This window comes from Halopiger aswanensis (assembly GCF_003610195.1).
GTDB lineage: Archaea > Halobacteriota > Halobacteria > Halobacteriales > Natrialbaceae > Halopiger > Halopiger aswanensis.
The window spans coordinates 1-51360 of the sequence record NZ_RAPO01000010.1 but is presented as its reverse complement, the minus strand read 5'-3'; the positions used below and the strand labels follow the sequence as shown (position 1 = coordinate 51360).

General features: G+C 62.4%; 37 protein-coding genes and 3 pseudogenes. 14 read left to right on the top strand and 26 right to left on the bottom strand.

Annotated elements, in window-relative coordinates:
* Nucleotides 1-245: pseudogene (locus tag ATJ93_RS22720) on the bottom strand (IS6 family transposase); the annotation flags it as partial.
* A 61-nt stretch (nucleotides 246-306) separates the two neighbouring features.
* Nucleotides 307-474 (bottom strand): annotated as a pseudogene (locus tag ATJ93_RS24405) (transposase); the annotation flags it as partial.
* Nucleotides 475-553: 79 nt separating this feature from the next.
* Here ATJ93_RS24405 and ATJ93_RS22710 point away from each other — a divergent pair.
* Both ATJ93_RS22710 and ATJ93_RS22705 read left to right on the top strand, forming a co-directional pair.
* Nucleotides 554-1150: a winged helix-turn-helix domain-containing protein gene (locus tag ATJ93_RS22710; RefSeq protein WP_120246938.1), complete on the top strand. Its 597-nt coding sequence runs from the start codon at nucleotides 554-556 to the stop codon at nucleotides 1148-1150.
* A 3-nt stretch (nucleotides 1151-1153) separates the two neighbouring features.
* Entirely contained in the window at nucleotides 1154-1630 is a 477-nt protein-coding gene (locus ATJ93_RS22705) for a hypothetical protein (protein WP_211334128.1), read from the top strand.
* Nucleotides 1631-1687: 57 nt separating this feature from the next.
* Here the strand turns inward: ATJ93_RS22705 and ATJ93_RS22700 are convergent, their stop codons facing one another.
* A complete protein-coding gene (locus ATJ93_RS22700; protein WP_120246940.1) occupies nucleotides 1688-2536 on the bottom strand; it encodes an N-glycosylase/DNA lyase in 849 nt (282 codons plus the stop codon).
* Between the two features lie 106 nt (nucleotides 2537-2642).
* Between ATJ93_RS22700 and ATJ93_RS22695 the strand changes: the two genes are divergently transcribed.
* The 5 genes from ATJ93_RS22695 (at nucleotide 2643) to ATJ93_RS22670 (ending at nucleotide 8724) form a co-directional block, all read left to right on the top strand.
* Entirely contained in the window at nucleotides 2643-3101 is a 459-nt protein-coding gene (locus tag ATJ93_RS22695; RefSeq protein WP_245977810.1) for a DUF6884 domain-containing protein, read from the top strand.
* A gap of 1041 nt (nucleotides 3102-4142) precedes the next feature.
* A complete protein-coding gene (locus ATJ93_RS22685) occupies nucleotides 4143-5075 on the top strand; it encodes a M78 family metallopeptidase domain-containing protein (protein ID WP_120246936.1) in 933 nt (310 codons plus the stop codon).
* A 448-nt stretch (nucleotides 5076-5523) separates the two neighbouring features.
* On the top strand, nucleotides 5524-5880 hold the full coding sequence (locus ATJ93_RS22680) for a hypothetical protein (protein WP_147376693.1): 357 nt from the start codon (nucleotides 5524-5526) through the stop codon (nucleotides 5878-5880).
* Nucleotides 5881-7611, top strand: coding sequence for a M48 family metalloprotease (locus ATJ93_RS24255; RefSeq protein ID WP_120246934.1), 1731 nt, complete (start codon nucleotides 5881-5883; stop codon nucleotides 7609-7611).
* Between the two features lie 645 nt (nucleotides 7612-8256).
* Nucleotides 8257-8724, top strand: a complete 468-nt coding sequence (locus ATJ93_RS22670; RefSeq protein ID WP_120246933.1) for a hypothetical protein — start codon at nucleotides 8257-8259, stop codon at nucleotides 8722-8724.
* 47 nt (nucleotides 8725-8771) lie between these two features.
* On the opposite strand, the gene ATJ93_RS22665 is transcribed toward ATJ93_RS22670, so the two are convergent.
* The 3 genes from ATJ93_RS22665 to ATJ93_RS22655 all read right to left on the bottom strand — a co-directional run bounded on the left by ATJ93_RS22665 (nucleotide 8772) and on the right by ATJ93_RS22655 (nucleotide 11840).
* Nucleotides 8772-9299: a hypothetical protein gene (locus ATJ93_RS22665; RefSeq protein WP_120246932.1), complete on the bottom strand. Its 528-nt coding sequence runs from the start codon at nucleotides 9297-9299 to the stop codon at nucleotides 8772-8774.
* A 126-nt stretch (nucleotides 9300-9425) separates the two neighbouring features.
* A complete protein-coding gene (locus ATJ93_RS22660) occupies nucleotides 9426-9923 on the bottom strand; it encodes a hypothetical protein (protein WP_120246931.1) in 498 nt (165 codons plus the stop codon).
* Between the two features lie 102 nt (nucleotides 9924-10025).
* A complete protein-coding gene (locus ATJ93_RS22655; protein ID WP_120246930.1) occupies nucleotides 10026-11840 on the bottom strand; it encodes a M56 family metallopeptidase in 1815 nt (604 codons plus the stop codon).
* A gap of 290 nt (nucleotides 11841-12130) precedes the next feature.
* Between ATJ93_RS22655 and ATJ93_RS22650 the strand changes: the two genes are divergently transcribed.
* The gene (locus ATJ93_RS22650) at nucleotides 12131-15727 is read left to right on the top strand and encodes a M48 family metalloprotease (protein ID WP_120246929.1); all 3597 of its coding nucleotides are present in this window, start codon (nucleotides 12131-12133) and stop codon (nucleotides 15725-15727) included.
* Nucleotides 15728-15839: 112 nt separating this feature from the next.
* On the opposite strand, the gene ATJ93_RS22645 is transcribed toward ATJ93_RS22650, so the two are convergent.
* A complete protein-coding gene (locus tag ATJ93_RS22645; RefSeq protein ID WP_147376692.1) occupies nucleotides 15840-16859 on the bottom strand; it encodes a hypothetical protein in 1020 nt (339 codons plus the stop codon).
* A gap of 158 nt (nucleotides 16860-17017) precedes the next feature.
* Here ATJ93_RS22645 and ATJ93_RS22640 point away from each other — a divergent pair.
* Nucleotides 17018-17219, top strand: a pseudogene (locus tag ATJ93_RS22640) (RNA-guided endonuclease TnpB family protein); the annotation flags it as partial.
* 162 nt (nucleotides 17220-17381) lie between these two features.
* On the opposite strand, the gene ATJ93_RS22635 reads toward ATJ93_RS22640, so the two are convergent.
* The 16 genes from ATJ93_RS22635 to ATJ93_RS22555 form a co-directional block, all read right to left on the bottom strand.
* A complete protein-coding gene (locus ATJ93_RS22635; RefSeq protein WP_120246927.1) occupies nucleotides 17382-18134 on the bottom strand; it encodes a hypothetical protein in 753 nt (250 codons plus the stop codon).
* Between the two features lie 160 nt (nucleotides 18135-18294).
* Nucleotides 18295-19182 carry a hypothetical protein gene (locus tag ATJ93_RS22630; protein WP_147376691.1) on the bottom strand — a complete coding sequence of 296 codons (888 nt, stop codon included), beginning with the start codon at nucleotides 19180-19182 and terminating at the stop codon, nucleotides 18295-18297.
* A 2-nt stretch (nucleotides 19183-19184) separates the two neighbouring features.
* On the bottom strand, nucleotides 19185-21575 hold the full coding sequence (locus ATJ93_RS22625) for a tubulin-like doman-containing protein (protein WP_120246925.1): 2391 nt from the start codon (nucleotides 21573-21575) through the stop codon (nucleotides 19185-19187).
* Between the two features lie 334 nt (nucleotides 21576-21909).
* Nucleotides 21910-22401: a hypothetical protein gene (locus ATJ93_RS22620; protein WP_147376690.1), complete on the bottom strand. Its 492-nt coding sequence runs from the start codon at nucleotides 22399-22401 to the stop codon at nucleotides 21910-21912.
* A 351-nt stretch (nucleotides 22402-22752) separates the two neighbouring features.
* Nucleotides 22753-24564, bottom strand: coding sequence for a HesA/MoeB/ThiF family protein (locus ATJ93_RS22615; protein WP_120246923.1), 1812 nt, complete (start codon nucleotides 24562-24564; stop codon nucleotides 22753-22755).
* 1 nt (nucleotide 24565) lies between these two features.
* On the bottom strand, nucleotides 24566-24982 hold the full coding sequence (locus ATJ93_RS22610) for a hypothetical protein (protein WP_120246922.1): 417 nt from the start codon (nucleotides 24980-24982) through the stop codon (nucleotides 24566-24568).
* Complete coding sequence (locus ATJ93_RS22605; RefSeq protein ID WP_120246921.1) at nucleotides 24979-25359, bottom strand: hypothetical protein; 381 nt, start codon at nucleotides 25357-25359, stop codon at nucleotides 24979-24981. The genes ATJ93_RS22610 and ATJ93_RS22605 overlap by 4 nt, the downstream gene beginning before the upstream one ends.
* Before the next feature lie 44 nt (nucleotides 25360-25403).
* On the bottom strand, nucleotides 25404-25844 hold the full coding sequence (locus tag ATJ93_RS22600) for a hypothetical protein (protein ID WP_120246920.1): 441 nt from the start codon (nucleotides 25842-25844) through the stop codon (nucleotides 25404-25406).
* The gene (locus ATJ93_RS22595; RefSeq protein WP_120246919.1) at nucleotides 25841-26071 is read right to left on the bottom strand and encodes a hypothetical protein; all 231 of its coding nucleotides are present in this window, start codon (nucleotides 26069-26071) and stop codon (nucleotides 25841-25843) included. Before ATJ93_RS22595 ends, ATJ93_RS22600 begins: the two co-directional genes overlap by 4 nt.
* A gap of 545 nt (nucleotides 26072-26616) precedes the next feature.
* Nucleotides 26617-27525, bottom strand: a complete 909-nt coding sequence (locus tag ATJ93_RS22590) for a hypothetical protein (protein ID WP_147376689.1) — start codon at nucleotides 27523-27525, stop codon at nucleotides 26617-26619.
* Nucleotides 27526-27881: 356 nt separating this feature from the next.
* Nucleotides 27882-28487: a metal-dependent hydrolase gene (locus ATJ93_RS22585; protein WP_170155639.1), complete on the bottom strand. Its 606-nt coding sequence runs from the start codon at nucleotides 28485-28487 to the stop codon at nucleotides 27882-27884.
* 261 nt (nucleotides 28488-28748) lie between these two features.
* Nucleotides 28749-30611 (bottom strand): hypothetical protein, encoded by a 1863-nt coding sequence (locus ATJ93_RS22580; protein WP_120246916.1) that lies wholly within the window; start codon nucleotides 30609-30611, stop codon nucleotides 28749-28751.
* Nucleotides 30604-31698, bottom strand: a complete 1095-nt coding sequence (locus ATJ93_RS22575) for a hypothetical protein (RefSeq protein ID WP_120246915.1) — start codon at nucleotides 31696-31698, stop codon at nucleotides 30604-30606. Before ATJ93_RS22575 ends, ATJ93_RS22580 begins: the two co-directional genes overlap by 8 nt.
* Before the next feature lie 2 nt (nucleotides 31699-31700).
* Nucleotides 31701-32828, bottom strand: a complete 1128-nt coding sequence (locus ATJ93_RS22570) for a hypothetical protein (RefSeq protein WP_120246914.1) — start codon at nucleotides 32826-32828, stop codon at nucleotides 31701-31703.
* Nucleotides 32829-33483: 655 nt separating this feature from the next.
* Nucleotides 33484-34452, bottom strand: coding sequence for a metallophosphoesterase family protein (locus ATJ93_RS22560; RefSeq protein ID WP_147376688.1), 969 nt, complete (start codon nucleotides 34450-34452; stop codon nucleotides 33484-33486).
* A gap of 51 nt (nucleotides 34453-34503) precedes the next feature.
* Nucleotides 34504-36120 (bottom strand): hypothetical protein, encoded by a 1617-nt coding sequence (locus ATJ93_RS22555; RefSeq protein ID WP_120246911.1) that lies wholly within the window; start codon nucleotides 36118-36120, stop codon nucleotides 34504-34506.
* Between the two features lie 200 nt (nucleotides 36121-36320).
* On the opposite strand from ATJ93_RS22555, the gene ATJ93_RS22550 reads away from it, so the two are divergent.
* Complete coding sequence (locus ATJ93_RS22550) at nucleotides 36321-42404, top strand: hypothetical protein (protein WP_120246910.1); 6084 nt, start codon at nucleotides 36321-36323, stop codon at nucleotides 42402-42404.
* A gap of 162 nt (nucleotides 42405-42566) precedes the next feature.
* Here ATJ93_RS22550 and ATJ93_RS22545 read toward each other — a convergent pair whose 3' ends face one another.
* From ATJ93_RS22545 to ATJ93_RS22535, 3 genes are all read right to left on the bottom strand, one after another.
* On the bottom strand, nucleotides 42567-42827 hold the full coding sequence (locus ATJ93_RS22545) for a hypothetical protein (protein WP_120246909.1): 261 nt from the start codon (nucleotides 42825-42827) through the stop codon (nucleotides 42567-42569).
* 338 nt (nucleotides 42828-43165) lie between these two features.
* Nucleotides 43166-43675 carry a hypothetical protein gene (locus tag ATJ93_RS22540; protein ID WP_147376687.1) on the bottom strand — a complete coding sequence of 170 codons (510 nt, stop codon included), beginning with the start codon at nucleotides 43673-43675 and terminating at the stop codon, nucleotides 43166-43168.
* 807 nt (nucleotides 43676-44482) lie between these two features.
* Nucleotides 44483-44704, bottom strand: a complete 222-nt coding sequence (locus ATJ93_RS22535) for a hypothetical protein (protein WP_120246907.1) — start codon at nucleotides 44702-44704, stop codon at nucleotides 44483-44485.
* Nucleotides 44705-44804: 100 nt separating this feature from the next.
* Between ATJ93_RS22535 and ATJ93_RS22530 the strand changes: the two genes are divergently transcribed.
* The 4 genes from ATJ93_RS22530 to ATJ93_RS23340 all read left to right on the top strand — a co-directional run.
* Nucleotides 44805-45479 carry an IS6 family transposase gene (locus ATJ93_RS22530; RefSeq protein ID WP_120246906.1) on the top strand — a complete coding sequence of 225 codons (675 nt, stop codon included), beginning with the start codon at nucleotides 44805-44807 and terminating at the stop codon, nucleotides 45477-45479.
* A gap of 245 nt (nucleotides 45480-45724) precedes the next feature.
* Complete coding sequence (locus ATJ93_RS22525; RefSeq protein WP_120246905.1) at nucleotides 45725-48235, top strand: DUF262 domain-containing protein; 2511 nt, start codon at nucleotides 45725-45727, stop codon at nucleotides 48233-48235.
* Between the two features lie 1008 nt (nucleotides 48236-49243).
* Entirely contained in the window at nucleotides 49244-50101 is an 858-nt protein-coding gene (locus ATJ93_RS22510) for a DNA-binding protein (protein WP_120246903.1), read from the top strand.
* Nucleotides 50102-51035: 934 nt separating this feature from the next.
* On the top strand, nucleotides 51036-51360 hold a 325-nt coding region (locus tag ATJ93_RS23340; protein WP_147376686.1), incomplete at its 3' end, for a hypothetical protein.

The following is a 51360-nucleotide window of genomic DNA, read 5'->3' as shown; positions in this document are numbered from 1 at the left end:
ACCCGCGACGGCTGCGCCGTCGGCGGGTCTGGCACGCTGTCAGCCAGCCGATGTACCCAGTTCCAGATTGCTTGATGAGAGCGTTCTACGCCAATCAAGCGAAGAATTGCTTGTGTCTCACGGAGAGAACAACCGGTCGCGTGGAGACGGACGGCAAACACCCTGACGGGTGTTGCCGTCCGCTCACGCTCCCAAGATTCATCAAATTCCGCCGCGTAGCACTCGCTGAGCAGGTCTGCGAGCATAGTTCCAACCAAACTCTACGACCTGCTCACTTCTCAAACTGCGCTAACTAGACGGTGCCAACTGACGAGCGATGTCAGCCGGACTGTACTTCGGGTCTGTTTGCACGAACAGGTGAACGTGGTCGTTCGCAATCTCCAACGCCAGAATTTCGTGTCCGATGTGCTGATGAAGCGTGTAGCATTGTTTCGAGAACTCTACTCGTGACGAATTTTGAGCGACCTCGAGGACAACTCAGACCCAACGGTGGAAATATAGTTATTTGCTAGAAAGCTATTTTTATCTCTACCCCATAGAATGAGTGAGAACCATGTCGAATCATCTGTGGGACGGCGATGTGAACGAGTCCGTGGTCGAGGAATGGAAAACAGAGACAACGCCGTTTGAGCGCGTCAAAGAGGTTCTGTTAGCAACGACCTCACACCAGTACGCAAAAGCGATTGCAGAACGGGCTCGAGTGAGTGAACCAAGTGCTCGCAAGCACCTGAATACGCTCGCTGATGCTGGAGTCGCCGAAACTGACGATACTGGACAAGGAATTCGGTACAAACGATCTCGAGAAACGATTGCGATGAATCGCATTCAAGACTTACATGCCGAACTGACGAAAGCAGAACTCGTCGATGGGATTCGCGACCTGAAGGGGAAGATCAACGCCTACCAAGAGGAGTACGACGTCACCGATCCCGATGATCTCGCCTTAGAGCTCGAGGCGGACGACGGGGAGGGATGGACCGCCATTTCGAGATGGAAATCACTCGAGGAGAATTTGAAACTCGCTCAAGCTGCGCTCTCGTTGTACGACTTCGATCCGGATCATGAGCGTGACGACAGTAGCATACGAGCTGATGGGAGCGACACTACGTACGGATCCTTTGCCGGCGAATCCAGCGATCTTTCGGCCTAATCGATGACGGGCGACGATTCCGTTGGGATTCCGTCAGCAGAGCGTTCTACTGATCTGGGCGTCCCAGATGTTATGACCATGCAGCGGATTCGGGACATTGTCATCGAAGAAGAGCCGCTCATAGAACAAGCGCAATTCGACAGTGTCCTTGATCCGCAGGAACTCCGGATTCGATTTGCAGATGGAATTGGTGACGCTGAGTGGTGTCGAATCGATATTACTTGGTACACGTCCGGGGCATATCGCTTTCATTATACTGATTCGGATGGGAGAAACTGGCGATTCGATAAGCATCCGAATCCCCACTCGGCCAAGAAGCATTTTCATCAGCCACCAGATGCACCATCAGAGACAGCAGCTCAATCGTGTATTCAGGTCGAAGAACCTCGATTGGTCGCTCGAGCGGTCTTGAAACTCTGGCGGCGCGCGTATGATCAGGGTACGTTCGGTGATCTCAATACCGCTGAGAATCCACCGTAGATTGACTGTCTTCATGTCGATTTGATGTACGAGGTTGTAGGAATTGTACGTCGGTAATTAGGCGGATAGAGTAATGGTGAATTCTCTCGCGAGTCGCTGTGCTTGCTCCTCCGAGAGCCCCGTATTTTTGAAGTGAGTGCGAAGGGCCTGCTGACTCGGGTTCTTCTGGTCGTTATGGTCCGAGATTATTTGTCCGGCCTGCCAGACGATACTATCGACGCGGAACATCGAGACTGGCCGCTCGAGGATCGCATTCACCTGGTCCATCACATCTGCCCACGCATCCATGACGATTCCCGTCGATTCGTCTTCGACAATGCCCGCTGCTCGAGCAACTCGCTTTACCTGCAGGTCACAGGGGATCGGCACATCTGTTGGGAGATCAAGATACTCGCCGTTGACGATGAGATTGAACTCGTCGTAGGCCTTGACCGCAAGCACGACCGTCTTTTTGTCCATCGTCGTTTCAAGCGCCTCTGCGATCTCCTCCCAGACTCGATATGGATCGACCTCAGGGTACTGGGTAAGGAACCACTCGCCGAATCCATTGTCGATCATGCGAACCAACCGATCCTGTTTCTGATCGCGAAGGCGGGCATTCACCGGTTGTTCCATGAACTCAGCCAGAACCTCGTTGACCGTCGATTCGGAATCAAGAGTGTCCCAGTTCTGCAGGGTCTCTTCTAACGTCTCCCAGAACCGCTGTGCATCCCCGTTGAGTTGATAATCCTGAGTCGTTGCGAGGATCGTGAGCAACGCCAGGTGTTTCGTACTCTCGAACTCTTCGGTTGCTGCGATGAGGAACTCGTATTCGGGTTCGGATTCGTCAAATCGAATGATTCCGTCGTATCCGAGTCCGGCGATTGCTTCTGCAACTTCCGCCCGCCGTCTATCGATATTGGTCATACCATCTAGTGTGTATGAATATTCAAAAATATGACTGAATGCGAGCTCTTCGGCTTGATCTGGAATTAGGTCTTTCCGAATTGGTGTATATTCTAGGTGCGAGGAATTGAAGTGGAACCTGTCAGTAGAGAAATCCATGAGAGAAATCGGTCTTGTGAGTTGTACGAAAACCAAGCTCGAGGAACCTGCTTCGCCAGGTGAACTCTACTCGCCTTCGTCGCTGTTCAGTAAGGCCAGGCAATACTGTGAACAGCACCACGACGACTGGTATGTGTTGTCGGCAAAGCACCAGCTGCTCGAGCCGGATGGGCCGCCGATCGAACCGTACGACGAGACGCTCACGGGAGCTCGGGTAGGCGAGAAACGAGCGTGGGCGACCGAAACGTTCGATGAGTTAGATACAGCCGGATTACTCGAGGCAGATACGACGCTTGTCTTTCACGCTGGCAAAGCGTACTACGAGGAACTGCTGCCGCTGCTCGACGAGACAGCGGTTTCTATAGAGCTCCCAGTCGAGGGCCTAATGATTGGTGAGCGACTTGGATGGTACAACGAGCGGACATGAACGAGACCGGGTTTTACGACGCTGATTGGTTTGGCCTCGAGTGGTCGCCGTGGCTGTCGCTCGATCGAGCAGATGGCGATCTGGAGACCATCTCGAGTGCGCCTGGGCTCTATCGCGTTCGACATCGGCGCCGTGATGGACTCGAGTATATCGGTGAAACCGGCCGAAGTACACGTGGGCGGGTTGGTGCGCTTGCTCGCGGGGTGTACGCCGACGAAATGCCATACCGAGATCCCCACACGGCTGCGCCGTGTCTCTGGGCCGTCCGCGATCGATACGGGCCTGCGCTCGAGGTCTCGTATGCAGTTCCACCAGCGGCAGAAGACAAGCAAGAGCGGAAAGCCATCGAGGCTGCGTTGATCGCGCTAGCGCGACGCGAGATGGGCGAAAGTCCGACGGCGAACTTCGGACGGATCATCGACGGCTACAAGCAATCGAGTTACAGCAAAGACGGGATTGTCGGTGGGCCATTACCAGAGGGCGAAACGGAGCCGAACAGTGCGCCTGGTCGCGGACCTGTTCCATGGACGAATACCGAGCGCGTTACTGGGCCTACGTGGATGGGGCTCGAGTGGTCTGAGCCGTACCGTCTGGAGGATCGCCTCGAGAGTATCGTAATCAATGTGCTCGAGTGCATCCACATCACCAATCCGTTAGCGTCGTATGCGGGTCGCGGTAGTCGCGTTCCATCGCGATAAGTCCCTATTCTAACATACGATGGTCGATCGCTATGCCCACTCTGTCTTGTTGGATACCTATTACAGACATCTGTAACAGACATCTGTGGTAGATAGACTAGAAACGAAAGACCATTCTCGAGTCACATCACGATACAGGAGAGCTAATCATGGTACTTAGGCGCATTTTCTGGCTCAAAAATTCGCTGAGAGAGCTACCAATTCTCAAGCAACTCGTTCAATCAGCGTCATAAACAAAAACCACGAACGCCAGTGGCGCTCGAGCCGAGTTGTTTGTGCACCCCAGAGGGGTGCGGCGCATTCTGAACTGCCGCAGTCACCGTGAACGCGAGTTAGTGATATCATGGCTACGACCAGCGACTCGTCGATCTCATTCAACCAGACCGACACACGATCCGACGAGATGAACAGTACCATCGAACAATGGATCGACGACCTCATCGCCGGCGTCGACGACGCGCAGGCCAGCGACGAGTTCCAAGAGTGGCTCGACGCCCAGAGTCGCCTTCACAACTACTCCTACCGAAACACGCTCCTGATCAAACAGCAGTGTCCCGAGGTGACTCGGGTTGCAGGCTACCAAACCTGGCAGGAGGAGTTCGATCGGTACGTCCAAGAAGGCGAGTCGGCCATCTGGATCTGGGCGCCGATCATCACGAAGCAGTGTCCGGAGTGTGAGAACTCGCCGAGTTACCACAAAGACAGTGACTGTGAGTACGACGAGACGCCACCAGAGGAGTGGTCGGAGGGACTGGTCGGGTTCAAGCCCACGCCGGTGTTCGACATTTCCCAGACCGAAGGCGAACCACTCCCTGAACTCGAGACTGAAGCAACCGGGGACGCCGACGACCTCATCAACCGACTCACTGACGTCGCGGATGAGCTCGGCGTGACGGTTCGGATCGTTCCGGAAGCGGAGTGGACGCACGGTGAGGTGAAGGGTATCTGCAAGCAGCGCAGCCTCATCGATATGCAGCCGCGCGTTGAGGTCCGGGATCGGGAGAACACCGCCGATCTCGCCCGTACGCTGATCCACGAATACGCACACGCGCTGCTCCACTTCAACATCGATGACGATACCGAGCGGTCGAAACGGGAGCTCGAGGCCGAAGCCGTTGCTTATGTTATCGGACGGTACTGTGGACTCGACACTAGCGGATCGGCATTCTATCTAGCTGCATGGGTGTCGGATGATCCCGAGATCGTTCGCGAGCGTCTCGGACGGATCAGTCGGACGGCAGAGGAACTCATCGACGTTCTCGAAACTGATGTCTGAGTAGTTAACCAACAATCACCCCCTGACTATTCATTTCGTTGGTTAAGAATGCTGGCCCCAGTTACAACGCTGAATCCTGGCCCGATGGATACTCAAGTGTAGATCAGCCCAATCGACGTCGGTATAATAATAACTAACACCCATTATGAGAGTGCTTCCCCGCCAACGCCCGTCCCAAGCGCTCGAAATCACCCGTTCTCTAAACGATCACCAACTGATTTCGGATCGGCCAGAGAAATGTTAATAATCTGTCGTTGTCTTAGCCGATCCAACGACAATGGACGGGCTCTCCTGTGGTCGGAGACGGTTGCTTCAGGGCGCGACGGCCATGTCGGCGGGGATGAGTGGGTGTGTTGACGCCGCGACGTGGTATCGCGATTCGCGAGATGAAGCCATCTGGATGGAGACGTCGGACGAGATCGAAATTCCACCGGGACAGTTCTACACGATGGTCTTCGGCGAGATAACGCCTATCGAGGTCACGTACTCGATCGATGCTCCGCAATCAGACCCGGTCGATACGTTCGTCCTGTCCGAACGCGATCACAGACGCTTTCGATACGGGGAGAACTTCGAATACCACGACCACCTTTCGCGGACCGACATCGTGACGAAGGACGTCCAGGGCGTCCTCGACGAAGGGCCGAGGGTCTTCGTGATCGCGCCGTCGGACCTTGAACCACAGGAATCCGAGACGGAAACCGAGACCGGATCGGCTGTGCCGGTCTCGTATGACTTCCGTACGGTGGTCCGGGATCCAGAAGCGCTCCGAACCGAACGTGACGACCGGAGGGAGAAACCATAGATGCTCGATCGGGTTCGGGAGCTCGTTCCGGAGTATCCGATCGGAACCCGAGAGTACCACGCGGCCGGCGTCACACCTCGAGACGTCGAGCGGAACTTGAGAGAGTACACTGGATCCGATGAGGAGTTGGGCCGGGAGCGCACGGCATGGTCCGGGGTCCTGAAATCGACGTATCGCTGGGAGGTCGCCCCTGGCGACGGTGAGTACGTGATTCACGAGCGGGTGACGGTCCCGTTTCGATCGGTGGCAGCCGTTGGCGCGCTCCTCGCCGGGCTTTTCTGGGTTAGTGATTTGGTGCTCGGGAGCAGTGTGACGGGACGGACCGATCTTTTCGTCACGATTCCCGCTCTGTTGGTGCTTCTGGGGGCCCTCATAGTCGGGTTCGAGGCGATCGAAGCGTATCAGCCGGGACTCGAGGAAAGCCCACTCCTCAATCACTACGACGAACGGTTCGGTACTCAGCAGGATTTACTCGGAGGCTTGGTCTTCACACAGGCCATGGTGGCTATAGGTACGTACCTTCTCGGGCTCCCAGCGGTGTACGCCATCCTCTATTACGGCCTGTATCTGGTCGCTCCTCGATCGTTCGAACGGATGCTAGCGGCGGTGATCGATACGCTCAAAACGGGCTTTCGCCGGGTCCCGGCGCTTGCCTTCCTCTATCTCGGCATCGTCGGTATCGCGACCATTGGTCATGCTATCTTCTTGACGATTATGAACAGCATCAAGCTGCTACAGATGATGTCCACCTTCTCTCTCACTGGATCCCTGATAACGATCATGGTCGTCCTCTGCCTTCTCGGATTCTATGCCAACGCGTACGGCATTCTTGTCGATCGAGCCATCAGACGTGAGTTTGTCTCGACGGGCCGGTCGACAGACAATCTCCTTGTGCTGATCGTTGCCTCGTCGTGTGTTCTCGGTGGGGCCGGGGTAGTCGTGTGGATGATCTGGTCCTGGATCGATACGATCCAGTGGGTGACCCAGTTCGTGGACGGCCCGCTGCTCCTCTTGCTCGTTCTCGGGGCGATCGGGCCAGGCTATTTCGTCGCCGGCACGTGTTATCAACTCCGCAGCGTTCTGCAACTATTCGAGACCATGCGGTCGACGGAAACCCGTCTCGACGATCCCGCGTTCGATGATTTTGCGGCAGAGATCCGGGTTCTAGAGACAGATACGATCGGTGCGATGGCGATCGCATTCCCTCGTGACAACCGGATCGTGGTGACGCGGGGACTCGTGGACCAGTATCGCGCTGATGACCTGGACCAGTCGGAACTCAAGGCGATCCTGAGACACGAGGAGGCCCATCTCGAGCGTGGCGATGCCCGACTTTCTATCCTCATCGCGCTCCTCTCTCCGGTCCTTCTGGTGGGGAAGAACGTCCTGTACAGCCTGTTCGATTATCGAACCCGGGAGATCCAGGCAGACAAGTATGCCGCTGACCGGACGAGTCCAGAGGCACTCGTCGGTGCGTTGGGGACGTTGCGGGATCAATCCCTTTCGACCCGCTCGTTCGACACCTTGGCCTTTGCTCCGTCGCTCAACTCGAGTGCGAACAACGTCCAGCGGGAGTCGCTTCCTCAGCGGGTATTCGGCTTTCTGTACGGTGGGTTCGCAGCCACTGACGTCCATCCCGACATCGACGAGCGCATCGAGCAGGTTGGTGACGAGGGGATGGCCGCCCAGTGGAAACTTCAACAGATTGGCGGCAGCGAACAGGATAGATAATTTTCGATCACCAATACCCTTTGTCGTTAATCGGTCGGTCTATTCAGAGCGACCATAGCTGGTACATCCAGTGATGAAGGACTTCCAGCGGCAGCGCGACCTCGAGGGAAGCGAGGTCGACGTCCCCCTAGAGGAGCTGTACAGCGAACTCGGGCACCTGTGTGACCAGTTCTAGGAGATGGCAGTGACGATCCAGTCGAAACTACAGGAGGCTCTGGATGTCATGAGTTCGCTTCCGGTTGGAGTCATCGCTTGGTTTGCCAGAGTCAGTAGCTGTATCCCGAGTAGGTAGAGAATATAGCTATACGGTATAGAGCATCCAAATGATGTGGATCCACTGCAGGGTGGGGCCGCCTTGATCCGCTGCAACCCGTGAAGAGCCGTCAACGGATCGTGGATCGATACCTGGCGACCCGTCGGTCCACGACGAAATCCCGGTAAGCGCCGTCCTGCCTCCCCGATCCAGCCCTTCTCAGCCGTCTGATCGCAGCCGTTGTGTGACTATATATAAATATTTTGGGAGTCCGACGTGACGTAGGATCCATCCACCCTCAATATACAGCAATTCTTCCTAGATATAATTCCATATATTCTATCTATACACTCTAAATTTGTTCATTTGTTTTCCGATCCTTCAGTCACGATGTGCTCACTCACACTTCCGACATCGATCACCGCGAAGCGGGGGACCGGCTAACGGCGCTCGACACGGAAACCGGTCATGACCGTGATCAGTCGCGCACCAGCCCGTCGGACGACACGAGTAATCGACCAGCATCGACGGGCGACGGCGGGTCGGCTCCCTGGACCGGTCCGATCGCGTCGGCCAATCCGAATCTCCGGTACAACGTCGACGAACTGGCCGAGCGGTACGCTGATCCCGACCAGTGCGTCTCGCAGCTCTCCGACCTGACGGGCGAATACGACGAGACAGCGACCGCGGTCGAGGAGTACCTCAGCGGGAACCGGGAGAGCCTCGAATCGCTTGGAGACGACCTCCGCGAACGGAGCAGTCCGATTCGTGGATCCATCGACGTGGCCAACGGTGGGCACGGTGAGGACGGAAGCGCCGTCGAGGCAGCCGCACAAGAATTCCGGACGCCACGCATCTGATCAAGCGGCACTAGCGACGCATCAACCGACGGCAGCCCCCGCAGCGGTCACGATCGCGACGGATGCTCGGTCTCGGAGACGATCTGTTCGACGGGACGGCGAATCCGCTCGTGGAGGTCGTCGACTTGAGCGACCGTCATGCCGATGCTGGCGAGCAACGCGTCTACCTCGTCCGGTTCGAATCGCCGGGGGACGGTCGCGCGGAGGAGCATCGATTGATCCTCGACCGGCTCTGTGAACTCATGTGCGTTCCGACGTGCGATCGTCGCGTGTGCCCGTTCGAGTTCCGCCAGAAAGTCGCCGTCCGTGGCCCGGAGTCCTGGATCAAGGGGTTGTCGAACGAGCAGATCACAGACCCCGTCCGACGTTCTCGAGGGTGCCACGAGTTCGAGTCGGGCCTGCGTACACCTGTGCGTGAAGAACAGTTCTGCCCGGTCCGTCGAATCGGACGCCGCGGTTGCGACGGCCTCCGCCGGCGAGAGCGCCGACGGTTCCCGGACCCACGCCGCCTCACTCGTGATCGATTCCACGACCCGTTCGATGCGCTCCGGTGACGGTGTGTCGCGTTCAGTCATGATCAGGTGCCGACCGCCCGCCCGGTCGACCGGTCGTGCCTTCCCGATCGACGCTGGGAAAGGTGACGTCGATCCCACGCGAGAATAGACCGGGGCAACACTTATCGCGGCGCCGGCGGGGGCCGCTCAGTAGAAGTGCGGGACCTCGGCGAACGTTTTGCTCCAGTCCGTCGGATCCGGGAGGTGTTCGATGACCTGCTGATCGGTGAAGAGATAGCACGACCGCGTCTCCCCGCTCGCCATGCCGTCCATCCGGTAGACGAAGTGGTACCGTTCGCCCGGTTCGACGATCGCGTCGTCGTGAACGTGCTGTTGGAGGATCTGGTCCCGGACCAGTTGTGGGTTTACCTGAATCGGAGCGGGGAAGCGGACAACGTTCTGGTGCTGCTGGACCGTCATCTCGCCGATCCGCACGTACGCGTCCATCTCCAGTTCCTGGTTCGAGACGATGAGCACGCCCGTCGTGTCTTCGTAAGACCAGACGGCCGACTCGCCGGGTGTAACGATCCCAGCTTCGACGATCTCGTCTGGCACCGAGATCTGTGGCTCCTCCTCCTGGACCGTGGCGGGAGCGACGTACGCCCAGGGGATCTCCCCGTCGTCCCCTGCCGTCGGTGGTGACATGTGCCCCTATGATACTCCTATCGGTAGAAAAAACTCCCGCTTACGGCTCCAGCACTCGAGTCTACCGTGGATGGATCGATGGACATCCTTGCGCCTCGTCGCTCACTCTGAATCCACCGGTCCCGCGGCCTCCTCATGACGGAGCTGTTCAATCCGCTCGGAGAGCGCCGGGTGCGCGTTCCCAAGCAGAACGTCGCCGTAGAATAGCCGGTAGAACGCTCCGAGGTCCCGGCCGGCGTCACTGATCCAGGTGTGGAGCCGTGTCCCGCCCGGAAGCCGCTCGATCCACCGAGTCCGCCGCTTGCCGTTGCTGGCGGCCGTCGCCGCCGGATGAGGACCGGTTCCTTGACGTCGACCGGCGATCGTCGATCGGGCCTGCCAGTCCCAGATCCGTTCGAGGGCGTCGCGTACCGCTCGCGCACTCGTCAACTCGACAGCGAACGAGTCGGCCTCGCGCTCGATTCGGGGATACTCGTAGAAGACGAGAAACGCGTTCCGGCCACCGAACAGGAACAGAGCCGTCGCGGTCGCGACCGCGTTGACGACGGGATCGCGGTTCCGCAGGTGATAGAGTTCGTGTGCGAGCACCGCGTCGCGTTCGGCCTCGTCGAACGTGTCGACGATCGGTGACGAGACGACGACGTATGGCTGGAATCCGAAGACCCGTCCCTTGACGCCGGCGTACGGCTGATCATCCTCGACGACCCGGACTGGAACGGCCGTGCCGTCGGGAGCGGTCCAGACGAATTCACGGGCTGCACCCGTTCGCAGCCGGGAACTGATCGCGTGACCGACGAACACGCACCAGCAGCCGACCACCGCGATGAGCGGCGCGAACGGCGCTGCGACGGCGATCCCCGACACTGGATCGATCGTCCGGCCACCAATCGTGACGGCGACCCCGATCTGTCTCCGGACGATATCGACGAGGTCCGTCGCGGCACCGGCGAGTTCGTAGCCGTCGAGGACGGCTACGTCGAGGACTGCGGCGCTCACCAGGTTGACTCCCCACAGGAGTTCCCGCACCAGCAGCAAGTTCAGGGCCAGGTACGTAAGCAGAAACAGGTAGCGTTCGGCGTCAGAAGGAAACACCGCGAACTCGCTCCGCTCCAGGTCCTTGATCTGCAGACGACAGGCGAACCCGAGGAGGACCGTCGCGTACGCACAGCCACCGATCGAGAGCACGAACGCCAGGGTGCCTGGAACGAGCGCCCACAGCGCAGTAACCGGCGTGAGAAGCAAGATGACGGTGATCGGGACGGCGAACCCAACGAGTACGATCCGGAGCTGGGCCGGTGCACGGTCTGGGGTCGGGAACGAGAGGAGCGGAAATGACGCCCCGCGAGCGTACTGGACCGCTAGCAGCAGGCCGATCACAACTCCCAGGCCGCCGGTGAACCACCACTGAACGTCCGGCGACGCCGCGGCCGCGGCCAGCATCGCCCCCAGTACCAGGTAGTAACCGGGAGCGAGGCCAAACGAGCGGAGCGTCGCCGACTCCAGGGACGGGACAGTCGCGAGATCGGACAGTAGTAAGGCGAGGATTACGCCGCCGAGCAGCCCACCGTTCAGCCCGATCCGCCACTCGAGGACGATTCCGAACCCCACCGCAGCGACCAGGAGCGCGATCGCGAATCGGACTAGAAGATGGATCCTCCGCAAGACCGTCACCGTGCCCGCACTCAGGTCGTAGGTCACGTGGATCTGGTAGAGGCCAAACGAGTGATCGATCCGCCAGCGTCGCTCACCATCCTGCCCGACAGGGTTGTGTCCCGCTCGCTGGGTGAGTTCCCGAACGACCGCCCGTGGGAGCGCGTCACAGTCGTAGGTCGCGCGGAAGAACGCGCCGATCGTAGATCTCCGCTCTCCCGATCGATCGGTGTCGGGCGAGTCGGATCCCCCTCGCGCGGTCGACATGCGTGGACCTTCTCAGATCGAGGGCTTAGTTCTTGATACGCGTGCCCGTTGTTCCTAGATCAACCAGCGCCGTTTGGAATGAAACGGGAGACGGATTGCTTCACATTTCGGAAACTGTCCCCGGCGATCACGGGTATAGAAGTGCTCGCTTGACACCGGAGCGGGGACACGTCACGGAGGGCGATTTCCGGACCCTCAACATTTTTTTGATACCGGTGTGACAGTACCGGCTATCCGAGACGGCTGCCGGCGGTCAGTACCGCCGCTCGAGGACCCAGGGGAACGAGAGGATGGACACGTTCGAGCGCGTCTGGCTGTTCGACGGGGATGAGGAGACGCTTCGCTCTGCACTCGACGCGGCGTTCGACCGGTCCGAGGACGGGGACTGGATTCGCCAGCGGGCCGTCGGTCTCTACACCGAACGCGCCGCGATCGAGTCAGGTGAAGGTGACGGAGACCACCGGGTTCGGGTCGTTCGATCAGTACCGGACCGACTACGGTTTCTCGTTTATCTCGTCGTCCTGAGCACCGCCTGGTCCCTCTTGACCGGTGACCAGACGTGGCTGTTCGGGGGGCTGGTACTTGCTGGGCTGTACGGCCCATCGATGCGCGAACCAGTTTCGGGCGCGCGATCGTCCGACACGATCGAACTCCGACCGCCGACGCTCGTGACGGCCGTTGCGGTCGGAGCCGACGTACTCAGGTTTGCAATTGATCTCCTCCCGGTCGACCAGCCACTGTTCGGAATCGGGGTGGCGTTGTTCGTCGCAATCTTCCTGACGCAGGTGCTGTTGATGGACGTGATTCCCTACGCGAACGTCAACGGCGGCCGTCCAGCCTTGTACTGGCTGAAGACCGTCATGTGGGTCACCATGTCGCTGTGGATCGCCATCCTCGTGTACGGACTCGTGGGCGCCGGCGGCGAGTTCCTCATCACGCTCGACGACGTCATTCTAAGTGACGATAGCCTCACGACCGCTCCGGGCGCCGAGGTCGAGAATCTCGCCGTGCTTACTCGCAGCGCGACGGCGGTCGTCGTCGGGGTCGTCGCGCTGGCGCTCGTGACCAGTCATCTCTCGAGGGCCGATCGGTTCCGCCATCGCCTCGATGCACTCGAAGACGTAGGTGCAAACGGTCTCACGAGCGGATGGATTCGGGGGCTCGTCCGCGGAACGGTCGCCGTGGCGAGCGTGACCGCGACCCTCTTCGGCGTCGTGGCGATCGCGCTCGTCACTGCGGCAGTCGGCGGTGGGACAGTCCTCCCGGATGGTCTCGTCGCCGGTGCCGAGTGGCTACTTCCAGATCTTTATGATTCGAGTTGGTCGTCGACGGAGGCAGCACAGTCGCTGCTGGCGGCGGTCTGGACTGGGGTTTCCGGTCCAAAGTGGACGCTCTCGGTCGTCCTCCTCGGCCTGGGGCTGGTCCCGCTGGCGATCGGCATGGGAGCGACCGCAGCGTCGGCCGTCGTCGCCAGCGTCGGAACCTGGCGACTGCGCCGCCGCGGGACCGCGATCGACGTCACGTTGGAGACTGACCGGCCGCTCCCGCCGGTTATCGTCGTGGACGATCCAGGCGTGTGCGTCCGCCCGCTTGCAGGCGTTCTGGGTCGTCGACAGGCGATAGCGGTCACAGAGGCGGCGTTTGATCGCCTGTCCGAAGCGCAACTCCGGGCGGCGGTCGCTCACGCCCAGTCTCGGCTGTCCCATCATCGTCCGCTCCGCGACGCGGCATACCACCTCTTCGGGGCCCCGTTCGGCGGGAACACGGCGTTGCTGGTGGCCGACAACCACGAGACGCGCGACTTCCGTACGGATTACGACACTGTCGATGGAAAGGTGGCGGTCGACGACCTCGGGGCGGCCCTGGAGATACTGGACGGAGACAAGTCCGATGGCCGGATCTGGCGGCTCCAGCACCTGCCGACGCGCCCGCTGCCGGTCGTGCCGTGCCCCCGGACCGGCCTCCCGGGACCGTCCGGGGTCATCGATTGGCTCCAGCACCCGCTGGCCGGGATCCGGGCGGTCGTCCGCGGTGCCGTCGTCTGGCTCGGTGGGAATGACACGCTCGAAGCGTGTCGGCCGACTACGACGGAACGACAGACGACGCTGCGCTCGGGATGGACCCCGGAAGAGGACACACCGGCGCTCGGCGCCCGCGACGGCCCGGACGGACAGCCAAGCGCACTGATCAGGGAGAGCGAGGCGGTCTACAAACTCGTCCCGCGAGCGGTGCAGGATCGGCTGGCCCGACTGGACGAGGGTTACGACCTCGTCCGGGAAGGCAACACCGCGTACTGGACCTCGGGCCAGCACTGGCTGCGCTACGACTGGTCACTTGAACCGGCACGGGAGCGGAACGGGTACAGAATCCGACAGCAGATCTCGGCGCCCCAAGGCCTCCAGGTCTGGGTGTTTCTGTTCCCGGTGCAGGTCTTCGTCCTCCTGCTCGCGGCTCGCGTCTACGCGGAGTTCGTGATCGGACTCGATCTGGCCGCCTTCCTGAGCGATCCAACCAGACCCACCGTACTCGCCCTCTTCGCCGTCCCGCTAGTGTTGATGTGGCTGACCGGCGTTGCTATCGTGGCGGGGCTGCGGGTCTATCAGCTGGCGCTCGTGGTCTACCGGGCACCGGACCCGCTGGTGGCCGACCGACAGCGCGCCGCGACCTACGCCAGTTACAATCCCGCCTGGCTGCTGTACCTGCTGCTGCTCGCGCTGCTTGGCTCCGCTCCGTTCGCGGTCGTGGCCGATATCGGGACCGTCCTCCGGCTACTCGTCGGGTGGACGGCGGTGCTCTGTCTTCTCGCCACCGGGGCGCTCACGCGCATCATTGACCTCCCAGTCATCGTCAGACGGCGCGCCCCCTTCGGGATCCAATTCCCGCCGCTCGGGCGGCGGGCGCTGTTCGCCCAGGCAGTGCTGGTGCTCCCCACCGCTGTCATCGCTGCCTTGATCGTGCTCGCCCCCGGACCGCTCCCGCTCGCGTGGGCCTTCGACCTTATCATAGCGGCGCTCGTTGCCACCCTTGGAGTCTCGATCTACCGGACCCTCGACGCTGAGTGGCTCCAGCTCGGGTACTACGACTTCACCCGGAATCCGGCAAGCGACCACAGCCGCGTCGGGGCCGACCTCGTTGTCGCGGGGAACGTCCTCCTGAGTAGCGTCGCGGTCGCCGCCCTCCTCGTGATCTGGACGCCGCTGGGCGGCCCCAACGACATCGGCCTCTCGATCGCACCGCTGGTCGCGTCCGCGATCATCCTGTATCTCCCCGCCGGGAGCGTCCACCAGCTGTACCTGTTCCGGACGTTCGTCGACGATGTCCGGGCCAACCACGAGTCCTACCAGCTTGACTCGGTCGCCTTCGACCCCGATTATCCGGTCTGGACGTATACCGGGACCGACAGCATGGCCTCGTTCGCGCTCTACACCCGATCTACGCGGGCAATCGTCCTCTCGCAGTCGCTGGTGGAGGCGACGACGATGGAGCAACAGGCGGCGATCGTGGCGCACGAACAGGCGCACTTCGAACACGGGGACGCGCGACTCTCGTACTGGCTGCGCGTCGTCGGATCGGCGCTGCTCGTCGGCCAGGACGTGCTCTTCGAACTCGTCGACTTCCATGACCGCGAGTTCGAGGCCGACCAGTACGCCGCTACTCGCGTCGGCACAGATCAGCTCGCGTCCGCACTCGAACGCCTTCAGGCGCTCGAACGCGAGCGCGACGGGCGAGCGCTCGTCTCGTCGACCGGCACGAACTTCGTGTCGACGGAGGACCTCGACGCCGCAGAGGACGTCCTCTCGAGGAAGTTCCAGGTCTTCCACGGCGGTTACGCACTGGCCGAGGCTCACCCGACGATCGACGAGCGGCTCCGGGCGCTTCGCGAGTGACGGGCCCGTCGACCGGCGGTTCGGTATTGATCGCGCACGAACCGGTCAGGAGCGACCAATAAGACGTGGGTCCTTGACAGCCCCGATCGCTGTTTGACAAGAATCGGTTCGGTCACGCCAGGACGCGTCGAATGGTCTCGGCGAGGGCCGCGGCGGCCTCCTCGACGTGTCGATCACATGTTCCGGGCGTGCACTCGACGTGGAGCCCACGGTCGCCACCCTTCGAGAGGAAGTTCGTCGAGATCCGCGGGTTCGTGCCGGGGAGATGAAGGCGATCGAGGTCGGTCCGGACCTCCCTGCCGGCCCGCGTCCGGAGTTCGTCAGCGACCCGTTCCCGCACGGACGCGTCGATGCGACCTCCGACCTCAATCCACTCGTAGCCTGACCGGTGGACGCCGACAACGAGGTCGAACGCGCGCCCGGTGAGCGTTGCCAGGCCGGGATAGCCGTCAACAGCTCGGTCGAACCCCCCGACGTGCCACCGGCGGTGTGCCGTCACTGCGCTCCCCTCCGGCGGGTTGTACCCCTGGAGCAACCAGAGCGACGCCCGGACGCCCCCATCGTCCAGTCGGTCGTACGTGCGGCTGGCGATTGCGTCCGTTCCCCGTTCGACGGCACCGCCGTGTGGGGCGGTCACGAGCACGCCCTCGCAGGTCTGGTCGTCGACGAGCGTCTCGGCGAGGCCACCCCGCTCCCGGACCTGTTCGGGTGTCTCCTGAGGGATCGTGGTGGAGAGTCGAACCGTTTGCTCTCCGTCGATTCCAAGACGATCGAGGTGCTCCTCGTGCACCACGAGCGGTGCGTCGTGCTCCCTGATCTCGTACACACGATAGTACGTCGCATAGGGGCCGGCATCCACTCTGACGTGGCACCCCTCGTCGATCCCAAGGCGGTCAGCGATCCGCCTAGCCAGGCGACAGCGGTCCTTATACTTGCGCGTCGGATCGAGGGTGGGATGGGACTCGGTAACGAGGGAAACGTTGACCACGGTTTCTGTGGGCTTGTCGGGCGCACCGAAGATAGTTCGCACGACCGGAATCGGACACCCCGCGGTGACGTCGATTCGGATCGATGTCGGGCGGCGAAATCGATCGTACTCGGCCACACGAATAAGGGCGTCGTGGCGCTTCACTCGACCGGGGGGAAGGGGGGATGGCGGGCGCTGCAGTCCAGCGTTCGCCCACGACCGTTCGTCACCGATCGCGCTACAGGATTTCGTCGCATTGGGGGACGATGAAGCCACTTTCGGCCGGCCGCTCACAGTGTCGGCCGATGACCCACATCGTCTCCGACCTCCACCTCAGTCACGAGAACAGCATCGAGTACTGCGACCGGCCGTTCGACGGCACAGGCGAGGTCAACCGCCTCGGGATAACGAACATTGCTACAGTCGCATTCCCCGACGAGTACGTCCTGTATCTTCTATCACTTCCTCACGGACACAATCATCAGTGAATGCGTCGAACGCGGTGTTGGAACGCTGGTAGTGAGTTTACGGCGTGGTATTCTCGCCTACAATCTTTAAGGCGACAGCAACTCGCGATTCTTCGCTCCGACTGCGCGGAAGCACCGTTGGCGTTTTCCGGTAATCACCCGCAAAACGAGACGAGCGAGATTGGCAGGTGCAGTAACCAATCTCCAGTCGGTGGCCGCATTAGTCGAGGCGTTCGATCGCCTCGACGAGTTCGGACGGCCGGACACCCCGGTCGACAAGTTGCTGGAACTCCGCGACGAGATTGCTGATCGGGGGATCGACGTCCGACCCGTCGAACGTTCCCGTGAGGACGGAGACGGCGGCGACGAGGTCAGGCCTTGTGATACGTTCGGAATCGAGGGTCGTCTCTAGGTTACGTTGGATGGCGTCGACGACGGCCGAGCGCATTCCGCTCCCTTCGACCGGAAGCTCACCGTTACTTCCGGCGATTACTTCGTCCGCCTCGATGGCCGCCGCGTCGACTTCCCCTGCCGCGTTGCCGGTGGACCGAACCCGGACCTTGCCAGACACGCCGTCACAGTCGTCGCAGTCTGGACAGTCGACCCCGGCGTCGATCTGGGCCGCTCCGTGACAAGTTCTCGGGTGATACCGCCGCTCAGCCGACGGTGCACGGATCGCAACCGGACCGTCGAGCGCACCGTTCAGGCCCGCGTCCAGCGCCCGTCGGAGATCACGCCGGACCGCCTCGGGATCGTCGACGCCGTATTGAGCGAGGGCCACGCGGTCGATCGCCGCCTGGATAGCGGTCCGGGCCGTGCGACGCGAGACGCTCCCGGTCGTGAGGGCCGGAGTCGATTGCAGGTGCGCGCTGATCCATCTTGCAGTCGACTCGTCGATGCCCGCCTGCTGCAGTCTGTCTTTCCATGCCGATTCTACCCAGTCGTGGTCGCATAGCTCGTTGTCACCCGTCATCGTGGATAACGTAGTGTTCATCGGTCGATTCACCGCGCGAGTCGCGTTGCGACGGTCGTCACGGGGCGTCACAGGGCGCCCCGTCGACAACAGATCGCGGCGCCGGAGACGCCGTCGCGGCGGTGTGAGCGCGGAGAAGTGCTCCCCAGTAGTTGGCAGGTCACAGCTCGATGTCGAACTCGTCGTCCTCCGAGTCGTCGTCACTCCGGCCGAACACGGAGGCGATGCGATCGAGGATCGACCCGGTCGGTTCGTCGCCGTCCCCCAGCTCTGGGTCGGTGTCATCGAAGAGATCGTCACTCCCGCCGCTCAGCCGTCGGCGGAGCTGCTGAAGCCGCGACGACGCGATCGGGTCGTCGACGTGGGGCTCGATGTCCTCGATTGCCTCTACCCACTCCTCGCGGCGGCCGGCAGCGTCGTCGCCGGAGCGGCCGATCACGACGCCGCCAGCGAGCCCGAGCAAGATCGCGAGCACGCCGACGCCGCTGACCTGAACAAGCGGGACCCCTCCACTCTTGGTGTCGGTGGTCGGGGTGGTCGTGTCCCCGGTTGCGGTGAGGTCGGTTGAGAGCCGCTGTCCGTGGCGCGTGTAGGAGACGTCGATCCCAGCGACGTCGACCGCCTCATCGCCCGAGACCGTCGTGACCGTCTGGAACTCAATAACGACCTGTTCGCCGGGCTCCAATTCGTCGACGGTGAACTCGTTGCCCCCAGCGTGATCGACCTCGACGGCGTTGTTACTGGGCGAGATGGTCGTCGTGTAGCTGTCCGGCACGACCAGGGACTGCGCCCGGCGCTCGACGACGATCTCGAGCTCCGTCAACGTCGCCTCTGTCGGCTCGATCGCGAGCCGAACGGTGACCAGATTGGAGTCCGGATCGGGATTGCGCTCGGTCTCGACGGTGAACGCGTCGGCGGACGCCTGCCCGTCGTCGGCGACGGCGGGCGATCCGGTGTGGCCGACGGCGCCACCGACCGCTCCGACGCCGATCGCGAACACCAGCGCAGCCGTGACGGCCAGCGCCGTCAGCTTCGTGCGATTCCGCACGATCAATCACCTCCAGCCTCGGGGGCAGCATCTTGATCGGGATTCGGGCTGCCGGTCGCCCCATCGACGAACAGCTGTGGATACGCAATGTTCCGCTCGAAGGGGACGTCCCGGCCGAACAGCTCGTTCAGGGTCCCCTCCTCCCAGCGCTCGTGGATGCGCCGCAGTTCCGAGGTATTCGCCAGGGAGACGTCCTCGTAGAGCGCAACCAGCGTCACGGTGAACGGCGCGTCCACGCTGGCGACGTCCAGTCGGTCGGTGATGTTCTGGGCTGGCATCGCCGACGACGGCGTCTGGCCGGTCGTGGCCGTCGTTGAGAGGACGTGCTGGTTCCCGCGGTGGGTCAGCAGCGACAGCGTCCCCTGCGCGACGTTGTCGAGCGAGGGGTGCATGTAGTCCTCCAACGGTTCGTCCAGATGGCCCTCGATAGCCGCCTGGAGCGCTTCGACCAGGTCGTCCCGGTCGACGACGTCGGCGTCGACGAGATCCTGGAGGTGGTCGGCCTCGTCGAACGTCCGGGTACTGACGGACTCGAGGGAGTCGGTGTTCAGCGGCAGCGTCTGGAGCGGCCCGGACCTGTCGCCGGTCAGCCGGGTCTCGGCTGTCTCCACCGTCGACGCCACGTTCGACCGGTGCTCGCGCAGTTCCTCGAGGTCCGACTGGACGTTGTTCAGCGTCGACGTCAGGGAGTCACGCTGCCGGCAGAGTGCGACCCGCACCTCAGGGAGCAACTGCTCGTCGAGCGTGTCATCCAGGTCCTGGAGCGCCGTGAACTCGTTGTACAGGTGGTTGAACTTGGCCAGGAGCCGCTTCTTCCGGTCGAGCTTCTTACGAAGCTCCCGACGCGTGCCGACGCGCACGGCGCTGGTGTTCTCCAGTTCGGTTTTGATCCGGGAGCGCTTCTTCTGCAGGACGGTCTCGATGCCCCGCTCGTACTTCTCGTCGGGATCGGCCTCGGAAAGCCCGGGCGCGTGCTCCGACAGTTCGTCCGAGTGCTTGGCCCAGTAGTCCTCGACCGTAGCCTCGAACTCGTGGGACTCCAGCCGATCGTTGAGTTGGTCACTGACCAGCCGGTGGAACACCAGCTTCGCGATCGCCTCGTGGGGGAAGTCGTCGTCCCCCTGGTCGATCTGGGCCGCGATCTGCTGAGCGTACGTCCGGAGGTCGTCCGCAGAGGTGTCCGTGAGATCCAGTCCGGCAACCGTCTCCCGCATCCGGTCAAGTTCGTCGGCGACCGGGCGACTGATCCCGGAGAGCGCGTCGGCGTTCAGGCTGTCCACGTCGATCCGGGTCACGTCGGCCTCCTCATCGATCAGGTCGTCAAGGTCGGCGATCGTCGCCTCGAGGTCAGCCTCACGGGCCTCGAGGTCGGCGATCTCGCCGTCGATCTCCGTCAGCGCCTGCTGGCTCTGGAAGTAGTCGTACACGTCCTCCACGGGGACGCGAACGCTGGCTGCCGCCAGGGTCAGCAGGCGGTCCTCGAACCCCCGCGTGAAGATGTTCTCGATCTTGACCGTGGCTTGGGTGATCGACAGGACCGCGGTCGCGATCGTCCAGTTGACGTGCTCGCGGTAGTTCGAGAACTCGTCATCCGAGGTCCGCGGGGCGGCTTCGATCTCCTCTTCGTCGACGGGCAGCAGGACCACTGCGTCGAGTGGCGGTTCTCGGATCTCGAACCCGTCGTCGAGCACGTTGCTGCTGGGAGCGGCGTCCATCGGCAGTTCGATCGGGTACGGATCCGGACGCTGTGCGGTCTCGTCGGGGACGTTGATCAGCGTCGTCAGCTGCTGGAGCGAGATGTTAGTGTTGACGTACGTCTCGGGGGTCGGCCCGAGCGTGGTCCGCTGGTGGCGGTGCTCGAACTTCGAGACCGTGCCCGCGGCCACGATCTCTGCCTCGATGTCGTGGCGGTCTGCGTAGCTCTCGACGATCCGGCGGACCATCGGGCTCAGCAGCGGCAGCATGCCCGCAGCCGTCCCTCCCGAGAGCGCCCCCACGAGCCAAGTCGACAGCTCGTCGGTTTCGTGAGCGTCGACGAACTCTGAGAGGACCTGCTCGACAGACGCGTACACCTGCTGGTGGTAGTACTCCAGCAGGAACCGTCCGATCGGCGGCGTGCTGGTCGCGCCCTGGTTGGCGAGTTCGAGTCGGTCGGCGAGCCAGGGCACCTCCGCCTTCAACTGCTCGAAGCGCTGTTCGGCGGCGTCGTCGCGGCGGAGTTCAACCGTCTCGAAGCTCGGCGGGATCTCCTCGTCGTTCAGCGCGGCCGTCTCGATCGAGACGAAGGTGAACTGATCGGCGAGCCCGTACTCCTGTACCAGTCGGTGGATCGTCGTCGCGGTCCGAAATCCGCTGGTGCCAAGCGAGATAACGATGTTCTTTCGTTCGCTCATGGTATATTCGAACGCGCACCCGACTGACACTGCTGGCGGCCCGGAGCGGTACCGGATCCGCCATCACGCAGTTGTCGTCGAGCGCGCATTCGCTTGTGAGGAAGGACCGGCCACCGGTGGGTCTTGATTCGGGGTTCTAACGAACGTAAGCTATAAGGGGCGATGCATTTTGTGGTGGATGCCGGTCGGGTAGTCGGATCGAGTCTGACGCTCGTCGGTCCCGGTTGATCGGATACCCTCGAGTCGGAGGACACACGGGTCGCTGTTCCTGCTGGTCATGACGTATCGACCCGGACAGCCACCAGAACACGAGGAGGGTGACGGCCCTGCTCCGTCACTGGAACGCCGGGTCCGAGACGGAGCCCTCGGACTCGTCGCCAGTGAGGAGGAGGGAGTTGGAGTCATCGTCATCTTGCTGGTCAGACCCATCGTCCCGGTCCGGCACCGGACCCTCCTCGGACTGCGGGCCGTCGGTCTCGTCCTCGTCGTCCTCGTCACCTGCAACCTTCTCCGCGATGTACGCCAGTTCGGTCCAGAGCGCGAACGCGACCTCGCCAACGCCAACATCCTCGCTCTCCTGGACCGTCTCCCGGAGCATCGACGCCAGTTCTTCGTGGAGCTGGCTCGACACCTCGCCGTCGGCCTGCTGCCGGACGATGATCGCCGCCATGAGCTGCTTGATCCGGTCACCCCGGCGATCGACGCGGGCGATGTCATCGCCGACAGCCGCCTGAAGTAATTCGACGACCGCCGTTTCAATCGACTCGTCGTCCAGGTCGCTGGGGTCGACCTCCGGTTCTGTCTCGAGTTCGGATTGGATCGCCATCGCAGTCATGACTACCGACTCCATCCACATCGTCGGAATCCAGTCCCTGTTCCCGACGTAAGATTCATCTGGGGGGCGCATTCCCGGCGAGGGCACCGGTCGCCGTGTCGGTCCGAGACTGCCAGGTCGTCTGTCTGTACCGATATCTGAGGCCTCGATCATTGCTTCCGTGCTCCGACTTCCAGAAGCGGGCGTCACGATGAGAGAGTAGCTCGACCCTATACGGATGTGAGCAGTCGTTGCGGACTCCGCCGGTGGCATGACTAACCAGCGCCGACTGCCACGCGGAGGAGAAGCGAGCCGCCCGCGAGACGGGAGCGACCGGCCCCCAGATCCCCGTCCCGGCGGGGGTCACCGGCGGAGATACCGCCAGAGCGCCAGCACACCCAGACAGCCGATCGCGATCGGACAGGCGTTCGTCCGCAGAACCGCCAACAGCTGCGCGCTCCCCGAGAGATCGCTGCGCGAACGATCGTCGTCTCGCATGGTGTCCCCGCTGGCGGATGCAAGGGGCGCTTCGGCATCATCGCCGCTGGGGTCCTCCGCTGCAGGTGGCGACTCCGTGCCATACCATCCGCCGGCGACAGACTGGGATTGACTGTCGATCTCCGGGGCAGGACCGGCATCGTCCCCGGGACGGGGTGCAGCCGGCCGGAGTGAATCGGCGGTGATCTCGGTCGGCGTCGCCGTCGCGTCTTGCTCGGCCAGTTCCTCGAGGTCGACGTCGAGGTCCAGCGACTCCGCCTCCGCAAGTGTGTCCTCGTCGATGCGCTGTGTCCCCTCGCCGAGACACCCGTCCGTACCGCAGGTCAGACACTCCCTCGAGGGGTGGGTGCCGACGGAGACCATCTCGTTGGTGGTCCCGTCGAGCCGGACGTAGTCGGCAGGCGCCTCGTAGCCGGTGACGAGTTTCGTCACCATCCGGACGGTCGTGTTCGCCGCGAGCGCGTTCAGGGGTGTGATCGCGGGCTCGGGCGACCGCACGTCCTCGTCGAGGTACCCGCGCTCGATGTCGGCCTCGATCTCCGCCTCGTCCATTGACTCGAGGCGGAGCCGCTCAGGGTCGTTCCGCCCGAGACAGTCCAGACAGCCGGTTACGCCGGGTGCGACCAGCTGGACGAGTCCCCGCTCCTCGGTGATATGCCCGTCGTCGGTGGTCTCAATCGAGACGCCGGCGTCGACGTAGTGACGCAGGTGACGAATGGCGAATTCGTTACAGTAGAGGCGAGCGGTCAGCCTGTCGACAGCACCGATCAGGACATCACACGCGGCGAGCGCGTCCTTGGGAACGTCCTGAACGCGTGCCTCGTAGGCGTCGACGCTCGCCTCGGGGTTGGCACGGACCACGTGCTCACTGACGACCTCGACCTTCGGCCGGCCGACGTCTGCCTCGGTCGCACCGTAGATCCGCGGCAGGTTCGACCGCTCGACGTGGTCCGGGTCGGAGAAGACGAACCGCCGGACGCCGAGGCGGGCGAGCTGTGTCGCGACGATCGAGCCGAGGCCGCCGAGGCCGACGATCCCGATCGTCCGGTCGGCGAGCCGCTGCTGGCCGCGTTCAGTCAGCGCGCGGATCGACCGGTCGTAGCGGTCCTCGTCGACCGTCGCCGTCGTCGGGGCAGTGGGAGCGTCCAGCGGGCCCTCCAGCGCCCAGTCGCCGACGACCTCGACAGGGAGGCGACGCCGCGTCTCGCGCTGGGGATCGATGTAGACGGCCGTGTCCATCCCGCGGTGGCCGAGCACGCCAAAACACAGCGGCGTGTCCGGATAGAGCCCGCCGAGCCACTCACGGTAGGATTCCATGATGTCGTCGTCGAGGCCGCTGAATGATGGGTAGTCACTGAACGGGTGGCTGTGCAGCATGACCGGCACGAGGCCGTCCTCGAGTGCCGATCCCAGCCGCTCACGCTCGACCGAGAGCGCCGGCCGGACGGCGGCCTCCTCTTGGACCTCGCAGTCCTCGCCCGGGACGGGATCGATCTCCCGGGCGAACAGCCGGCCGTCCTCAGGAGTGCAGTAGACATACGCGAACCGCTCGATGCCGTCGTCTCGGAGCAACCATTCCCGGAGCCGCCGGACCTGGGTCGCGGTGAGCACGAGTTCGTACTCGTCGGTGACAGTGTCGGACACGGTCTCACTTGCGATGTCGCTTGTAGCCGTCATGTCAGGCCTCCACCAGCGGGTTGTCCGAGTGCGGGTTCTCCAGCGAGACCTCCAGGATTCGGAACATCGTCACGAGGTCGTGTTCCTGCGGGTCCCAGTCCGAGAGCGTGTGTATGCAGTACTTGACGAATCCCGGCGGCGCCGACGAACGCGCGTACAGTACGTGTGGGCTCGTTCCCTCGTACCGGATGTCGCTGCTGATGTAGACGGTCGGCTGGCTCCGGGGATAGGTCTCGTCGAGGTCGAACCGCATGTCGGCGTGGCGGGTGCCGTGCTTGTTCTCCCAGCCTTCGGGCAGCGTCAACTGCTCGATCGTGACGACGCCCTCGGTGAGGTCGTAGTTCATTCGCGCGCTCTGGCGCTTCCCAATCTCCGCTTTCAGTTCCTCGATCTCGACGATCACGTCCGCGACGTTCATGCTCGTCCGAACACCTCCGACCCCGAGAGGGGCTGGGACTGCAGTTCGGTCCCGGGCGGGACGTGGTCGGTCACGACGTCCTCGTCGTTGAGTGCGACTATTTCGCCGGCGTCCTCGTCCCGGAAGGTCAACACGGCCTCCGCCGGAACGTCGTGGTCGCGCTTGAGGTCAGCCGCGACGGTACCTTCCGGCACCGCGATCTCGTCGGCGCCGAGCCGATAGGTCACGACCGCGGCCTCGGTGTCGTCTTCCTCGCTTCTTTCGGCGGCGTCTGGTGCGTCGGTGGCGGCCGGATCATCCTGTAAGGCCAGTTCGTCTTCCGCTGGCTGTTCGTCCGTGATCGTTCGTGCGTGCTGAGTTGAGTCGTCCTCGGTCATGGTGTCGTAGTAAGTCGGTACACCGGCCGGAAGCCGGTCATGTGTCAGCAGTCCTCAACGGCGTCGTCAGAGTCCCGTCCCGTCGCGGCCTGGGAGCGAAGCCGCCGCTGGAGCCGCTCAAAGATGGTCAGCAGGTCGTCTGTTTCCGGGTTCCACTCGGCGTCAGCGGAGAAGACGTCGACCTGTGCCCATCGACCGTCGCCGTCGATGCGTTCAGGGACCATCACCGGCGGTCGATCCCCACGGAGGCGCATCGACTCGGAGATGTAAACGCGCGGCCGGTACCGCGGGTACTCCTCGGGTAGATCCAGCAGCACTGCGCCGCGCCGACTGCCGTCCGGCGTCTCCCAGCCCGGCGGGAACTCCAGGCCGTCGATCCGGATGACGCCTCGGGTCGCAAGGTCGTAGCTGACCTGGACCTGCTGTCGCTGGGCAAGCGTCTCCCGGAGTTCGGTCAGTTCGCTGACGGCCCGCTCGACGTTCATCCCCCGCCGAACACCCCGTCGTCGGCGAGCGGCTGTGCCTGGATCTCCTGGCCGTCATCGACGTGCTCCGCGACGACGTCGTCGTCGTTGAGCGATTCAATGCCGTCCTCGTCCCGATAGGTGAGGACGGCGTCGTCGTCGACATTGGCCTCGTTCTTGAGTTCCGCTGCGGTCATGTCGCTCTCGATCGGAATCTCCTGGCCTTCAAGCTGAACGGTTTGTCCCATGGTCGTGGATGGTCGCTGTTGGTTGGCTGTCGGTACGTCGGTGGGCCTGGGTCGACTCGTTGGTCTGCCGCCATCAGTGGCGGCGCCACTCGATAGTGCGGCCTCTATAGTCTTCGAAATTTGGCGCATCAGCGACCGATCGTTCGGATCCTGCCGAACGCAGTCGATTGGCGAGTGCCGAGACGATCCAAGTTCTAGTCGGTGATCGACGTCAATGTTGATCGGTCACCCCACGACGACTCCCCGTGGATCGGCAGAACGGGAGCAGGGCGACTCGATTCGGTGTCCCTGGAATGGCCCCGACTCGGATCGGGCTCACCTCGTAGCGGGAATACCTCCCGTCGCTCCCCACGAGTGAATGCCGGTCACGTGATTGGAGTCGACACTGGACGATCCCGGAATCCCCATCTCACTAGTCTGCATTACTGAGGCGTCCGACTGCTGTAAGAAGCGCCACCAACGTCTCCCTATGGTTGCCCGAAAGCAGAAACTCACCGATGTCCGCATCGATCGCCCCTGTGGTCGCAGCGTCGATCACCGGGAGATCAGATCATGATGACCGGCTCGACCTGCCAGGAGACGGTCACGGCAGCTCCGCGACGATCGTATTGCTCGAAGGTCGCCGAATCGGTGATCGCCCGCCGCCTGGCGGCACGTTCCGTGTCCGACTCGTCGTCGCAGCGATACATTCCGATCCGGAAGATGTCCTTCCCCCGGGCGGCGTGATCGACGAACTCGACGAATAGCGTCTCGAGGACCCGCTTCACCCCGGCATCGTCGATCTCAGACCCGTCGTCCGGTTCCACACCGTGGAGGGTCCCTTCGATTTCGAATCCACGGGCATGATCGTGATCAATCGCCGCCGGACGGAAGCCGCTGTATTCGACGCGGTCGATCCCGACGTCCAATTGCTCCGCCAGCTGGACGTACGTGTAGAGTTCAACCGCGAAGGGATCGATCGGGAGATCCCGCCCGCATTTGCTACGGACGTCACTTACCCCGTTCCGCCCCCGATGTCGCAGGTAGTACTCGATAGCGAGGCGAACTCGCACCGAGTCCGGAGCGTGGTACGGATCGACTAGGTACTGGCACAGTTCCTGGAACGGCACGATATACGCGACGCTCGGGCGAGCGATCTTCGGGATGGGCATGACGGCGCCGAGTTCACACAACGGTTCGAGGTCGCCGTTGTCGCCGAGATCGCCACCCTGGAGCTTGTCCCGGTCCCGAAAGTGCGGGTACGCGAGGGCCTTCGTCGCGATCTCGGTCTTCTCGAGACAGGCCCGCTCCTCGGCGAGTTCCCGCACTGCGAGAAAGACGTCGCGCTTACGAGAGGAGCCCAAGACGTCGTTCCACACCTTGTTGCGGAATCGCGGATCGATGCACTTTGCGGAGTCCCACGTCTCGGTCGGAGCGGACGTAACCCGTCCGTCTGGCTGGTGAAGAGGAGGCATCAGCTGCGACTTCGTTCAGCCCGCTCTGGATCCTGACTGACCGGCCCCTGCACACGTCAGCTTTTTTGAGAGAACTCCGGTTGTGAGAATTGCCAAAACGCTACGTCGACGGATCGAAACGGACGTCTATTCCTGATCGATCAAGCCGACCATATCCGTGGTAGGCATGTATTGTGCCGCCGTCCTTAGAGTACGCCTGTCCGACCAGCGCTGGAGGATGAGAACGGTCTCCGGGATGGTTCATTTAATCGGATTCCCGTGGGTCGAAATTGGCTTCCGTCGTAGCCACTCCTTGGCCGGCGGAGCCAGGTTCAGCAAACCTTGCATCGCGGAGAAAAGAGCGAGATGGATCGCAGTTAGTCCTCGTTGAGCGTCCGCCTCGACGGGATGCCGGGGAGTTCGCCATCGACCAGTAAATGCGTGATGACGCCCGTCACGAAACAGGAGCCGACGACGACACCGTTCCCGTAGGCGGTCGGGGCGTCAAGCGCGAGTCCAATGGTCGTGACTGTCGCCGTGAGAAAGGCGGCAATACCGACGGCGAGCCCGACGTTGTGTGTGACGGTCCGGTGCGGTGGGCGTAACAGTGGGATCCCACGGCGCGTCGCCCGATAGACCCCGATAATGATGGCTGTACAGACCGCGCCGGCTGTGAACGATGGCGCGCCGACCAGTGGGCTTGTCGCTATCAAGTCGATCACGAGTGAGCGTCGCGCGACGAGCGTGATACCGACGACCGAGGCGATGATCCGCGGCAGCCAGACCCGCGCGAGCAGGTACGGCTTGCTACTGGGGTGGTCGACATCTGGAAAGCCGGCGCCGGCGAGTGTCGCTAGATAGCCCACCACGACCCCGACCAGGATCGTCGGTGCGGCGCCGAGGCCAACGGCGATGACGGCACCGACACTCACGAACAGGTGTCCGACGGTCCCGTACTGGACGTGTGTCTCGAAGTCCGCCACTGAACTCACCTCACGTGCCGTCCGATCACACGGACGACTCTCGGTCCGACTCCCTGACCAGGCGTCCCGTTTGTCGTCGGTCCGCCGTGTTCGTGCAGTCGTCCCTGCCGCTTCGTTCTCGCTTTATCAACTATCCAAAATCTTCGCTCCTGCGTCCGTGTACACGCCATTACGGCAGAGTCGACTCGGAACCGCCGGGAGAGTGACGTCACCAGGCGGCAGTCCGTCGCCTTTTTTATGCCAGGGGAGCCGCAGGTGTGTTTAGGTGTCGGCGCGGAGGCGCTCGCAGTTTGGCCGTTCCGCGTCGATGATCGCCGCGACGTAGGTCGGCAGTGCCTCGTTTATCGTCCCTATCGACGCCGCCTCGACACAGCCGTCATTGCCACAGGGGCCCCGCTGGATGTAGCAGAGGGGACACTCGACGCGCGAGAAAGCGAACTCGTCGATGGGTGTGTGATCGATTCCGGCACGTTCGAGCGTCGCCAGGAGCGTGCCAGTCACGTACTCTTGTGCGGTCTCGAACGGGTCGAACGCCCCGGCCGTGGAATCGACGGCGCCGACCAGGGCGTCGTCTTCGAGCAGGACGAATTCGTCATCGTCGTTCCCCGTCGGCCTGTCGTCACCGGTCACAACGGCGTGGAACTCCGATGGGCCCTCGACGACCTCGCCTAGCCGTTCGACGAGATGCTCGCGATATTCGTCCCGACGGGCCAACAGTTCATTCACCAGCGCGTCGGCAAAGAAGTACCGTCGCCAGAGCTCCCGGTACGTCTCCACCCCGGGCGGGAGCGAGTAGCGCTCCCGGTCGAGTTCCCATTCGAGCGTATTGTAATTGAACTGGTACCGGGTGCGCCGTCGGTCCCGGTCCCCGTAAGGGTGGTATAGGACGGTCGCGAACGCGCCGTGGTCCTCGAACGCCTCCACGAGCAGTTTGGCAAGTGGGTCGTCATCGACCGCCGAAAGGTCCTGGCTTCCCCTGGTCGGTTGAGCGCGTTGTGGGACCTCCAGCAACGGCGTCGGACATGACCGCATCGTCGTCACCTCGGCGAGATCGACGTCGAACACCGCTTCCACGAGGCGGGTCCGGAGGTCGTGGCCGGCGAGGTCGGTGACGGCCGTCTCCGCTGCGATCCGTTCGAGAGCACGAGTGACCTTGACGAATAGGTCACTCAGCCAGGACCTCGCCGGAGTGACGTCTGTGGTGAGCGTCGATTCGTACCTGCCGAGGTGCCGGTCGTAGGCGTCGTCCGTGACGGCGACCCGGTCCTCGAGGTCGGCGATCGAGACCGGATCGAGGTCGACTCGGTCCAGATCGAACAATTCACCCGTTGAGGACGCCCCAAGCGGGGCGATCGGGTAGGGAACGTCCAGGACCGCCCTCGCCACCGCCCCGGCGATCCGCCGCCCACTGGGCGTGTACGATGGGGATCTGGTCTCGCCGATGCTCGACGAGGCTCGCCAGTCGGTCTTCGCGATGTCCGTCAGTGCGTGGTAGTATAGCGGGTTGACGTACTCGGTCCGTGCTCGGTCCCCACCTCCTTGGACGGTCGATTCCGCGCCGTCGATCCCCGTCTCGCCGCGTGCGAGCGCTCGCTGTTGGTCGATCTCGGTGCGGAGCCGGCTATCGATGTCAATCCCGTCGTCGTTTTCGCCGGCGACCGCCTCGAAGGTTCGCCTGACCGATTCGTAGTACTCGTCGTCGTCGGCGATCGTTGAGATAATATGGAACCGATCAACGGCCTCGATGAACGGATGGGTAACACGATCGATCTCGGCAGCGACTTGCAGCGCGTCAACCATCGCACGGACGTGCGCCTGGAGCCCCGCCTGGCCCGCGAGCGTTGACAGTAGTTGATCCGCCGCCTGCTGTTTCAGGTGGGCGGTCACGTTGAGGAGCGCCTCGTTCCACTCTCCATGCATGAACTCCTCGCGCGACACGAGGGCGTACATGACCGTCATCTCCGCCAGCTCGTCTGGAGAGACCGTAAGCAGGAGCGTGTTGCTCGCGTAGTGCGCCGCCGCACGCGCGTCGGTCCGACCGATCGCGAGGTTCCGCTGGGCATCGCGGAGTAACGGGTGTTCGGCAACTGGGATCGAGCCATCGGCCGACCGCTCGTCACTCATCGTACAGCGAGTCGACTGCCGTACGGAGTTCCCGCTCCGTCACCGCACCCCCCTCGACGAGTCGTTCGAGTTCGGTCGCCAACTGTTCCCGGGCGCCCTCGAGGTCGGCGATCGATCGGTCGCCGACGACTGTGTCGACGGTAGTCTCGACGTCAGCCTTCGTGAGGTCGTTGTCCGCCGCGATCCGACGGAGTTCCTCGCGAAGCCGCTGGACGTCGTCCGGACTCGGGTCGGCGTCCGATTCGTCGGCCGACACGTCCTCGGATGGCCTCCGATTTGCGACGCCAGTACCGGCCGGTGCAGCCCCAAGGTCCGCGGTCGGTGGGCGCCCCGGCTCGTCGACGCCCTCCGGTGCTGCCGAAGCGTCCTCGACAGTGGCGTTCGTCGGTCGGTACTGCGGCGTCTCAGAGGGTGTTCGGACCGCAGCCGGGCCGCGCAGGTCCCCGTCGAGCCCGTTGTCGAGCGCTCGTTCGAGGTCAGCCTTAACGGCCGATTCCACGTCCTCGTCGATCCCGTAGGCAGTCAAATCGAGCTCCCCGATCGCGCGCATGACGTGCCGGCGGACCTCGTCGGCACTGTTCGCCCCGGCTGTCAGTGCCTGCTGGGACTGGAGGCGAGTCGTGATCGACTTCGCGGTCGATTTATCGACGCCCGCCTCGACGAGTCGTTCACGCCACACATCCTCGACCGCGTCGCGATCATCAGTCGCGACCGACGGCCGGTCGTCCGTGCGGTCGACATCGACCGTGGCATTGACCGGGCGAGCGGTCCGATCGCCGCTTGGCGCTCGAAGCGCGACGGGACCTTTGAGATCGCCGTCGAACCCGGCTTCCAGGGTGGCCTCGAGTTCTGCCTTTACGTCCTCGCGCTCCGTGTCAGGAACGCCGTAGGCACCGAGGTCGAGGTCCTCGATCGCGCGTGTAACGTGCCGGCGGACCTCGTCGGCGCTGTTCGTGCCAGCAGTCAGCGCCTGCTGGGACTGGAGGCGAGCCGTGATCGACTTCGCGGCCGATCGATCGACGCCCGCCTCGACAAGAGCCTGTTCCCAGGCCGCTTCGACCCAGTCGTGCTCCCAGTCGTCCGCCATCCTCACTCACCACCTTGGCCTTCAGGGCCTTGGCCGTCGGCCTCGACGTACTGGATCGACCGCTCTCGGGGAGTGATCCGCTGGCGGACGAACGTCCCAAACACGATATCATCGCCGAAGGCGACGTCCTGGCCCAGCCGCGACCAGCTCTCTGCCGAGCCGTAGGTCGGGAACTCCGTTTTTCTGGCGTCGACGGCCGCTTCGGGGATGCGCTGGGCGACGAGCTCCGGGTCCGGCCCGTCGATCGCCTCGGGATCGACCCCCGGGGGCGACGGGTCGTCGGCCTTTTGTCGGGGATACAGTTCCATGGGCGCGGCGATCCAGGACTCGGAGAACCGTGCGACGGTCCTCCCGATCGGCACCCGCTCCCGGTCGTCGTAATCGAACCCGGCGATCCGACCGACGACCGCCATGTTGTGCCAATAGTCGCCGGGCGGTTCCTCGCCGCGCTCGGGTACCTCAAACCCCAGGTCGAGGGCGGCCAGTTGATCGTACGCGGTGTCCGAGAGGGCCTCCAGGCTGCCCACCTCGAGTTCGATCGTCGGCATCGCGCCGACGGCGTCGAGCAGGCGTGTATCACAATCAAGTCGCTCGTCCAGCGGGACCCGGCCCGTGACGGTAAGCAGGTTTGCGAACAGCAGCCCCTTCAGTGGCAACAGCGAACGCTCGTCACCGGGGGACAGGATCGGATCGACTGACGGCGACACCGGCCGGTACTCCCAGCCGAGATATTCCACCATCAGTCTCGCGCCCAGCGACAGCGGAGCGACAGGGGCACCCACTTGGTACTCCTGGTTTGCCAGCCAGTCCTCGAGATAGGGAACGCGCTTGATCACCGAATCACGGTTGCGATCCCACCGAGGAAGCAACGCAACGATCCCGAGTTCCTCGAAAACCTCGAGGTGGCCGATCAGGGTCTGGGTCGTGACCTCGCGGTCGAGTGTTTCCGAGACCTGTGTCGCGAGCGCCGTGTTGGTCATCACTAGCCCGTCGGCGGTCGCGATTGCGTCCAGGATCGCACACCGTGTCTCGTAGGGGAACACCCGATCGCACAGCGCCTGCCAGTATCGAACCCCGTTATTGCTCCACTCGAATTCGATCACGTTGCCCGTGTCCTCTGACCGAATCATAATAAAACGGCCGGACGGTTCACACTGGGGAATCGGTCCCGTCGTCCCACATCCCGGCGCCGATCGCGGGGAAATCGGCTCACAAGCTACGTCAAGGCGACACGCCTAAGAGCAACGTCGACGATCCTACCTCACCGGCCCGTTTTTCGTGCCCGCCGGATCACGTCCCCGAGACCTCACATTCACGTTCGATCGGCGAATCGGTCACTCGACACGATCGAGTCCGCGGGCGAGATCCGGGTTTGGCCGCCCGTTCGTGAATCCCCGTTCGAGAGACACGTCGGCCGACACCGGGCTCGTGCCCGACTCGATGACTCGGATCGGGCGCGTGATTAGCGGCGCTTCACCTGACGTGGTCGCCGGTCGATCGGGGCCGGCGCAGCGGAAGCCCTCCACGTTCCGGATCCCTTCCCTTTCCGGAGTCGCTTCGAGTGTAGTTCGGAACCCCGGCCTTGCGATTCTCCCGCCGTGCACGGACGACGTCGTAGTTCACATACTGGTACCAACCAGCCGCTCCAAGGAGAACACCGCGTCTCACCAGGGGCAGCCGTCACTTTTTTATTCTATCGTAGTACGCTTGCGTGGTCGACACGAGTGAAGGGATCATCCCGGGGTTGAATCCGGAGGGGCGTCCGTGGAGCATCAGGACGGGCAGCTACGGGCCCGAGCCATCGGAGCGTCTGATGTCGATGATTCCTGCATCCCGATCCAGGTCGACGATCGCGACACCACCGGCTCCGAGGTTGAGAACCTGGCAGTAGCCGTCGACGGTCTCGACAGCGTCCCGGCCCGCGTTGTGGATGTGACCACAGAACGCCGCGTTCGGCGCCTCGCTCCGAATCGCTAGCTTGAGAGGGAGGGATCCCCTGTGGAGCCGCTCGCCGGGGCCGTCCCACTGGTGGTGGTAGTCGAACTCGACGAAGAACGGAGACTCGTGGCTCACGAGGATCGGGGCGGCCGCCGCGTCGTCGAACAGCCCTACCAGCCGCTCGTACCGTCGGGTGACGGTCTCGACGCACCGCTCGAACGCGTCGCGACGCGCGTCGCGAACCTCGAGCGCCGTTGCGGCCTCGCCTACGGACAGGTCACCGGCGAGCAGCCGTCCGAACGTTGATTCGATCCGCTCGGCCGTCTGCCTGGCCCGATAGTCGAGGTCATCAGTTGCATCGCTGTTGGCCGGATTCAACTCTGGCACGATGTCGTAGGTGAAGCCGTCGCGCAGATTGAATCGCTCACAGCCCATGGCGACGAGCGCAAAGGGCTCAAACAAGGGCGAACCCTGCTCGAACGCAGATCCATCAACGACGCACTTGTGTGCGCACACCGCGTTCGGGACATCCGACACCAGCCGCTCCGTGCAGTCGACCGGGTCATGGTTCCCAGGCACCGCAACGATCGGGACGTCATACTCGGTGGCCACCGTCTGGAACCACTCTCGGCCCGCTGCCTCGTACTGGTGGCCCGTTTCCGCGGCGTCAGCGTGGTCTCGATTGTCATCGACGATGTCGCCGACGGAGACGAGAACGTCTACGCCAGCCTCGTCGAGCGGGGGCAGCGCAGTGTCCGAAGGGGCCGCCATCCCAAGGTGAAGATCACCGACGACGCATACTCGAAGCGAACTCACAGTCTTGATGCCTCCGTGCCGGATCGGCTGCGGATACGGATCCCGATCACATCAATCGTCCTCCGCGCGCAGGGCCCGTCCGAGCAGGTCGAGCGAATCGTCCGACGCGTCTTCGAGGGCCATCCCGACAGATGCCAGTCGATCGCTGGCCGACTCGTCGAGGTCCTCAAGCACCTGGACGACGGTTAGTGCGCCCGCGAGTAGTCGCCGTCTGGGGAGAGGCTGCTCCCCGTCCGTGACGATGGACGCGACGTTGTCGAGGACCGTCGGCTCGGTCTGGAACGCCCCGCGGACGGCGTAGCCGGTGATCCAGTAACCCAGCAGCGCCGAGTCTACCCCGGGGCCGTCCGCTGAGTCGCCCTCGGACACTGCCTCGGCGAGCTCTGCCCTGGTTCCGTTCGGATCGAGGTTGGCGATCGTGTTGTTCAAGCGGCCAAGCGGGAGTTCCGGACCGAGATCGGCCGCTGGCGGCCAGTCGGCGTCGGCAGGGACCGAACAGGCCGCCGTCGCGGGGGCTGCCAGGACCGCGTCCCGCAGGCCACGCTGGAGCGGCGTGATCGCCACGATGGCGTCGTCGACAGGTGCGCCGTCGACGGTGCCGTAGGCGAGTTCGACCGTCAGTTCGACGACACCGGTCGCGCCGGCCTCGGCAGCGTGCGCACCCAGTGTTCGAATCGCCCACGCCCGCTCCCGACTGGCCGACCCGGGATCGAGGTCCCGACCGATCGCCTCGATCCGCTCTACGGGGACGCGCTTGAGCATCCCGGGGTCGGTGTCCGCCATCGCCGCGACCACGCGGAGCGCCGATCGTCGGGCCTGGTCGTCGCCCTCGAGAACGTCGGGGAGCGAGATCAGCGCCGGCTCCAGCGCCGCACGACCGATCCGGTCGGCGAGGGTGGTCAGAGCGATCGAGGCGGCCTCGGAGACGAACGGTTCGTCGTCGTCCAGCCGCGTCGTGAGGTCGGGGACATACTTCTTTACGAACTCGGGGGCAGTGGGCGCGAGCGTCTGCAGGAGCCTCGCGACGCCTCGCCGGCTCTTTCCGTAGGAAGCCGTCAGAAACGGCGTCAGATCCACGCTGTCGAGCTGTGGCGGGACGCGGTCGAGAAGGTCGTCCGGTAAGTTCGCGAGCGCGACCAGCGCCGGCACGATCAGGTCGATCTGTTGCCTGAACCCGTCGACGAGTTGTACGGTCATCACGACGTGGTGGGTCATGGCGTCGACCTCGTCCACCCCGGGCTCGTAGTCGTCGGCCATCAGTACCGGGCCGAGCAGCGCGGAGCCGCCGGTCCGGAGCTGCGGATCGGATACCGCAAGCATCGACTCGCCAAGGTGCGTGAGGTCAGCGATCGCCTCGGGATCGGTCAGCCCGTACTTCGCCAGGACTCGCGCGGCCCGCTCGGCCGTGCGCTTGATACGCCGATCATCAGCGTCGATGCCCTGCTTAATGAGGTCGACCAGGACCGGCTGGAGATGGTCCATCGGGAGCGTCGTGGCGTCGACATCCGTGGTGTCCAAGAGCCGAACTGCCGAACTTCGGGTCCGGGGCTCCGAGGCCTCCATCCCCTCGACGATCACGTCCAGTTCCTCGGGCTCGAACTCGTCGCCGTCGCGCTCAGAGAACTGGTCGTCTATCGAGCGGAGTTCACGGCGCAGTGCTCGTGACATACGAGTCCGGTCTCCTGCACTGATATAAAGTCGGACGTACGGGATCGGGGCAACGTCACTCCCACTGGGACCGATCTGCTTCTCCCGAGACGCCGCCTTCGGCGGGCACGCCTGGTCGTTCCGCCTCCAGTACGTTTAACCTACGATGGGACGAACTGCAGTCACTTACCGACTACGGCGGCGGAGACGAAGACGAGGCCATGAAGATACCGGATAGCGAGGTGGAGACCCAGTACGACGAAGCGCTCGTAGCGGCGCTGACGGCCATCGAGCGGGAGCCGGTCGAGGGCGTCGATCGACTCCCGTTCGTGCTCGAAGCGCTGGCGTCTGCTAGCCAGGCCGGGGAGAAACAGCGGATCGCAGCCGGCGTCAAGAGCACAGGCCCGGAAGATGTCCGGGACGCTGCCCTCGCGGCGCTCGAGGCCGTGGCCGAGCGGGCACCGAGCGAACTCGCCACGGACGCCCACGTGAGCGTGCTCGTCTCCCTCGATCGTCACCTCGCAGTGGAGCCCCGCATCCGCATGTTCGAGTTGCTCGGCGATCTCGCGGCCTTCGTCGACACGTCGACCGTCGCCGACCACTACGTGCCGCTGATCAACCGGTCGCTCAAGGCGGCGACCCGAGCCACCGCCCACGCGGTCGAACTCCTGGGCAGGGCGTACCGAGCCCATCCAGGGGCCGACGACCTGAATCGGCTCATGTGCCGCGCACTCGCGGCCGACGAGCCGGCAGTTCGGACCGTCGCTGTCGGGGCACTCGGACACGCGCTCGCGGCCGACAATCCGCCACTTGGCCTCGTGGCCGTGCTCCAGGGAACGGATCCCGTCGCCGCCGCTCGCACCGAGTCGCCGGACCCGATCGCGCAGGCCGAAGAGTCCATCAACAGCCGGCAGCGCCGTGCGCCCCTGTCGTCGCTCGTCGACGACGTGTCCACGCCCGGCGAGAGCGACATCTTCTCCGACGGAGGCCCCTACGATGCATCGGCGATCGCGATCGGCCGATCGATGTCCGATTCGCAGGAAGACCGGACAGGAACGACTGGCGGAACGGGAGATGCCTCGACGGCCGACGAGGCCGTGAACGCCGACGGACCGTCCGGTCTCGAGAGACAGGACCGGCAGCACCTCCAGGCGAAAGCCGTCGCCGCCGTCCGTGCGCTGGATGGAGCCGATCGTGTCCGATCGATCGCGAGAACGTGCCTCGGGGAGTTCGCGACCGCAGACCACCCCGCTCGTCGCGCGGCAGTCGCCCATTCCACCGGCCACGCGCTCGGCGACGTCAAGACCGACCAAGCTCGCAACATCGCCCTGTTCACGCTGGGACATCTAATCACCGATCCGGAGAGGGCCGTCCGCCTACGAACGCTTCGGGCCGTGGAGACGTACCTCGATGGCCTCGAACCGTCGACGGAGCTTCGCGAGACGATCCTCGATCGCCACGTGACCGATCCCAGGGAACACCTCGCCACCGTGATCTCGACCGCGATGGAGATATACGGGCTCTCCGATCGAGAGACGTACTCCCTAGCGCTAGACATCGAGACGACCTACACCGACGAATTGCGCCACCAGACGGACCGGAGTCTGGTCCCCGAGTCCGCTGACCAGACGGATGAGCCGGCCGACGTAAGGCACCGGCTACCTCTAGGGAATCGACGGGAGGAACCGGCGGGCGTGGAGTCGACGGAGAACCAGCGCGACGGGCCGGTCGGCGAGTCGGATCCGGTAGATACTGCCTCCCAGGATAACGGCGATCGAGATCGACGGCACGATACCGGAGACCACCCAGGTCCCCCAGACGACTGGAACGACGACGAGAAACGCCGCTGGCTCGACCGGCAAGTCGAGGCTTTGGTGGCCGCAGACGATCCGGTAGTGGCAATCACGGACGCCTATCACGACGCCGAGGAGACCGCCCAGCGCGTCGCGGCCATCTGGGCGATCGGTGACAGGTTCCGTTCGGTTCCCGACGAGGTCACCCGCGCCGAGCGCGAGCGATTCGCTACGCTCCTCGAGACGGCTGCCGACAACGAGGACACGGGCGTGCGTTGTGCCGTCGTTCGGACGGTGTTGGTCGCGTACGAATCGTCCGTCGAGTGGCCCTGGGCCGATGTCGTCGATCACCTGCAGCACGCGTTCGACGATCCGGCGTATCGCGTCCGACGGACCGCGTTCATCGCACTCGCTGCAGCGATCCAATCCCTCGACGTCTCGTTTGAGCAGGTCACCACGGTCCGCAAGTTGGAGCGCCTCCTCGACGAGGATCCGACCGAACGTCTCGCCTCCCGTGGTGACCGACCGGTCGAGACAGCCTTCGACCTCGAGTTGCTCGGCGACGCGGTCGCTGCCGGGGACTGCGACCCGGATGCCGTCGCACCGCTGCTGCGCCGGGGACTCGCCAGCCCGATCCCGGTTGTCCGGCACGGCGCGGTCATCGGTATCGCACGCTGTCTCGGTGCGGGGGCGATCGAATGGCAGAACGTCGAACCGCAGTTCCACGACCTACTCGGCCAGCCCCCGGCCGTCGTCGAAGCGGGCGTCCACGCGGCGTACACCGCGGTCGAGACCGATGAGACCGACTGGACCGCCGTGAAGCCGTTCTTCCGAGCGGTCTTTGAGCGCGTCCCGGAGGTAGGACGTCGGGCCCTCGCCGTTCGTGTCGCCGACCTGCTCCGCGCCGGACATGTCTCCTGGAACGACAGTACGGCCCGCCGATGGCTGGAGCACTCGCTCCGGAGGTCCGATGACGACGAAACGCTGGCCTCGATCGTGGCCCTGCTCGCAGATGCCGTCGTCGACGATCGAGTCCCCTTGGAGGACGCTTTCGATCTCGTCGAACCGCTGTTCCGCGGGACGACGACCGTCGACCTTGAGTCGGATATCGATCCGGAGACATCGGTGCTGTTCGTCTACCGCCTGCTGGACAAGGACGCGCTGACCACGGCGCAGCTCCAGGCGCTCTACGATCGACTTCCGTCGACGGCCACGGATCACGAGCGACGTTACCTGGCTGCCGCAGCCGCCGAGTTGATCCGAGACGGGACTGTCGGAATCGCCCCGTTCCGGTCGTTTTTAGCCGAGTGTCTCGAGCGATCGTCTGTCGACTCCGCCGAAGTCGCCGCCGGGACGATCTTCCTCGGGCTCCGAGACGGAGCAGTCGACCCCGCGACGGTGCTCCCGCTCCTCGAGCGCGGCGTCGAGAACGAGACTGCAGCCGTCGCCGAACGCGTCCTGACGCTGATCGGCGTCGCGCTTCATGAGGGCTGGCTCCGGCTCCGGAGTGTCACGCATCTGATCAGGGACGGCCTATACCACGAATCGGAGGATGTCGCACACCAGGCTACCGGTTCGCTGCTTCACGCCGTGACGGCCGGCACGATCGACGAGGAACCGCTCGTCGATCTCCTCGATCGGGCGGTTCGACACCCAGCCGACGACATTGCCCAGACCGGGTTCGTCGCGATCCAAGGCGGCTTTCAGGCCGGGACGGTCAGCGTCGAGTCGGTCGAACACCTCCTCTGGGCCGGGCTCGACCATGCGAACGACGCGGTCGTCCGGGAGGCCGTTCGGGCCGTCGGTGGTGGGCTCCTATTCCGGGGGCCGCACGACCCGATGAGTGACAACCCGCCGCAGTGGTTCGACATCGGCAACCACGACGACCCGGTACCGTGGTCGGCGTGTCGTCGCTTCCTCGACGCCGCCATCCGGAGCGACAGCGACCGCGTACGTCGCGAGGCGATTCACACAATCCGGCTCGCCCTGTCGACCGGCCACGCGGAGTGGTCCGAGGTCGCCGACTGGTTCGAAACAGCCGTCGACGATCCGGTTCCACGGGTCACGGAGACAGGCCTCGAAGTGGCGGTCGGTCTAGCCGCGAAGGAGTCCGTCGGCTGGGATGCGGTCACGCCGCTCATCGAGGCGGTCCTCGACCACGATCACAACCGTACGGCGCACACCGCCTTCATGGGACTCGCGGCCGCGATCTCCGTCGGCGAACTCCCGTTCGACCGCTACCGGCCCGACCTCGAACGGGCGCTCGATCGCTCCACCGCAATCGCCGAGACAACCATCGCCGGGGTCAGGGACGCCGTTATTAACGGGCACGTGGACATTCGACAGGCACGCTCGCTGTTCGCCGACGCGATCCGTGAGCGCAACGCCATCTCGAGCGACGCCGTGCTCGAGGCGCTCGGGACGATCGTCGTGCACACGACCCCCAAGTGGGAGGCCGTCGCTCCGGTGCTCGCATTGGGACTGGACGAAGAGACCGCCCACGAGGCCACCAAGGTCGTCAGCATCGGCGTCTTCAAGGGCGCCTTCGACTGGGCGGACGTGCGGCCGTTCGCCGTCGACGCGATCGATCGCGGGGGCGAACTAGCCGTGTCTGCCGTCGACCTGTTCGGACAGGCCATTATCCGGGGGACGGACTCGCCTGCCGACCTGATCGCGTTCCTAAATCGGGCCGTTGACGACACCCGGCCTGCGATTCGGGAGCACGCGATGATCGTCCTCCACGATGCGCTGGTCAACCACGAGTGGACCGTTGACTGGGGTGACATCGAACCCCTGCTGGAGGCCTGTGCGGCCGTCGACGGCGATACGGCGCCGATCCTCGCGGCTGTCGACTGCTGTGAGGCCTCGGTCGGGTCAACCGGTGTCGACTGGGACGACGCTGCCCCATTTCTCCGCCGGGCACGGTCTCATCAAGACGAAGAGGTGCGGATCGCAGCGACGAAGGCGGCCGGCCGGCTCGTCGACCGGGTGGACTGGGACGCCCTCAGATCGTTCCTTCGTCAGGCGCTCGCGGAGGACTCGCCCGAACTCGCCGACCCGGCGCTTCGGTCCCTCGTGGTCGGATTCGAAGAGAACCACCTGACATGGGACGACGCGTGGGACCTGATCGCCGACGGCCTCGCTCACGACACGGATGCCGTCGTCGCACGTGCGCTGTACGCCGCCGGGGGCGGCTGTTATCACGGCGCCGTCGGGTGGTCAACGATCCAACCGCTGTACCAGGACGCGATCGCCCACAACGACTCCCGCGTGACGCAGGAGGCTGTCGGCTCGCTCGAGCAGCTACTCGACGCCGGCCGGGTCGACTGCGAGGACGTCGAGTCGCTGCTGTCGACCGTCGTCGAGCGCGCCGTGAATGGGGAAACCAATCCGGAGGCGGCGGTGGACGCGCTGGCTATCGTCAAGACGCTGCTCGAAGATCGAACGATCGAATGGGCGACCACCCGACCTGTGCTCGAGCACGGGATTGAGATCGACTACGGCCCAGCCCGGGCAGCAGCGTGCGATGCCGTCACCGCAGCGATCGACGCGGGACACGTCGGTTGGGACGAGGCCCGGTCCGTGCTTGATCCGATCACCGAAGACCGGTCATCACCGGTGCCCGACGAGGCGCTATTGGCTGCCGTCACGGCCGCGGTGGTTGACGACAGCGTCGCGTACGGGGTGATTCGTCCGGCCGTCGAGTCGCTGACTACCGAGTTGGACCCGACGACCAGCGAGCGTGCCCTGCGGACGGTCGCCGACGAGCATACGCCGGCACTGACGGGAGCAGACCTCGCCGACCTCGTCGGTGACCTCCTCCCGGTGCTGGTTCCCGACCACACGACGGCACTGCTGGAAGTCGCGATCCGGTCGAACGCGCACCCAGTTGACGATGCCGATGCGATGGCGCTCCTCAAGCGGGTCATCCGCACAGGCGCCCCTGTGATCCAGTCGATGGCCATCAGGCTTGCCGCCGATCGGTTCGGAGTCGCCGACGATCGGACCGTCGAAACCACGACGGGGCTACTCAACCTGGACGATCCACCGGCAGAGGTCCTTCTGGCCGCGGCGGACGTGTTCGAACGCCGGTCGGACTGGGAGGGGGCGGCTGACGCGGCAGCCGAGCTCCTGGTGGAGTGTACGGCCAGTGCCTCCGGTGACGTCCGGCGCCGTGGATTCGGACTCGCTGCCGACCGGTTCGCTGCGATCCCGACGGGAGAGCGACAGACCATCGTCGCGAAAGCCCTCGACGAATGCTGCACGGCATCCAGTCCAGTGTCAGTTCGTGCTCGTGCCGCAGACGTGCTAAACGCGGCGCTCCGGTCCGACGAGGAGATCGTACTCGACGCGGCCATGGATCGGCCGGGGACGAGAGCGGGCGTGGAGGCAACGCTTCGAGACGCCCCGATCCTCACGGCAGCGACGAAGGTTTCGCTGGTTCGCCTCTTGACCCGGCTCGAACCGAACGGCGTCTACGAACGGTCGACCGTTGGTAGTCACTCTCACTAAGCCACACCTGAATCTGCACCTTCAGGATTGGCAGAGCAGTACTGCACCGGATCGCGATCGATAGCCGGTAACATCATTCACACACTGGTGGTCGCACATAGTGCCGAGTCCATCGAGAACACGCAACGACGAAATGATCCCGGCGGGGCCGGTCGCCTGACGTTACTCGGAGGCGAACTGGAGGAGGAAGAACCAGGCCGCAGCGATTTGTTCCTCGGCGGGAACATCCTCATCGTCGAGGAAGTCGTTTATCTCCGAGACGTGCTCGTTCACGCGTTCGAAGACCTCACTCTGGTCCCCGTCCTCGTCGACGAGGTTCCCGAATCCCGCCCGCACGACGTTGACCGTGCGCTTGAGGTCGCTTTCGAAGTCGGTACCGATCGGGTTCTGCTCTTGTTCGCTCGCGTATCGGTCAGCGGACATCGCATTTGGACGAACGGGCGACAGTACAGAGGCCCTGACGTGACACCCGCAGGATACGAAATGTTTATGTTACGTATCAGAGGGGGCGCGCTCTGCAACGAGGAGGAGCGCGTAGTGCTGCCGGGAAAGACGGCAGCCAGAGGGCACGATCCAACTGAAAGAGGCTTACACGAGTCAGACGATCTGGTATCGTGGTCTGATTCCAACGAATCCTGCAGGAGCAACAGTTCATGTTCCGATCGCGTCCGTCTCTTACGGAAATCCACATGTTGTGACAATACAACTGGGGTCAGTTTGATGGCAGTACACTGTTCAACCGAAACGAACTAGCACCGATGTCACTGGAACGCTGGGTCGGTCGGCGGTTCGTCCGACTCGCCGCCATCAAATCCGAGGAGCGACGCCCGTTCTCCTGCGTCCGGGTCGGTTTGACCGGGGGCACACCAGTCGTCGTCATCGGGGGACTCTGATCCCACCCCGCCGTTCGTGGAGCTGGCACCGGTCTCCGCTCCCTCCTTGTCGTCCATCGTCTCCGCGATGTACCGGAGCTCAAACCACAGTGCCATCGCGACCTCGTGCATGGACACGGCGTCAACCTCGTGGCTCCGCTCTCGTAGGAGCGACGAGAGTTCGTCGTGTAGCTGATTGATCACATCGGTGTCGGCCATGTCCTGAACCACGATGGCAGCGATCGCTTTCGTGATCTGGGTGCCGTCCTGATCGATCGTCTCAATCGTTTCCTTGACCTGTTCCGGGAGTTCGTTGTCGGCCACCTTCTCCTCGGCCCCGCGTTCGGTGTTGATCGACATTGCAATCACTACGTCGACCGCCTCGGACTCCATCCTCACTGATACCCACCTCGCCACATAACATTCAAGTAGGGAAGTATCTCTGACGGGAGAGTACGCAATCGGTGTTCACACGCCGGCGTGTTCTAGTCGGGTCGGAGTGCCGAATCGATAAATCAACCCATCCATTTCTGAAGGCAGTCCGTGCACTGGTCCGTCCGTAGAGCTTCCTGGAGGCCGTCGCTGCCGCGGAATACACGAACCAGAATGACCCCATTGGGGAACTCCACTCGTTAGCGATGAAAGTTGTCGACTGTTTCTTCAAGGTGAGATGTGATCAAACGTTCTCTCCCCGGTACTCGTAGTACTTGATTGAGGTTACACAGAACCCACAACAATAGTCATCAGATGGACAGCGGGACAGTCGGCCGGATACAGTATTGGGATGGGCCAGTTCGATGTTGCGGGCGTACGCTTCCGCGAGGTCGTGATATCGCTCGCACTCGCTCCAGAACGTCTTGGCAGCAGACGACATGTGCGCAGGATCGGTGCCCTTCGTGACGGATCTGACGTCCACCTCGGCCCGTACATCACTTTAAAATGTCGTGGGATCGATCCAGGCGGAACACATCAATAGAGTGGCGAGTTCATTGACGTATTCATGTCGAGTGGTGTAAAGACGGCTACCGCCTACTGATCGAGAATGTTCCTGAGCCCGTACACATCGATAGGAGGGTAGTGACCCCGAGCAGGATTGATCCCCGATCTGGACGAGATTCCTCGAGGCGCGACGTGCCGTATATGGGAAGAGCGGAACAAATGTGCGGCCTTTCTCATCCAACAGAGGACAGGGACGACCGGTTCAGATCACTCAACGAGTCGTTCGAGTGCCCGATTGGCTTCGTCCCGGACCTGCGACTGTGGGTCAACCGCCAGTGATTTGACCGCGAGTCTGTCCTCGGTCGTCCCCCAGAGACCGGGGCAGCGGGCCGCCTCAGCACGAACTGCCGGCGTCTGGTCATCCAACAGTTCAATCGTCCGTTCATGAACGCGATCCCGGACGACGGCCTCTTCCGTCAGGTCCTCCACATTATCGAGCGTGTTCGCGATCTCCGAGAGTCCCTCGAGAGGGCAACGTCTAGTTAGCGCAGTTTGAGGAATGAGCAGGTCGTAGAGTTAGTTTGGATCAATGCTCGCAGACCTGCTCAGCGAGAGCTACGCGGCGGAATTTGATGAATCTTGGGAGCGCGAGCGAACGGCGACGCCCGTCAGGGCGTTCGCCGTCCGGCTCCATGCGACCGGTTGTTCGCTTCGAGAGACACAAGAAATTCTTCGCTTACTCGGCGTTGAACGGCCTCACCAAGCAATCTGGCACTGGGTACATCGGATAGCTGACAGCGTGCCAGACCCGCCGACGGCGAAGCCGTCGCGGGTCGCGGTTGATGAAACTGCTGTCAGGATTAACGGCAACCGGTCTTGGATGTACGCTGCAATAGACCTTGACACGAAACTCATTCTTGACGTCGCGCTCTTTGGACGGCGAGGCACCGATCCAGCTGCTGCGTTTCTGCATGGACTTACCGAGAAACATGATCTCTCCGAGGCTGAGTTTCTCGTTGATGGAGCTGGTTATCTGACTGCCCTCTCTCGATTAGGATTGAGTGGTCACCTCGACTATGTCGATCGAAACCACATCGAAAAGTGGTTTCACACCCTCAAAATGCGGATCGACCGCTTCCATAACTCGTGGGTCGGCAGTCGGGCGAGCGTCAGAGAGTGGCTTGAACAGTTCGTGCATTACTATAACACACAGCGACCACACCAATCACTCAACGGACAGACGCCAGCGGAGGTGCTAAACTAGACGGTGACCTCCACGCTGAACACTCAATGCATATCTTCCGAATGAGCCATCGATTACTTCAAAGGATGTCAAACTTAGAGTTCGTATCGCAGCCCTAGGTGCTCACCCATGATTGGAATACTACCGTTGACACCCTCGTTAAGAAGAGAGAAATAGCGGCGGGGAAGACCCAACTCGTTCTATATACACAGAACTCGACATTCGTTAAATCATGAGACCGCTATTTCACCTCGCCAGTAATTATAATGCCCTCCTCCGAGATGGGCGCTATTGTGTCCGGTGACAAACCATCCTTGTTTGATACATTTTTCCAGTATGGTGAGGTACAGGATCTTGATCTTGATCGGATCATCGCAGCGTCCGAGGTTATAGACCCGATTGCCGAGAAGGGATTCCAGATGGAGAAGCGAACCCTCCAAGACCTTCTCAGCAATCGCGAGTTCGACGTGCCGGAGTACCAACGACTATTCTCATGGGAGAAAAAGCATAACAAACAGCTGTGGCTTGATTTGGAGGAATTAATAACCGCCAATCGTGACAGCTACGATCAGAAAGCATCCGACGTTTTCTTCGGGTCGGTGTATTTTGCCGTCGACAGTGGGAGTGCTAAACACGAAGTAATCGATGGACAACAGCGACTCACCTCGGTACATCTCCTTTTGCGGGCGATCCTAGAAGAACTCGAAGCAACGAAGGGGTCCGGAGACATCGAAAACGATGCCATCGAAACTCTCCGTTCTCGATCGATCCAGCAGATCGAATCATTATTATATCACTTCGCCGGCGTTGAGATGGGAGATCAGCCCCGACTCTCATTGAACAAGCACGACGAGGCGTTTTTCGACGCAATTATCCAAGGCCATGAGGGCCAGCTCCGATATCTAACCTCGGACGAACGAAATACCGATATCGATGGACGAAAGGGGAGAGCAACTAGAATCGATACACTCATCGATCGGTTCGGAATCGATGAGGAGGCTGTCGAAGAGTGGGGCGTCAGCGAAGACCGACGGTCGAGCTTTATACCAGTCTACTATTCGAACTGGAAGCTGCTGGAAGCGTTCGAGTTTCACAAGCAACGGGTCAGTGAGTTCGTCGAAGACTCCAAGGATACCGACAGCAAGATTCTGGGGTTGGTCAACCTTAGTAACTATCTCCAGAATTCCTACCACGTCGGCGAGTTTGAGATCCACGAAGCTGATCCTGCCTTTCGAATGCAAATTTTCAAGATCCTCAATGACAGGGGGCTTGAGCTCACCAAAATCGATCGGATTCGTGCGACGGTCGTCAACACGTTCTTCGATGAGGAGAAAGAGGTCAAAAAGGAGTACATCGAAAAGTGGGAGAACGTAGTTACACAGTTCGGCACCGACAGTGACGCCATCATCGAGTACCTCGCAGTCTTCCTGAGCATCATTGAAGAGGAAATCGACCAGATCGGTGATGCAGAGGATGAGTTGACCAACGCGTTCGCGACCCGGAATCTCGAAAGTGACATCAAGCCCAGGTTCCGGACGGCCGAGCAAGCAAAGCCGTTCCTTGATCGGGTAGACGCACTCGCTAATGATTATGATACCCTCACCAGTGATTCCTTAGAACCAAAAGATCTCGAGGGGCTCGCATCGCATCGAGAAGCCTCACACGAGATTCTCCAGCGGTTAAACGACCAACAGATGGACCAGTGGCGTCCGCTGGTCTTGGAATTGTACGACCACGCGTCTCAGGGCACCGACCGGGGAGAGCGATTCTACGAGACCCTCGAACTCATCGAGACCCTCAATTTCCGTCGGCTCCTCGTGGGCGAAGATCCCAATATCTTCCAAGAGTTGTTCCTTGATGCGACACACACATTCCAAGACATACGTGACAACAGAGAGGAGCGAGACCCGTACGAGGCAGCCCAGCAAGTGATCCTGGATGGTACACAGGCAGAAAGTACGGAACTATTCGGTGACCGCTTCCGCGACCTCATTACCGAGGCCCGGGATTGGAACGACGATATGGTCAAAGCGCTGTTCCATAAGATGGCCAACCAACAATTCCGAGAAAATGGGACAATCGTCGACCGCCGGCTGAACATGGACGATGTACATCTCGAGCATGTTCTTCCGCAGACACCGGTGTATGACGCTGATGATCCGATATGGCTACCGGTGTTCTTCGGACTTGATGGTGATACCGACGGCAATCACAAAATAGCTGAACGAGTACGGAGGTATCTGGACCTCGTCCAACGGCCTGACGACGAAGTGAGTGATGACCAGAGTCGCCAGCGCGATAGTATTAAAGAGTTTATGAGGCAGGGGTTCATCGACGACATCGGAAACTTCCTACTCCTTCGAGGCCGTGACAATATCTCCGCAAGTAATCAGCCCCTCTCTGGGAAGATTGTCGAGTACTACCGGGAACGAGAGGACTTCACCAGTATTGCCCCAAATTCATTCTTCACGCCCGCTGGGGCGATTGATGGTAGCCGGCTTGACCAACTGCTTGAAGAAGCTATCGCCGTCAAAGATGACACCGAGAACATGGACGCTATCAATGCAGACCTTCAGTCGTACTTCGATGAATTCTGGACGGTCAAGCGGATGCAGCAGCGCCGGGTCGAGCTTCTATTGGAAGTCTTAGAGTTACTTCAGATCCCACAACGTCCTGATGAATTCGATCTCGACGACCGTCGGGAAGAAGTAACCGGAGAGATTCGACAGCGGACGGAAGAAGAGTTCGAGAAGCGACTTTCCATGCAATCGGTGTAGTCCACGCGAATCACACTCAGAGTTATTGCTCTGCTGAATAGACTCCCTGTATTCAACACGCTATGTCTGCTGTTTTCCAAATAAATCAGTCATCGCTCTGTTACCGGTTTTCCCTATACAGAACAACATTTCTGATTATATCGAAGTGATCTACTCGCCAATCTCGAGTTCAGCAGCGGCTTCAGGTAGTTCGATGTCGTAACTAACGAGGCAGTCGGCTGCAAGTTTCCAGACTCTGTCCCGAAGTTCTGGGGCAGTTTTCTCGTGGTGTACCGATCGTTCAGTGAGCACGGGAGTCGTCAGTCGGTTATTGTGTTTCTGGCTGGCACTGGAAATACCATGCTGAAAGCCCCTGACACGCTCGAGTCCCGCGCCTCGCTGCGCTCCTCACAGGTTGTGATGCTTGCGTCGGCGGGGTTCCTCGAGCCCGCCAGCCCCTTTCAGTCCCACCCGCGTGGAGAGTTCGGCCGGCTCCAGTTTGGCCGGTGGTCAGTTGTAGTCACCGGCACGCCCCGCTCGCCGCTGCCGCCCTCCGCGTCGCGCACGGCTCACTTCGTTCGCCGTTTCGCGACCGACCATTCCGGGCTGCCTGCCTGCAGTCGCGGGCGGGCTGCCGGGCTAAAATGGATGTGCCCTCGACGCCAGCGGGTAAGCCCGTCGGTTGCGCCCCTCGCGGGCTTTCGCGTTCCAGCGCTTTGTGCCGCCTGCGCTTCCCGCGCCATATGTCGGCGCGGGTGCTCGGCGACAGTCGCGCTGGACACGGACCCGCTGTCCGGGCCGGACACGAGCGGGCATATCCCGCTGGCCGCTCGCTCCGGGCGGGTCGGCGCGCGGTGCTGGTTGGGACACCTCACTCAGGCGCGCTCTCGCTCGCGCCCAGTGGGGCGCTCGCGAAGGCGCGAGCGAGAGCGCACAGATGTGACTGTCGGTCGTAGTCGTCGGAAAACCGCGATGTAGTGGCATCGCGGTGGCGGCGCGTGAGCGCCTTCGGAACTTGGTGAAGTTCCAATGTCAAGTAACAACTCGAGTAGCAAGGTCGTTACGGTCGATGAACAGGCATTCGAACAGGCGGGCGAGCAGGCGGTCGATGAAGGCCGCTTCCCGGTCGTCGACGAGACGCCGGAGCTCGAGGCAACGGTCGAGCAGGAGACACAGGCAAAGGTGGATGCGAACCACCCGGACGGGATCGCAAACACCAGTGGAAGTCGGATCCATGGCGCAACCCTGGCCCAGGAGGAGCGCATTCGGGCTCGAGAGGAGGAACTCGAGCGAATCAGTGCCCAAGCCGAGCTCGGACAGCAGGATGGCCGGGCGTGGCGCACGCGCCAGAAGGTCGAGGCAATGCGCCGCGACGAGCGGACGGCCACACGGGTTGATCCCCGAGCAAAACTCGAGCGAGACACGCTGGCAGAGGTCAATCAATACGCGCAACGGTTGGCGGACGACGTCGACAGTAGTTACACACGGGCCGTTATCGCGAAGCGCATTGCCAGTCGGATCCTCGAGGGTGCTGAGCTGGTCGACGCCGTTCTGGACACGAAAGAGGAGATGCTGAACGAAGCCGGAACGATCGTTCCGATCGGGCAACTCGAGGAGATCGATCGTGGCGAGGTCAGCGTCGAAGGGCGTATCATCGAGCTGTGGGAGCCCGCCTGTCCCAGTCAGCAACAGGTCGGGCTGATCGAAGACGATAGCGGGAGAACCAAGTTCACCATCTGGACGGCCAGCCGGCAGACAAAAGTCAGCGAAGGCGACCTGGTCCGGTTCAGGGCTGCGGCGAAGAACTGGTACAACGGTCGATGTTCAATCGCCCTCACCCGGTGGTCGGAAATCCGGTTCCCAGAGCGCAGCCGGTGGTGGGAGTAGCCGGTCGTCGTCCCCCTTTTTTTGCTGGTGTGTCGGTCACCACCACCGCCCACCACCTCCACGGTCCGGGCTGCTTACGGCCAGAGGCCGTTGCGCTGCCGGGCTTTCGCCTACCGTGTATAGCCAGTAGCAGCGACAGTGAATCGCAAAGGTACTCGAGTTCTACGGTGGGTCAAGTTGGATGCCGCCACACTGATTGCACGGGCTCGAGGTCTTGAACTGATGATTCCCGCATTGCTAGCGTATCCGATATTGGTAGTCGATTTGATCCGCCCCGTTGATTCGGTTCAAGGGAACTGGAACGTATACTGTCAGAACGAACCGCCGACAGCGATATACGCGAAAATGCCGACGACTGTTGCAATCACGTCAAGCACGAATAGAACCGCGTAGTCTTTTGCTTCCATGCTTACATGTGTCTGGGCTGACTACTAAGTCTCTCCGAAGCAGGTCTCGCTCATTACGGTCTGGCACTGACTGAAACGGATACGAAGGCGGTGGCGACTGACCGGCAGTACTGCAACGACTGCGAGGAGGAGACGCTCCATATGACTCGAGACGGCGTTCACGGTGCGGAAACCCTACTAGGCACGGCACTCGAGGAGAACGTGGAGGATCCCAGCAGCCGTCTCCCACAGACTATTGATGTGTTGGATCAATGGGGACACTTCAAGTCTTAACCAACACAAAGTGCGCACACACCTTCGAATGTTGGTTAAGAAACTGAGCACTCCTCGGTGTCGCTGAAACCGATCGCAGAAAGAGGTCTAGGAGTAACCGATATTTATCAATCCACCGGCAGAGCCAGTAGAATCGGCGCATCGGTAGAATTGACAGTAGATTAGGCTATCAGCCAGATACGCATTTGGTTTTAATTGTAATCTATAGGAATAATATAAAACAACAAGTGTATTGACTGTGTGACAATATCCATATGGATCGCCGTCAAGTCCTCCAACAAATAGCAGGAGCAAGTATCCTCCTGACAGCTGGTTGTACAACTATTTTGGGAAATTCAGGATCTTTTCATTTTGCTATTGTTAACCACCGAGAGCAACAATACCACGTCGAATTTACTGTTTCCGACAATAGTGACGAGATTCTCATCGATGGAGCCGTAGATATTGCTCCACGACCATCCGGCGATGAAGAATATACCGCCTTAGATTTTCCCGATCTCACACGAGTTACGAATGGCGATATAATCGATGCAAAAGTAAAAGTTGACGGCAATATATTTGAGGAATCTTTTGAAATAA

What these genes read in the sequence shown, in the direction of transcription:
- ATJ93_RS22510 (WP_120246903.1), top strand. Translation starts at nt 49,244, where the DNA reads ATGTCAAGTAACAACTCGAGTAGCAAGGTCGTTACGGTCGATGAACAG.
- ATJ93_RS22575 (WP_120246915.1), bottom strand. Translation starts at nt 31,698, where the DNA reads ATGGCGGACGACTGGGAGCACGACTGGGTCGAAGCGGCCTGGGAACAG.
- ATJ93_RS22660 (WP_120246931.1), bottom strand. Translation starts at nt 9,923, where the DNA reads ATGTCACCACCGACGGCAGGGGACGACGGGGAGATCCCCTGGGCGTAC.
- ATJ93_RS22705 (WP_211334128.1), top strand. Translation starts at nt 1,154, where the DNA reads ATGACGGGCGACGATTCCGTTGGGATTCCGTCAGCAGAGCGTTCTACT.
- ATJ93_RS22600 (WP_120246920.1), bottom strand. Translation starts at nt 25,844, where the DNA reads ATGAACGTCGAGCGGGCCGTCAGCGAACTGACCGAACTCCGGGAGACG.
- ATJ93_RS22700 (WP_120246940.1), bottom strand. Translation starts at nt 2,536, where the DNA reads ATGACCAATATCGATAGACGGCGGGCGGAAGTTGCAGAAGCAATCGCC.
- ATJ93_RS22590 (WP_147376689.1), bottom strand. Translation starts at nt 27,525, where the DNA reads ATGCCTCCTCTTCACCAGCCAGACGGACGGGTTACGTCCGCTCCGACC.
- ATJ93_RS22615 (WP_120246923.1), bottom strand. Translation starts at nt 24,564, where the DNA reads ATGACGGCTACAAGCGACATCGCAAGTGAGACCGTGTCCGACACTGTC.
- ATJ93_RS22650 (WP_120246929.1), top strand. Translation starts at nt 12,131, where the DNA reads ATGGACACGTTCGAGCGCGTCTGGCTGTTCGACGGGGATGAGGAGACG.
- ATJ93_RS22545 (WP_120246909.1), bottom strand. Translation starts at nt 42,827, where the DNA reads ATGTCCGCTGACCGATACGCGAGCGAACAAGAGCAGAACCCGATCGGT.
- ATJ93_RS22530 (WP_120246906.1), top strand. Translation starts at nt 44,805, where the DNA reads ATGCTCGCAGACCTGCTCAGCGAGAGCTACGCGGCGGAATTTGATGAA.
- ATJ93_RS22570 (WP_120246914.1), bottom strand. Translation starts at nt 32,828, where the DNA reads ATGATTCGGTCAGAGGACACGGGCAACGTGATCGAATTCGAGTGGAGC.
- ATJ93_RS24255 (WP_120246934.1), top strand. Translation starts at nt 5,881, where the DNA reads ATGCTCGATCGGGTTCGGGAGCTCGTTCCGGAGTATCCGATCGGAACC.
- ATJ93_RS22555 (WP_120246911.1), bottom strand. Translation starts at nt 36,120, where the DNA reads ATGTCACGAGCACTGCGCCGTGAACTCCGCTCGATAGACGACCAGTTC.
- ATJ93_RS22525 (WP_120246905.1), top strand. Translation starts at nt 45,725, where the DNA reads ATGCCCTCCTCCGAGATGGGCGCTATTGTGTCCGGTGACAAACCATCC.
- ATJ93_RS22680 (WP_147376693.1), top strand. Translation starts at nt 5,524, where the DNA reads ATGGTCTTCGGCGAGATAACGCCTATCGAGGTCACGTACTCGATCGAT.
- ATJ93_RS22625 (WP_120246925.1), bottom strand. Translation starts at nt 21,575, where the DNA reads ATGAGCGAACGAAAGAACATCGTTATCTCGCTTGGCACCAGCGGATTT.
- ATJ93_RS22620 (WP_147376690.1), bottom strand. Translation starts at nt 22,401, where the DNA reads ATGGCGATCCAATCCGAACTCGAGACAGAACCGGAGGTCGACCCCAGC.
- ATJ93_RS22580 (WP_120246916.1), bottom strand. Translation starts at nt 30,611, where the DNA reads ATGAGTGACGAGCGGTCGGCCGATGGCTCGATCCCAGTTGCCGAACAC.
- ATJ93_RS22665 (WP_120246932.1), bottom strand. Translation starts at nt 9,299, where the DNA reads ATGACTGAACGCGACACACCGTCACCGGAGCGCATCGAACGGGTCGTG.
- ATJ93_RS22710 (WP_120246938.1), top strand. Translation starts at nt 554, where the DNA reads ATGTCGAATCATCTGTGGGACGGCGATGTGAACGAGTCCGTGGTCGAG.
- ATJ93_RS22550 (WP_120246910.1), top strand. Translation starts at nt 36,321, where the DNA reads ATGAAGATACCGGATAGCGAGGTGGAGACCCAGTACGACGAAGCGCTC.
- ATJ93_RS22655 (WP_120246930.1), bottom strand. Translation starts at nt 11,840, where the DNA reads ATGTCGACCGCGCGAGGGGGATCCGACTCGCCCGACACCGATCGATCG.
- ATJ93_RS22635 (WP_120246927.1), bottom strand. Translation starts at nt 18,134, where the DNA reads ATGACGGGTGACAACGAGCTATGCGACCACGACTGGGTAGAATCGGCA.
- ATJ93_RS22610 (WP_120246922.1), bottom strand. Translation starts at nt 24,982, where the DNA reads ATGAACGTCGCGGACGTGATCGTCGAGATCGAGGAACTGAAAGCGGAG.
- ATJ93_RS22595 (WP_120246919.1), bottom strand. Translation starts at nt 26,071, where the DNA reads ATGGGACAAACCGTTCAGCTTGAAGGCCAGGAGATTCCGATCGAGAGC.
- ATJ93_RS22605 (WP_120246921.1), bottom strand. Translation starts at nt 25,359, where the DNA reads ATGACCGAGGACGACTCAACTCAGCACGCACGAACGATCACGGACGAA.
- ATJ93_RS22685 (WP_120246936.1), top strand. Translation starts at nt 4,143, where the DNA reads ATGGCTACGACCAGCGACTCGTCGATCTCATTCAACCAGACCGACACA.